61 protein-coding genes (1 of these 61 cut by a window edge) are annotated in these 55,462 nt (G+C 70.5%); 48 read left to right on the top strand and 13 right to left on the bottom strand.

Features of this window, described 5'->3' with window-relative positions:
- Positions 1 to 13 precede the first annotated feature (13 nt).
- A complete protein-coding gene (locus tag ACIRSS_RS13340) occupies positions 14 to 433 on the top strand; it encodes a MarR family winged helix-turn-helix transcriptional regulator (RefSeq protein ID WP_400894251.1) in 420 nt (139 codons plus the stop codon).
- A 149-nt stretch (positions 434 to 582) separates the two neighbouring features.
- Positions 583 to 1,503, top strand: coding sequence for a cation diffusion facilitator family transporter (locus tag ACIRSS_RS13335; RefSeq protein ID WP_400894249.1), 921 nt, complete (start codon positions 583 to 585; stop codon positions 1,501 to 1,503).
- 191 nt (positions 1,504 to 1,694) lie between these two features.
- Here the strand turns inward: ACIRSS_RS13335 and ACIRSS_RS13330 are convergent, their stop codons facing one another.
- Together ACIRSS_RS13330 and ACIRSS_RS13325 are read right to left on the bottom strand one after the other, a co-directional pair.
- On the bottom strand, positions 1,695 to 2,420 hold the full coding sequence (locus ACIRSS_RS13330) for a DUF305 domain-containing protein (RefSeq protein WP_400894247.1): 726 nt from the start codon (positions 2,418 to 2,420) through the stop codon (positions 1,695 to 1,697).
- Entirely contained in the window at positions 2,417 to 3,235 is an 819-nt protein-coding gene (locus ACIRSS_RS13325) for a DUF3105 domain-containing protein (protein ID WP_400894245.1), read from the bottom strand. The genes ACIRSS_RS13330 and ACIRSS_RS13325 overlap by 4 nt, the downstream gene beginning before the upstream one ends.
- 196 nt (positions 3,236 to 3,431) lie before the next feature.
- Between ACIRSS_RS13325 and argS the strand changes: the two genes are divergently transcribed.
- The 8 genes from argS to prfA all read left to right on the top strand — a co-directional run bounded on the left by argS (position 3,432) and on the right by prfA (position 13,720).
- On the top strand, positions 3,432 to 5,096 hold the full coding sequence (gene argS, locus ACIRSS_RS13320; RefSeq protein ID WP_400894243.1) for an arginine--tRNA ligase: 1,665 nt from the start codon (positions 3,432 to 3,434) through the stop codon (positions 5,094 to 5,096).
- 3 nt (positions 5,097 to 5,099) lie between these two features.
- Positions 5,100 to 6,530, top strand: a complete 1,431-nt coding sequence (gene lysA / locus ACIRSS_RS13315; protein WP_400894241.1) for a diaminopimelate decarboxylase — start codon at positions 5,100 to 5,102, stop codon at positions 6,528 to 6,530.
- Between the two features lie 5 nt (positions 6,531 to 6,535).
- Positions 6,536 to 7,849 (top strand): homoserine dehydrogenase, encoded by a 1,314-nt coding sequence (locus ACIRSS_RS13310; RefSeq protein WP_400879579.1) that lies wholly within the window; start codon positions 6,536 to 6,538, stop codon positions 7,847 to 7,849.
- A complete protein-coding gene (thrC, locus tag ACIRSS_RS13305; protein WP_086672679.1) occupies positions 7,846 to 8,907 on the top strand; it encodes a threonine synthase in 1,062 nt (353 codons plus the stop codon). Before ACIRSS_RS13310 ends, thrC begins: the two co-directional genes overlap by 4 nt.
- Positions 8,904 to 9,791 carry a homoserine kinase gene (gene thrB / locus ACIRSS_RS13300; RefSeq protein ID WP_400894239.1) on the top strand — a complete coding sequence of 296 codons (888 nt, stop codon included), beginning with the start codon at positions 8,904 to 8,906 and terminating at the stop codon, positions 9,789 to 9,791. Before thrC ends, thrB begins: the two co-directional genes overlap by 4 nt.
- Before the next feature lie 389 nt (positions 9,792 to 10,180).
- Complete coding sequence (rho, locus tag ACIRSS_RS13295; protein ID WP_400894237.1) at positions 10,181 to 12,145, top strand: transcription termination factor Rho; 1,965 nt, start codon at positions 10,181 to 10,183, stop codon at positions 12,143 to 12,145.
- Between the two features lie 181 nt (positions 12,146 to 12,326).
- Positions 12,327 to 12,557, top strand: a complete 231-nt coding sequence (gene rpmE, locus ACIRSS_RS13290; RefSeq protein ID WP_086863515.1) for a 50S ribosomal protein L31 — start codon at positions 12,327 to 12,329, stop codon at positions 12,555 to 12,557.
- 92 nt (positions 12,558 to 12,649) lie between these two features.
- Entirely contained in the window at positions 12,650 to 13,720 is a 1,071-nt protein-coding gene (prfA, locus tag ACIRSS_RS13285; protein WP_400894235.1) for a peptide chain release factor 1, read from the top strand.
- Positions 13,721 to 13,750: 30 nt separating this feature from the next.
- Here prfA and ACIRSS_RS13280 read toward each other — a convergent pair whose 3' ends face one another.
- From ACIRSS_RS13280 to ACIRSS_RS13265, 4 genes are all read right to left on the bottom strand, one after another.
- Positions 13,751 to 14,062 carry a hypothetical protein gene (locus ACIRSS_RS13280; protein ID WP_400894234.1) on the bottom strand — a complete coding sequence of 104 codons (312 nt, stop codon included), beginning with the start codon at positions 14,060 to 14,062 and terminating at the stop codon, positions 13,751 to 13,753.
- Between the two features lie 106 nt (positions 14,063 to 14,168).
- Positions 14,169 to 15,632 (bottom strand): hypothetical protein, encoded by a 1,464-nt coding sequence (locus tag ACIRSS_RS13275; RefSeq protein WP_400894232.1) that lies wholly within the window; start codon positions 15,630 to 15,632, stop codon positions 14,169 to 14,171.
- Positions 15,633 to 15,650: 18 nt separating this feature from the next.
- On the bottom strand, positions 15,651 to 16,082 hold the full coding sequence (locus ACIRSS_RS13270) for a GtrA family protein (protein WP_400894230.1): 432 nt from the start codon (positions 16,080 to 16,082) through the stop codon (positions 15,651 to 15,653).
- Positions 16,079 to 17,080 (bottom strand): glycosyltransferase family 2 protein, encoded by a 1,002-nt coding sequence (locus tag ACIRSS_RS13265; protein WP_400894228.1) that lies wholly within the window; start codon positions 17,078 to 17,080, stop codon positions 16,079 to 16,081. Before ACIRSS_RS13265 ends, ACIRSS_RS13270 begins: the two co-directional genes overlap by 4 nt.
- A 246-nt stretch (positions 17,081 to 17,326) precedes the next feature.
- Between ACIRSS_RS13265 and prmC the strand changes: the two genes are divergently transcribed.
- A complete protein-coding gene (prmC, locus tag ACIRSS_RS13260; protein WP_372664113.1) occupies positions 17,327 to 18,193 on the top strand; it encodes a peptide chain release factor N(5)-glutamine methyltransferase in 867 nt (288 codons plus the stop codon).
- Between the two features lie 4 nt (positions 18,194 to 18,197).
- Positions 18,198 to 18,542, top strand: coding sequence for a hypothetical protein (locus tag ACIRSS_RS13255; RefSeq protein WP_400894226.1), 345 nt, complete (start codon positions 18,198 to 18,200; stop codon positions 18,540 to 18,542).
- A 36-nt stretch (positions 18,543 to 18,578) separates the two neighbouring features.
- Here ACIRSS_RS13255 and ACIRSS_RS13250 read toward each other — a convergent pair whose 3' ends face one another.
- Positions 18,579 to 20,552: a M6 family metalloprotease domain-containing protein gene (locus ACIRSS_RS13250; RefSeq protein WP_400894224.1), complete on the bottom strand. Its 1,974-nt coding sequence runs from the start codon at positions 20,550 to 20,552 to the stop codon at positions 18,579 to 18,581.
- Between the two features lie 288 nt (positions 20,553 to 20,840).
- Between ACIRSS_RS13250 and ACIRSS_RS13245 the strand changes: the two genes are divergently transcribed.
- The 14 genes from ACIRSS_RS13245 to aroA all read left to right on the top strand — a co-directional run bounded on the left by ACIRSS_RS13245 (position 20,841) and on the right by aroA (position 32,916).
- Complete coding sequence (locus ACIRSS_RS13245) at positions 20,841 to 21,491, top strand: L-threonylcarbamoyladenylate synthase (protein WP_400894222.1); 651 nt, start codon at positions 20,841 to 20,843, stop codon at positions 21,489 to 21,491.
- A gap of 74 nt (positions 21,492 to 21,565) precedes the next feature.
- Complete coding sequence (locus ACIRSS_RS13240; protein ID WP_400894220.1) at positions 21,566 to 22,723, top strand: glycosyltransferase family 4 protein; 1,158 nt, start codon at positions 21,566 to 21,568, stop codon at positions 22,721 to 22,723.
- 49 nt (positions 22,724 to 22,772) lie between these two features.
- A complete protein-coding gene (locus ACIRSS_RS13235; protein ID WP_086672652.1) occupies positions 22,773 to 23,216 on the top strand; it encodes a hypothetical protein in 444 nt (147 codons plus the stop codon).
- Positions 23,217 to 23,748: 532 nt separating this feature from the next.
- Complete coding sequence (gene atpB, locus ACIRSS_RS13230; protein WP_247019135.1) at positions 23,749 to 24,534, top strand: F0F1 ATP synthase subunit A; 786 nt, start codon at positions 23,749 to 23,751, stop codon at positions 24,532 to 24,534.
- 55 nt (positions 24,535 to 24,589) lie between these two features.
- Positions 24,590 to 24,847 carry an ATP F0F1 synthase subunit C gene (locus ACIRSS_RS13225; protein ID WP_329055699.1) on the top strand — a complete coding sequence of 86 codons (258 nt, stop codon included), beginning with the start codon at positions 24,590 to 24,592 and terminating at the stop codon, positions 24,845 to 24,847.
- Positions 24,848 to 24,890: 43 nt separating this feature from the next.
- On the top strand, positions 24,891 to 25,436 hold the full coding sequence (locus ACIRSS_RS13220) for a F0F1 ATP synthase subunit B (protein ID WP_400897440.1): 546 nt from the start codon (positions 24,891 to 24,893) through the stop codon (positions 25,434 to 25,436).
- 6 nt (positions 25,437 to 25,442) lie between these two features.
- Positions 25,443 to 26,267: a F0F1 ATP synthase subunit delta gene (locus tag ACIRSS_RS13215; RefSeq protein WP_400894217.1), complete on the top strand. Its 825-nt coding sequence runs from the start codon at positions 25,443 to 25,445 to the stop codon at positions 26,265 to 26,267.
- Positions 26,268 to 26,323: 56 nt separating this feature from the next.
- Positions 26,324 to 27,964 carry a F0F1 ATP synthase subunit alpha gene (gene atpA / locus ACIRSS_RS13210; RefSeq protein WP_400894215.1) on the top strand — a complete coding sequence of 547 codons (1,641 nt, stop codon included), beginning with the start codon at positions 26,324 to 26,326 and terminating at the stop codon, positions 27,962 to 27,964.
- 11 nt (positions 27,965 to 27,975) lie between these two features.
- Positions 27,976 to 28,923, top strand: a complete 948-nt coding sequence (locus ACIRSS_RS13205) for a F0F1 ATP synthase subunit gamma (RefSeq protein ID WP_400894213.1) — start codon at positions 27,976 to 27,978, stop codon at positions 28,921 to 28,923.
- A complete protein-coding gene (gene atpD, locus ACIRSS_RS13200) occupies positions 28,923 to 30,350 on the top strand; it encodes a F0F1 ATP synthase subunit beta (protein WP_364452811.1) in 1,428 nt (475 codons plus the stop codon). The genes ACIRSS_RS13205 and atpD overlap by 1 nt, the downstream gene beginning before the upstream one ends.
- Before the next feature lie 114 nt (positions 30,351 to 30,464).
- Positions 30,465 to 30,830 carry a F0F1 ATP synthase subunit epsilon gene (locus ACIRSS_RS13195; protein WP_086672637.1) on the top strand — a complete coding sequence of 122 codons (366 nt, stop codon included), beginning with the start codon at positions 30,465 to 30,467 and terminating at the stop codon, positions 30,828 to 30,830.
- A 25-nt stretch (positions 30,831 to 30,855) separates the two neighbouring features.
- Positions 30,856 to 31,290 (top strand): DUF2550 domain-containing protein, encoded by a 435-nt coding sequence (locus ACIRSS_RS13190; protein WP_285476232.1) that lies wholly within the window; start codon positions 30,856 to 30,858, stop codon positions 31,288 to 31,290.
- A gap of 56 nt (positions 31,291 to 31,346) precedes the next feature.
- Positions 31,347 to 31,667 (top strand): putative quinol monooxygenase, encoded by a 321-nt coding sequence (locus tag ACIRSS_RS13185; RefSeq protein WP_400894211.1) that lies wholly within the window; start codon positions 31,347 to 31,349, stop codon positions 31,665 to 31,667.
- A 10-nt stretch (positions 31,668 to 31,677) separates the two neighbouring features.
- A complete protein-coding gene (gene aroA, locus ACIRSS_RS13180) occupies positions 31,678 to 32,916 on the top strand; it encodes a 3-phosphoshikimate 1-carboxyvinyltransferase (RefSeq protein ID WP_400894209.1) in 1,239 nt (412 codons plus the stop codon).
- On the opposite strand, the gene ACIRSS_RS13175 is transcribed toward aroA, so the two are convergent.
- Positions 32,913 to 33,488: a cob(I)yrinic acid a,c-diamide adenosyltransferase gene (locus ACIRSS_RS13175; RefSeq protein WP_400894207.1), complete on the bottom strand. Its 576-nt coding sequence runs from the start codon at positions 33,486 to 33,488 to the stop codon at positions 32,913 to 32,915. The two genes, aroA and ACIRSS_RS13175, sit on opposite strands and share 4 nt — an antisense overlap.
- Positions 33,489 to 33,549: 61 nt before the next feature.
- Between ACIRSS_RS13175 and murA the strand changes: the two genes are divergently transcribed.
- Positions 33,550 to 34,824, top strand: coding sequence for a UDP-N-acetylglucosamine 1-carboxyvinyltransferase (gene murA, locus ACIRSS_RS13170; RefSeq protein ID WP_400894205.1), 1,275 nt, complete (start codon positions 33,550 to 33,552; stop codon positions 34,822 to 34,824).
- A 1-nt stretch (position 34,825) separates the two neighbouring features.
- On the opposite strand, the gene ACIRSS_RS13165 is transcribed toward murA, so the two are convergent.
- Entirely contained in the window at positions 34,826 to 35,419 is a 594-nt protein-coding gene (locus ACIRSS_RS13165; RefSeq protein WP_400894203.1) for a TetR/AcrR family transcriptional regulator, read from the bottom strand.
- A 94-nt stretch (positions 35,420 to 35,513) separates the two neighbouring features.
- Between ACIRSS_RS13165 and ACIRSS_RS13160 the strand changes: the two genes are divergently transcribed.
- Genes ACIRSS_RS13160 through ACIRSS_RS13150 form a run of 3 tightly spaced genes read left to right on the top strand, consistent with a single transcriptional unit; the run spans position 35,514 to position 37,937 of the window.
- Positions 35,514 to 35,939 (top strand): nuclear transport factor 2 family protein, encoded by a 426-nt coding sequence (locus ACIRSS_RS13160; RefSeq protein WP_400894201.1) that lies wholly within the window; start codon positions 35,514 to 35,516, stop codon positions 35,937 to 35,939.
- Positions 35,932 to 36,750: an NmrA family NAD(P)-binding protein gene (locus ACIRSS_RS13155; RefSeq protein WP_400894199.1), complete on the top strand. Its 819-nt coding sequence runs from the start codon at positions 35,932 to 35,934 to the stop codon at positions 36,748 to 36,750. Before ACIRSS_RS13160 ends, ACIRSS_RS13155 begins: the two co-directional genes overlap by 8 nt.
- Positions 36,747 to 37,937 carry an alpha/beta hydrolase family protein gene (locus ACIRSS_RS13150; protein WP_400894197.1) on the top strand — a complete coding sequence of 397 codons (1,191 nt, stop codon included), beginning with the start codon at positions 36,747 to 36,749 and terminating at the stop codon, positions 37,935 to 37,937. The genes ACIRSS_RS13155 and ACIRSS_RS13150 overlap by 4 nt, the downstream gene beginning before the upstream one ends.
- Here ACIRSS_RS13150 and ACIRSS_RS13145 read toward each other — a convergent pair.
- Both ACIRSS_RS13145 and ACIRSS_RS13140 read right to left on the bottom strand, forming a co-directional pair.
- Positions 37,934 to 38,557: a LysE family translocator gene (locus tag ACIRSS_RS13145; protein ID WP_400894195.1), complete on the bottom strand. Its 624-nt coding sequence runs from the start codon at positions 38,555 to 38,557 to the stop codon at positions 37,934 to 37,936. The genes ACIRSS_RS13150 and ACIRSS_RS13145 overlap by 4 nt on opposite strands.
- Positions 38,557 to 39,180 (bottom strand): LysE family translocator, encoded by a 624-nt coding sequence (locus ACIRSS_RS13140; protein WP_400894193.1) that lies wholly within the window; start codon positions 39,178 to 39,180, stop codon positions 38,557 to 38,559. The genes ACIRSS_RS13145 and ACIRSS_RS13140 overlap by 1 nt, the downstream gene beginning before the upstream one ends.
- A 131-nt stretch (positions 39,181 to 39,311) precedes the next feature.
- Between ACIRSS_RS13140 and ACIRSS_RS13135 the strand changes: the two genes are divergently transcribed.
- The 3 genes from ACIRSS_RS13135 to ACIRSS_RS13125 all read left to right on the top strand — a co-directional run bounded on the left by ACIRSS_RS13135 (position 39,312) and on the right by ACIRSS_RS13125 (position 42,490).
- Entirely contained in the window at positions 39,312 to 39,833 is a 522-nt protein-coding gene (locus ACIRSS_RS13135; RefSeq protein WP_400894191.1) for a PH domain-containing protein, read from the top strand.
- A 62-nt stretch (positions 39,834 to 39,895) separates the two neighbouring features.
- Positions 39,896 to 40,390, top strand: a complete 495-nt coding sequence (locus ACIRSS_RS13130) for a hypothetical protein (protein ID WP_400894189.1) — start codon at positions 39,896 to 39,898, stop codon at positions 40,388 to 40,390.
- Between the two features lie 84 nt (positions 40,391 to 40,474).
- Complete coding sequence (locus ACIRSS_RS13125; protein ID WP_400894187.1) at positions 40,475 to 42,490, top strand: protein meaA; 2,016 nt, start codon at positions 40,475 to 40,477, stop codon at positions 42,488 to 42,490.
- Here the strand turns inward: ACIRSS_RS13125 and ACIRSS_RS13120 are convergent.
- A complete protein-coding gene (locus tag ACIRSS_RS13120; protein WP_400894185.1) occupies positions 42,483 to 43,025 on the bottom strand; it encodes a cysteine hydrolase family protein in 543 nt (180 codons plus the stop codon). The genes ACIRSS_RS13125 and ACIRSS_RS13120 overlap by 8 nt on opposite strands.
- Before the next feature lie 71 nt (positions 43,026 to 43,096).
- Here ACIRSS_RS13120 and ACIRSS_RS13115 point away from each other — a divergent pair, with 71 nt between their 5' ends.
- From ACIRSS_RS13115 to ACIRSS_RS13100, 4 genes are all read left to right on the top strand, one after another.
- A complete protein-coding gene (locus tag ACIRSS_RS13115) occupies positions 43,097 to 44,056 on the top strand; it encodes a GlxA family transcriptional regulator (RefSeq protein ID WP_400894183.1) in 960 nt (319 codons plus the stop codon).
- A complete protein-coding gene (locus ACIRSS_RS13110; protein WP_400894181.1) occupies positions 44,053 to 44,826 on the top strand; it encodes an enoyl-CoA hydratase-related protein in 774 nt (257 codons plus the stop codon). The genes ACIRSS_RS13115 and ACIRSS_RS13110 overlap by 4 nt, the downstream gene beginning before the upstream one ends.
- A gap of 67 nt (positions 44,827 to 44,893) precedes the next feature.
- The gene (locus ACIRSS_RS13105; protein WP_400894180.1) at positions 44,894 to 45,394 is read left to right on the top strand and encodes a TetR/AcrR family transcriptional regulator; all 501 of its coding nucleotides are present in this window, start codon (positions 44,894 to 44,896) and stop codon (positions 45,392 to 45,394) included.
- Positions 45,391 to 45,855, top strand: coding sequence for a DUF2867 domain-containing protein (locus tag ACIRSS_RS13100; RefSeq protein ID WP_400894178.1), 465 nt, complete (start codon positions 45,391 to 45,393; stop codon positions 45,853 to 45,855). Before ACIRSS_RS13105 ends, ACIRSS_RS13100 begins: the two co-directional genes overlap by 4 nt.
- Here the strand turns inward: ACIRSS_RS13100 and ACIRSS_RS13095 are convergent.
- A complete protein-coding gene (locus ACIRSS_RS13095) occupies positions 45,827 to 46,372 on the bottom strand; it encodes an NUDIX domain-containing protein (protein WP_400894176.1) in 546 nt (181 codons plus the stop codon). The genes ACIRSS_RS13100 and ACIRSS_RS13095 overlap by 29 nt on opposite strands.
- 37 nt (positions 46,373 to 46,409) lie before the next feature.
- Between ACIRSS_RS13095 and nucS the strand changes: the two genes are divergently transcribed.
- From nucS to ACIRSS_RS13040, 11 genes are all read left to right on the top strand, one after another.
- The gene (gene nucS / locus ACIRSS_RS13090; protein WP_167379600.1) at positions 46,410 to 47,069 is read left to right on the top strand and encodes an endonuclease NucS; all 660 of its coding nucleotides are present in this window, start codon (positions 46,410 to 46,412) and stop codon (positions 47,067 to 47,069) included.
- 1 nt (position 47,070) lies between these two features.
- Entirely contained in the window at positions 47,071 to 47,277 is a 207-nt protein-coding gene (locus ACIRSS_RS13085) for a DUF1653 domain-containing protein (RefSeq protein ID WP_400894174.1), read from the top strand.
- Positions 47,278 to 47,310: 33 nt separating this feature from the next.
- Positions 47,311 to 48,147, top strand: a complete 837-nt coding sequence (locus ACIRSS_RS13080; protein ID WP_400894172.1) for a hypothetical protein — start codon at positions 47,311 to 47,313, stop codon at positions 48,145 to 48,147.
- 375 nt (positions 48,148 to 48,522) lie between these two features.
- Positions 48,523 to 49,299 (top strand): hypothetical protein, encoded by a 777-nt coding sequence (locus tag ACIRSS_RS13075; RefSeq protein WP_400894170.1) that lies wholly within the window; start codon positions 48,523 to 48,525, stop codon positions 49,297 to 49,299.
- Between the two features lie 188 nt (positions 49,300 to 49,487).
- Positions 49,488 to 51,185: a sodium:solute symporter family protein gene (locus ACIRSS_RS13070; RefSeq protein ID WP_400894168.1), complete on the top strand. Its 1,698-nt coding sequence runs from the start codon at positions 49,488 to 49,490 to the stop codon at positions 51,183 to 51,185.
- Positions 51,186 to 51,195: 10 nt separating this feature from the next.
- Positions 51,196 to 51,480: a hypothetical protein gene (locus tag ACIRSS_RS13065; RefSeq protein ID WP_400894166.1), complete on the top strand. Its 285-nt coding sequence runs from the start codon at positions 51,196 to 51,198 to the stop codon at positions 51,478 to 51,480.
- A gap of 47 nt (positions 51,481 to 51,527) precedes the next feature.
- On the top strand, positions 51,528 to 52,532 hold the full coding sequence (locus ACIRSS_RS13060) for a DUF3558 domain-containing protein (RefSeq protein WP_400894165.1): 1,005 nt from the start codon (positions 51,528 to 51,530) through the stop codon (positions 52,530 to 52,532).
- Between the two features lie 67 nt (positions 52,533 to 52,599).
- Entirely contained in the window at positions 52,600 to 53,601 is a 1,002-nt protein-coding gene (gene dhaK / locus ACIRSS_RS13055; RefSeq protein WP_400894163.1) for a dihydroxyacetone kinase subunit DhaK, read from the top strand.
- On the top strand, positions 53,601 to 54,230 hold the full coding sequence (gene dhaL, locus ACIRSS_RS13050; RefSeq protein WP_400894161.1) for a dihydroxyacetone kinase subunit DhaL: 630 nt from the start codon (positions 53,601 to 53,603) through the stop codon (positions 54,228 to 54,230). The genes dhaK and dhaL overlap by 1 nt, the downstream gene beginning before the upstream one ends.
- Complete coding sequence (gene dhaM / locus ACIRSS_RS13045; protein WP_400894159.1) at positions 54,227 to 54,901, top strand: dihydroxyacetone kinase phosphoryl donor subunit DhaM; 675 nt, start codon at positions 54,227 to 54,229, stop codon at positions 54,899 to 54,901. Before dhaL ends, dhaM begins: the two co-directional genes overlap by 4 nt.
- Positions 54,902 to 55,021: 120 nt before the next feature.
- On the top strand, positions 55,022 to 55,462 hold the 5' portion of the coding sequence (locus ACIRSS_RS13040) for a 3-hydroxyacyl-CoA dehydrogenase family protein (protein ID WP_400894158.1). 1,326 nt of this gene lie beyond the right edge of the window; only the first 441 of its 1,767 coding nucleotides appear in the window; the start codon lies at positions 55,022 to 55,024; its stop codon lies off the right edge, out of view.

The following is a 55,462-nucleotide window of genomic DNA, read 5'->3' as shown; positions in this document are numbered from 1 at the left end:
TTACACTCACCGGATGAGCGCTGACCCGATCACCGACGACGTCGTCGCCCTGCTCGCGCGGATCGTCGACCGGTTCGTCGACTCCTACGAGTCCGCGGCGGCCGCGCAGGGGCTGACGACGGTGCAGGCCAAGGTGCTCGCCGCGCTCGGGGAGCCGCTGCCGATGCACCGGATCGCCGAGAAGCTGAACTCGGAGCGCTCGAACGTCACGGGGATCATCGACCGGCTCGAAGCGCGCGGGCTCGTCGAGCGGCGGGCGGACCAGCGCGACCGGCGGATCAAGAACATCGTGGCCACGCCCGCGGGCGCCGTGCTGGCCCGCGACTTCCAGCGGGCGCTGGGGTTCGCGGCCGACCCGCTGGCTGCGCTCGGGCCGGACGACCGCGTCGAACTGCGCGACCTGCTGCGGCGGATGGTCGGCGTCGAAGCGTGACGAAGTCCACCGGGTGAGAACCCCGCCTGGTGGATTGGTGGGCGCCGGTCCGGGTAGTAGCTTTCGAGTGGGTGAACTTAGGGTGCCCTCTGTTGCACATATGCGCATCCGACTATATGTTTGCCCCCGGAGCGAAGGACGGAGGCGGAATGGGACACGGCCACGGACACGGGCACACGAGCGCGCCGGCGAGCGCCTCGGGCCGGTACGTGCGGAGCCTGACCATCGCCCTCTGCGTCGGTGCCGGCTTCATGGTGCTCGAGTTCGTCGTCGGCTTCACGACCGGCTCGCTGGCCCTGATCTCCGACGCCGCGCACATGTTCACCGACGTCCTCGGGGTCGGCATGGCGCTGACCGCGATCGTCCTCGCGCGGCGCACCGGCCCCACGGTCAGCCGCACCTTCGGGCTCTACCGCGCGGAGGTGCTGGCCGCGCTGGCCAACGCGGTCCTGCTGTTCGGCGTCGCGGGGTACGTCCTCGTCGAGGCCGTCGGCCGGATCGGCGACCCGCCCGCGGTGCCCGGCCTGCCCGTCCTGCTGGCCGCGACGGCCGGCCTCGCCGCCAACATCGTCTCCTTCGCCGTCCTGCGGTCCGGTGCGAAGGAGAGCCTCAACGTCCGTGGCGCGTACCTCGAGGTGCTGGCCGACCTGATCGGCTCGGTCGGCGTGCTGGTCAGCGGCGCGGTGACGCTGCTGACGGGCTGGCGCTACGCCGACCCGATCATCGGTGTCGCGATCGGGCTGTTCGTGCTGCCGCGCACCTGGACGCTGGCCCGCCGGGCGCTGCGCATCCTGTTCCAGCACGCGCCCCAGGGCGTCGACGTCGGGGCGATCAACGCCGAACTGGCCGCGCTGCCGGGGGTCGCGGACGTGCACGACCTGCACGTCTGGACGCTGACTTCGGGCATGGAGGTGGCTTCGGCGCACCTGACGCTGGCGCCGCCCGCGAAGCAGTCCGACGTGCTGACGGAGGCGCAGAACCTGCTGTCTTCGCGGTACGCGATCGAGCACGCGACGCTGCAGGTGGAGGCGCCGCAGTGCGCGCGCCGCTGCCAGGAACTGTCCTGGTAGCGACAGGCTCACCCGGCTGAGCACTGCCCTCCGGAGGCAGGTGTCGCCGATTCGAATTCTGCCGAGGGCATTCCGGCCGCATGGCGATCGACCGCGACTTGGCGAAGGTCGTCCGGCGAACGGCCCCCGCTAGGCGTCGGGGCGTGAACGTCGCCGTGCGGCCTTGCGCACTCGTGCTGCATCGGGCGTGATCACGCCGGCAGCGGCTGGGCGCCCCGGCCCGCGAGCATCAGCTTGATCTGGTCCATCTCCGCGCCCTGCGACGTCAGGATGCTGGTCACCAGCGCCTTCAACGCCGGCAGCGTCGAGTGCGACGACGCGTACTGGGCCATCGACGTCCCGCCCTCGTGGTGGCGGAGCATCAGCTGCAGGAAGTAGACGTCGAACTCGCGCCCGGACAGCGAGCGCAGCTTGCTCAGCTCCTTGTCCGTCGCCATGCCCGGCATCAGCGGGCCGCCCGCCGGGTTGACCGACGACGGGGCCATCGACATGCCCGGCATGTCACCGTGGCCCGCCATCGGTTCCGTCATCCACTTCATCGGCGCGCCGATCGACTGCTCGGGCTGGTCCCACAGCATGAGCCAGCCCTTCATGCGACCGACCTGCTCGAGTTGCGTGCGCTCGATGTCGAACGACAGCTGCTTGATCTCCGGGTCGGTCGTGCGGTCGCGGGCGATGCCCGCCATCGTCACCGCCTGGAGGTGGTGCGTCGACATGTCCTGCGCGAAGCCGACCTCGACCGAACCGGCGGCCGGGGTGGCCGGCGCTCCCGGATCGTCGACGGCGCGGGTCAGGAACATCCCCGCCGTCGCGCCGATCAGCAGGACCGCCAGCAGCGTCCCGCCGATGATCACCCAGCGCGACCAGGTCGGCTGCTCGGTGACCTCTTCGGTGTCGAGGTCGGCTTCGGCGGTCACTTGGTCGGCGTCGGCGAGGCCGGGGCCGAAGCCGGGGCGGAGTTGGCCGGCGCGGACGGCATGCCCTGCTCACCCTGCGCGGCCGTGCTGCCCTTGTAGTCCATCGGCTTCGCGTCCGGGCCCGGCTTCGACGGGTTGAACGGCGGCGGGTTGTCCGGGTCGAACTGGCCCGGGACCGCGTCGCAGGACGCGCCAACCTCGGGGTACACGCCGTTCGGGTTGCTCCGCAGCGCGGCGATGAACTCGTCGATCCGCGCGTCGTTGGCGTCGTCCAGCTTCAGCTGGTGGCCCCACGACTGCAGCGAGATCGGCTTGTCGAGGCCGGGGTACGGCGACAGCATCGTGAACGGCTTGTCCTTGGCGCGGACGCTCAGCAGGTTCAGCGCGTCGCCGCTGATCTGCTGCGGGTTGTAGGCGATCCAGACGGCGCCGTGCTCCAGCGCGTGCACCATGTTCTCGGTGCGGACCGCGTTCGGGTACACGATGCCGGTGCAGGTGGCCCAGGTCTGGTCGTGCGGGCCGCCGAACGGCGGGGAGTGGTCGTAGGCCACGCGCTCGGTCGGGAGGACGTGCACGCTGCCGGTGTAGGTGGCCGTCACCACGCCCGGGATGCGCTTCGAGGGGTCGGGGTCCTGCGCGCTCGGCGCGAACGAAGCGGCGGCGGCCTCGCGGTCGGCCTGCTCGCGCTTCGGCGCGGACTTCACCATGTAGTACGTGATCACGGCGCCGAGCAGGGCGACGATCGCCACGACGGCGATGATCGTGCCCCAGGGCGTGCCCTTCTTGCTCACGACGGAACCGCGGGCCGCCTTCACCGCCGACCCCTTTTTCCGAGTTGTCCCGTTCGCCATGGCTCCCGCGTTCTCCCTCTGGTGGCTGCGGACGGATTCCCGCCCGGGCCAGTGTAGAGACCAGCCGTCTGATCACCGTTAACGCCTCACATGCTCGCCCATCGTGATGTCCCCGAGACCGATGCGAGCGTCCGACCAGGGCACACCTAGAATTCGCGGAGTGACTCCCGCCGCTCTCGCCGACCTGGTCCGCAGCTCCGCCGTGCAGGTACTGACCGCACGCGGCATCGACGACGCCGTGCTGCCGGAGCAGGTGACCATCGAACGCCCGCGCAACCCCGACCACGGCGACTACGCGACGAACATCGCCCTCCAGGTGGCCAAGAAGGCCGGGCTGAAGCCGCGCGAGTTCGCCGAGGCGCTCGCCGAAGCGGTCTCGGCGGACGACGGCGTCGCCTCGGCCGAGGTCGCGGGACCCGGCTTCCTCAACTTCCGGCTCGCCGCGGCCGCGCAGGGCGACATCGTGCGCCAGGTGCTCGACGCCGGCGCCGCGTACGGCCGCGGCGACGCGCTCGCCGGCACGAAGATCAACCTCGAGTTCGTCTCGGCGAACCCGACCGGCCCGATCCACCTGGGCGGCACCCGCTGGGCCGCGGTCGGCGACGCGCTGGGCCGCGTGCTGGGCGCGCAGGGCGGCGAGGTCACCCGCGAGTACTACTTCAACGACGCCGGCGCGCAGATCGACCGGTTCGTCCGGTCCCTGATCGCCGCCGCGAAGGGTGAGCCCGCGCCGGAGGACGGCTACGCGGGCGGCTACATCAACGACATCGCCGCCGAGGTCATCAAGGCCGAGCCGAGCGCGCTGTCGCTGCCCGAAGAGCAGCGCCACGAGACGTTCCGCCGGATCGGCATCGAGCTGATGTTCACCGAGATCAAGCAGAGCCTGCACGAGTTCGGCACCGACTTCGACGTCTACTTCCACGAGAACTCGCTGCACGAGTCCGGCGCGGTCGACGCCGCCGTCCAGCAGCTGAAGGACTCCGGGAACCTGTACTTCAACGACGGCGCCTGGTGGCTCAAGTCGTCGGAGTACGGCGACGACAAGGACCGCGTCGTCATCAAGCAGGACGGCAACCCCGCCTACATCGCCGGCGACCTGGCCTACTTCAAGGACAAGCGCAACCGCGGCTTCGACCTCTGCATCTACATGCTCGGCGCGGACCACCACGGCTACATCGCCCGCCTCAAGGCCGCGGCCGCCGCGTTCGGCGACGACCCGGCCACGGTCGAGGTGCTGATCGGCCAGATGGTCAACCTGGTCAGCGACGGCAAGCCGGTGCGGATGTCCAAACGCGCCGGCACCGTGATCACCATGGAGGACCTCGTCGAGGCCGTCGGCGTCGACCCGGCCCGCTACGAGCTGATCCGGTACTCCGTCGACTCCACTTTGGACGTCGACCTGGACCTGCTTCGCAAGCACTCCAACGACAACCCGGTCTACTACGTCCAGTACGCGCACGCGCGGCTGGCGTCGTTGCAGCGCAACGCCGCCGATCTCGGCCTGAAGTCCACTGTGTCTTCTTCGGACGTCGACTTCGGACTGTTGACGCTGCCCGCCGAGGGCGACCTGATCCGCACCATCGGCGAGTTCCCGGAAACCGTGCGCCGCGCCGCCGAAATGCGGGAGCCGCACCGGATCGCGCGCTACCTCGAAGAACTCGCGGGCGCCTACCACAAGTTCTACACCGTGGGCCGCGTGCTGCCCATGGGCGACGAAGAGGCGACCCCTCTGACGTACGCCCGGCTCGCGCTCTGCGAAGCCGCCCGCCAGGTGCTGGCGAACGGCCTCGCGCTCCTCGGTGTCTCCGCTCCGGAACGGATGTAAGAAATGGCGCACCCCGCGGGCCCCAGGCACGCCGACGTCTACCCCCACGCCGACACCTCCGGGCTCCAGCCGTCGGGAGCCGAGGAGCTCGACAAGCTCCCCGCGAAGGTGTGGCCCCGCAACACCTTCCGCGCCGCCGACGGCGTCGTGCGGATCGCCGGGGTCGACGTCCGCGAGCTCGCCGAAAAGCACGGCACGCCCCTGTTCGTCGTCGACGAGGCCGACTTCAAGTCCCGCTGCGCGGACTACGCCGAGGCGTTCGACGACCCGTCGCTGGTGCACTACGCGTCGAAGGCGTTCCTCTCCATCGAGATCGCCCGCTGGGTGGCCGAGCAGGGGCTGAGCCTCGACGTCTGCAGCGGCGGCGAGCTCGCCGTGGCGCAGCGCGCGGACTTCCCGGCCGAGCGGATCACCTTCCACGGCAACAACAAGTCGCCCGCGGAGCTCGAAGCCGCGATCGTCGCGGGTGTCGGCACGATCGTGCTCGACTCCTACTTCGAGATCGCCCGGCTGGCCGACATCGCCGCGCGCCACGACGTCGTGCAGCCGGTGCTCATCCGGGTCACCGTCGGCGTCGAGGCGCACACCCACGAGTTCATCGCGACCGCCCACGAAGACCAGAAGTTCGGGTTTTCCCTCGCGAGTGGCGACGCCGCCGAGGCGGTCCGCCGGGTGCTCAACGCGCGGTCGCTGAAGCTCGTCGGCCTGCACAGCCACATCGGTTCGCAGATCTTCGACGCCGACGGCTTCGAGGTCGCCGCCCGCCGCGTCGTCGGGCTGCTCGCCGACCTGGCCAAGGAGCACGGCCCCGAGCTGCTCGACCAGCTGAGCCTGGTCGACCTCGGCGGCGGCTTCGGCATCGCCTACACCGAAAAGGACAACCCGCCGCCGCCGGCGCAGATGATCACGCAGATCCGCGAGATCGTCCGCAAGGAGTGCGCGTACGCGGGCCTGCCGGTGCCCCGCATCGCGGGCGAGCCGGGCCGTGCGATCGCCGGCCCCGGCACGGTCACGCTCTACGAAGTCGGCACGATCAAGGACGTCTCGCTCGGCGACGACGCGGTCCGCCGCTACGTCAGCGTCGACGGCGGGATGAGCGACAACATCCGGACCGCGCTGTACGACGCCGTGTACGACGTCCGGCTGGTTTCCCGCTCCGCGGAAGACGCCGGCCGGCCGGTGCAGGCCGTACTGTCCCGGGTGGTGGGAAAACACTGTGAGTCCGGCGACATCGTCGTACGAGACTGCTGGCTGCCCGACACGCTGGCTCCCGGCGACCTGCTGGCCGTGGCGGCGACCGGTGCCTACTGCTACTCGATGGCGAGCACGTACAACCGGCAGCCCCGCCCGGCCGTGGTCGCCGTGCGCAACGGCAGCCCCCGGCTGCTGCTGCGGCGCGAGACGACCGACGACATGCTGCGCCTGGAGGTCTGAACACAGTGGCTGCCCCAGAGGAACGCCGGGCCGTGCGCGTCGCCCTGCTCGGCTGCGGGACCGTCGGCGGCGAGGTCGCCCGGCTGCTCACCGAGCAGGCCGGTGAGCTGGCCGCGCGGGCGGGCACGCCGGTCGAGCTGGCCGGCATCGCCGTCCGCCGCCCGGACAAGCACCCGGAGCTGCCGCCGGAGCTGCTGACCGCCGACGCGGAGAAGCTCGTGACCAGCGACGACGTCGACGTCGTGGTCGAGCTGGTCGGCGGCATCGAGCCGGTGCGCGGCTGGCTGCTTGCCGCGCTGAAGGCCGGGAAGTCCGTCGTCACGGCGAACAAGGCCCTGCTGGCCGAGCACTCCGCCGACCTGTTCGAGGCGGCCGACGCCGCAGGTGCCGACCTCTACTTCGAGGCCGCGGTCGCCGGGGCCATCCCGCTGCTGCGCCCGCTGCGCGAATCCCTCGCGGGCGACCGCATCACGCGCGTGATGGGCATCGTCAACGGCACCACGAACTACATCCTCTCGGCGATGGACTCGACCGGCGCCGGCTACGCCGAGACGCTCGACGAGGCCAGCCGGCTCGGGTACGCCGAGGCCGACCCGACCGCCGACGTCGACGGCTACGACGCCGCGTCGAAGGCCGCGATCCTCGCGTCGCTGGCGTTCCACACCCGCGTGACCGCCTCGGACGTCCACCGCGAAGGCATCGCCGACGTCACCGCCGCCGACCTCGGCGCGGCGCGGATGCTGGGCCGCACGGTCAAGCTCCTGGCCATCTGCGAGCGCGTGACCGACGACGACGGCGTCGAGTCGGTCTCCGCCCGCGTGCACCCGGTGATGATCCCGCGCAGCCACCAGCTGGCGGGCGTCGGCGGCGCGTTCAACGCGGTCTACGTCGAGGCCGACGCGGCCGGCGAGCTGATGTTCTACGGCCAGGGCGCGGGTGGCGCGCCGACCGCGAGTGCGGTGCTCGGCGACCTCGTCGCGGTGGCCCGCAACCTGGTGGCTGGCGGGCGCGGGCCGCGCGAGTCCGCGCACGCGGCGCTGCCGGTGCGGCCGATGGGCCAGACGCCGACCCGTTACCACGTAAGCCTTTCCGTCGCCGACCGCGCCGGCGTGCTCGCCCAGGTGGCGCAGGCGTTCGCCGGGCACGGGGTGAGCATCGCCGCCGTGCGGCAGAGCGACGTCGGCGACCGCGCGAGCCTGGTCGTCGTGACGCACCAGGCGCCGGACGCCGCCCTGCAGTCCACTGTGGACGAGATCGCGAAGCTCGACGTCGTCCACGAAGTTGTCAGCGTGATGCGGGTGGAAGGCGAAGACCAGTGATCAGGCACCCTTGGCCCGGACTCATCGAGGCATATCGCGACCGCGTTCCCGTCCCGGACGGCGCGCAGGTCGTCACGCTCGGCGAAGGCAACACGCCGCTGCTGCCCGCGCGGTACCTGTCGGAGCTGACCGGCTGCGAGGTGCACCTCAAGGTCGAGGGCGCCAACCCGACCGGCTCGTTCAAGGACCGCGGGATGACCGTGGCCATCACGCACGCGCTCGCCAGCGGGCTCAAGGCGGTGATCTGCGCGTCGACCGGCAACACCTCCGCCTCGGCCGCCGCCTACGCCGCGCGCGCCGGCCTCACCTGCGCCGTGCTGGTGCCGCAGGGCAAGATCGCGATGGGCAAGCTCGCCCAGGCCGTGCTGCACGGCGCCCGGATCCTGCAGGTCGACGGCAACTTCGACGACTGCCTCGAGCTGGCCCGCAAGACCGCGGCCGACTACCCGGTCACGCTGGTCAACTCGGTCAACCCGGTGCGCATCGCCGGCCAGAAGACCGCCGCGTTCGAGATCTGCGACGTGCTCGGCACGGCGCCGGACATCCACTGCCTGCCGGTCGGCAACGCGGGCAACATCACCGCCTACTGGGCGGGGTATTCGGAGTACGCGGCCGACGGTGTGGTGAAGAACACGCCGCGGATGTTCGGCTTCCAGGCGGCCGGTGCGGCGCCGCTCGTGCACGGCGAGCCGGTGGCGGACCCGGAGACGGTCGCGACCGCGATCCGGATCGGCAGCCCGGCCTCGTGGACGGCCGCGGTGAAGGCCAAGGACGCGTCGAACGGCCTCTTCGAAGCCGTGACGGACGAGAAGATCCTCGAGGCGTACCGGCTGCTGGCCGGGCGCGAGGGCGTGTTCGTCGAGCCGGCGTCGGCGACCAGCGTGGCCGGCCTGCTGGCCACGGCCGCCGACGGCAGGCTGCCCAAGGGGTCCCGCGTGGTCTGCACGGTCACCGGGCACGGCCTGAAGGACCCGCAGACGGCCCTGGCGGGCAACGTCGAGGTCGAGCCCCTCGCGGTGGACCCCTCGGCGGTCGCGGCGGCGCTGGACCTGCGGTGACCAGCGGGTTCACGGTCACCGTCCCGGCGTCGACGGCGAACCTCGGGCCGGGCTTCGACGCCTTCGGCATGGCGCTGGGCCTCTACGACGTCGTCGAGGTGCGGGTGATCGACGCCGGCCTCAAGGTCGAGGTGATCGACGCGGGCGCGGGCGGGGTCGAGGACGTCCCCACCGACGAGACCCACCTGGTCGTCCGCGCGATCCGCGAGACGTGCGCGCACCTCGGTGCCGAGCCGCCGGGCCTGCACCTGCGCTGCCACAACGCGATCCCGCACGCGCGCGGCCTCGGCTCGTCGGCCGCCGCGGTGGTGTCCGGCGTCGCCGCCGGGTACGCGCTCGCGGGCCGCGAGCTCGACGCTTTCGGCGCGTTGCAGCTGGCCGCCGGCTTCGAGGGCCACGCCGACAACGCGGCGGCGAGCCTGTTCGGCGGTTTCGTCCTGGCCTGGTGCGAAAGTGGTGAATTCCACGCCGAGCGCCTCGCGCCGCACGCGGCGATCCGGCCGGTCGTGGCCGTCCCGGCCGTCCGCTCGGCCACCGCGACCACGCGCGGACTGCTGCCGGCGACCGTCCCGCACGCCGACGCCGCGCACAACGCCGGCCGCGCCGCGCTCGCCGTGCACGCGCTGACGGCGAAGCCGGAGCTGCTGCTCGCGGCCACCGAAGACCGCCTGCACCAGCACTACCGCGCCCCCGCGTACCCGGCGAGCGGCGAGCTGGTGGCGACGCTGCGTGCCCGGGGCGTGGCCGCCGCGGTGTCCGGCGCGGGTCCCACGGTGCTCGCGCTGACCACCACGGGAATACTGCCGCCGGGGGTCGACGTTGAGGGGTTCGTAGTCTCCGAGCTGCCCGTGGATCTCACGGGTGTGCAGGTTGCGGCCCGGTGAAGGCCGGGTCACGCGCCCGCCACGCGGGGGGTGGTTGTTGCACCCGGAACCGCCGCGGTCTACCCTCGGGGGCGTTCGATCACCGTGCGTTTCCGCACCCGATGCCGGTCCTCCCGGATCGCATCCTTCGTTGATCCGCCGAATCCGCACCGCCTGGCAAGCGGGGTAACGCGGAACGACTTGGGCGGGTTTCCGGTTTCGGCGGTGCCGAATTCCGTGTCCTCCGTTTGGAGGACGCAAACCCCTGTGGTGGAGGCGCTCCAGCTGTGTTCCGCACGGCCGAAGAGCTCATCTCGCGTATCGGGGGGCAGATACGCCGGTTCGCGATCAGAAGCGAGCGGCAGTCCGCTGATCCACCTGGAGGCGTGGATCGGTCAGGAAGGACATGTGTGAGCAACACCGATCTTTTGAGCGACGTGAGCGGCACGGCCGAGACGAACGGCACCGCCCCCGCTCCCAAGCGGACGGTCGGCGGGCTGACCGGTAAGACCGTCGCCGAACTGCGTTCGCTGGCTGGGGAGCTCGGCGTCGGCGAGACGACGGGCATGCGCAAGGGCGACTTGATCGCCGCGATCCGCGAGCGCCAGGGCAAGTCCCGCAAGCCGCGTGCGACGGCGGAGACGCTGCCGCTGGACGGCGTCGGCGAGCCGCCGAAGGCCCCGAAGGCCGAGCCCAAGGCCGAGGCGCCCGCCGCCCCGGTCGAGCGCAAGCCGGAGCCGAAGGCCGCCGCGCCCGCCGCCGAGGCTCCCGCGGACACCCAGCCGCAGGCCGAGCGCCCGCAGCAGGACAAGCAGGACGGCCAGGACGGCCAGCCCGAGGAGGGCGGCCGCGGCCGCCGTCGCCGTGGCTCGAACCGCGCCGCCGGCTCGCCCGACGGCGACCGTCAGCAGGGCGACCGCCAGCAGGGCGAGCGCCAGAGCGGCGGCGACCGGCAGCAGAGCGGTGGCGACCGCCAGCAGGGTCAGGGCGGTGGCAACCGCGACCAGCAGCGCCAGGGCGGCGGCCGGGACGGCAACCGCCAGGACGGCAACCGCCAGCGCAACCAGCAGCAGGACGGCGGCAACCGCGGCGGCCAGGACAACCGCAACCAGCAGCCGGACGACGACGAGGAAGGCGGCCGTCGCGGCCGTCGCTTCCGCGACCGTCGTCGCCGGGGCAGTGGCGGCGGCCAGCGCGACGGCGGTTCGCCGGACACCGAGATCCGCGAGGACGACGTCCTGCTGCCCGTCGCGGGCATCCTGGACGTGCTCGACAACTACGCGTTCGTGCGGACGTCCGGCTACCTCGCCGGCCCGAACGACGTGTACGTGTCGCTCTCGCTGGTCCGCAAGTACGGCCTGCGCCGCGGTGACGCCATCACCGGCGTCGTGCGCCAGCCGCGCGAGGGCGAGCAGCAGCGGCAGAAGTTCAACCCGCTGGTGCGCGTCGACTCGATCAACGGCCTGGAGCCGGACGAGGCCAAGCGGCGGCCGGACTTCACCAAGCTGACCCCGCTGTACCCGAACGAGCGGCTGCGCCTCGAGACCGAGTCGCACAAGCTCACGACCCGCGTGATCGACCTGATCATGCCGGTCGGCAAGGGGCAGCGCGCCCTGATCGTGTCGCCGCCGAAGGCCGGTAAGACCACGATCATGCAGGACATCGCGAACGCGATCTCCACGAACAACCCCGAGTGCCACCTGATGGTCGTCCTGGTCGACGAGCGTCCGGAAGAGGTCACCGACATGCAGCGCTCGGTGAAGGGCGAGGTCATCGCCTCGACCTTCGACCGGCCGCCGTCGGACCACACCTCGGTCGCGGAGCTGTCGATCGAGCGGGCCAAGCGCCTGGTCGAGATGGGCCACGACGTCGTCGTGCTGCTCGACTCGATCACGCGGCTGGGCCGGGCGTACAACCTGGCGGCCCCGGCGTCCGGCCGGATCCTGTCCGGTGGTGTCGACTCGACCGCGCTGTACCCGCCGAAGCGGTTCCTGGGCGCGGCGCGCAACATCGAGAACGGCGGTTCGCTGACCATCTTCGCCACGGCGATGGTCGAGACCGGCTCGACGATGGACACGGTCATCTTCGAGGAGTTCAAGGGCACCGGTAACGCGGAGCTCAAGCTCGACCGGAAGATCGCCGAGCGCCGCGTGTTCCCCGCGGTCGACGTCAACCCGTCCGGTACCCGCAAGGACGAGCTGCTGCTTTCGCCGGACGAGCTCGCGGTCACGGTGAAGCTGAGCCGGGTGCTGCACGCGCTCGACTCGCAGCAGGCCATCGACCTGCTGATCTCGCGCCTGCGGAAGACGAAGACGAACGTCGAGTTCCTGATGCAGGTCTCGAAGACCGCCCTCGGCGGCGGCGAGGACGACTGAACGTGCTCATCGGAGGCCTCCCCGCTTCGCGGCGGGGAGGCCTCCGGCGCGTTCGGAATACCAGGTCAGCGGGGTGCGTTCCAGTGATCGTCAGCCCGTCTGGCAGAATTACCCGCTGAAGTCCGGCACCGGTTCACCCCGAGGAACGACTGGGGACCCGGAGCCAACGAGAGAGGACACCATGAAGAGCGGCATTCACCCCGAGTACGTAGTCACCGAAGTGAACTGCGACTGCGGCAACAGCTTCACCACGCGCAGCACCAAGACCAGCGGCAACATCCACGTCGAGATCTGCTCGAACTGCCACCCGTTCTACACGGGCAAGCAGAAGATCATGGACACCGGTGGCCGGGTCGCGCGCTTCGAGGCTCGCTACGGCAAGCGTCAGAAGAAGGACGCCGACGCCAAGTAGCTTTTTCCACGGCGCCCATCCGGTACTTCCGGGTGGGCGCCGTCGCTTTGTACGCACGCAGTGTCTTCGTCCCGGGCTGAGAGGTGGCAGAGGTGGATTCGAGCTCGCTCAAGGGGCTGCTCGCCGAACACGCGGAGCTGGAGCAGCAGCTGGCGGACCCGGCGGTGCACGCCGACCAGGCGCGCGCCCGCAAGCTCGGCCGCCGCTACGCCGAGCTGACGCCGGTGGTGCGGGCGGTCCACGAGCTCGACACGACCCGCGACGACCTCGCGGCCGCGCGGGAGATGGCGTCGGAGGACGCGGAGTTCGCCGCCGAGGCCGAGGAGCTGAGCGCGCGGATCCCCGACCTCGAATCCAAGCTCACCGAGCTGCTGCTGCCGCGCGACCCGTACGACGGCTCCGACGTCGTGATGGAGATCAAGTCCGGCGAGGGCGGCGAGGAGTCGGCCCTGTTCGCCGGCGACCTGCTGCGGATGTACCTGCGCTATGCCGAGCGCCACGGCTGGAAAGCGGAGGTCCTCGACTCGGTCGACTCCGACCTGGGCGGCTTCAAGGACGTCACGCTGTCGATCAAGACGAAGTCGGCGGTCGTCGACGGCGTCTGGTCCCGGCTGAAGTTCGAGGGCGGCGTGCACCGCGTCCAGCGCGTGCCGGCGACGGAGTCCCAGGGCCGCATCCACACGTCGGCCTCCGGCGTGCTGATCTACCCGGAGCCGGAGGAGGTCGAGGTCGAGATCGACCCGAACGACCTGCGCATCGACGTGTTCCGGTCGTCGGGCCCGGGCGGCCAGAGCGTCAACACGACGGACTCGGCGGTCCGGATCACCCACCTGCCGACGGGCATCGTGGTGTCGTGCCAGAACGAGAAGTCCCAGATCCAGAACCGCGCGCGGGCCCTGCAGGTGCTCCAGGCCCGGCTGCAGGCGGTCGCGGAGGAAGAGGCGGCGGCGAAGGCGTCGGACGCCCGCAAGTCCCAGGTCCGCACGGTCGACCGCTCGGAGCGGATCCGGACGTACAACTTCCCGGAGAACCGCATTTCGGACCACCGGGTGAACTACAAGGCGTACAACCTGGACCAGGTCCTGGACGGCGACCTGGACGGCGTGCTGGACGCGTTGGCGACCGCGGACCGCGAGGAGCGGCTGGCCACCTCGGCGGGCTGAGCCACCTCCCGGCGGCCCAGCCCGGTGGGATCAGCCGCAGTCGACCGGCCCGGCCGAGGCGCGGAACTGGTTGACCGAGCCGCTGCCCAGCGAGAGGTTGCCGGACAGGTAGATGCACTTGCCGGCGGTGCCGGTGAGCACCACTCCGCCCGCATACACGTGGTACGGACCGGAGTCGGTCACCGGAGTGCCCCCGCTCGTCCACATGCTGACCGAAATCGAGCGCGCGGGCGCCCCGTCGCTGGTGACCTTCGCGCAGTTGGTGCCACCGTTCGCGCTGGAGTACCACAGGCGCAGCGTGCCGGCCTGGTCGCCGAGCTGGTTCTTCAGCGGCTTGGGCAAGCCGTCCTTGTGGAGTTCCGCGCCCGGACACATCGGTACCGGCTTGGCCGCGGTGGTTGCCTGCGCGGCGGGCGCCACGACGATCCCGGCCGGAAGCCGGAACGGTTTAGCGGACGGCGGGCTTCTCCGGCTCGCGGAAGGCCTCGAAGACCTCGGTCGGCTGGTCCACGTCCGGAACCTCGTCCGGTTCGGGCTCGGGTTCAGCCGGCTTCGGGAACAGGCTGAGCACGGCGAACGCGAACGCCAGGAACGTCGGGAACAGCGTCAGCAGCTGGTGCTTCACGCCTTCGACGCCCTCGCCCAGCGCGGACAACCCGAACTGGCCGATCGCGAACAGCAGCAGGAAGAACACCACGATCCCGTACTCGCGGCGGTGCCGGCGGAACGCGCGCACGCCCGCCCAGCCGATCAGCAGCCAGAACGGGACCAGCACGAACAGGCCCAGCGGCGCCGCCAGCTTCGACAGCCCGGAGAACACCGGCACCCGGTACTCCTGCGCCATCTTCGGCAGCCCGGACGACTCCGCGAAGCTCCCCAGGCGGGATGGGCGCGCCGTCAGCGTGTCGACCGCGCCCTGCTGGAGGATCTGCAGCGTGCGCTGCGGGTGGGCCGCGTAGTAGCTCACCACGTTGCGGCGGCTGATCTTGTCGCGGAAGCCGTTGTAGTCCGCGTCCGTCCACGGGTGCGCCGCCCACCAGCCCGTGCCGATGAACTTCTTCGCGCTCGGCGGCAGGCCCAGCGCCGCCAGGTCGGCGTCCGTGTCGTGCTTGCCGTCGACGATGCTGTCGAACACGACGTGGTACATGTTCGCTTCGCGGTACTCCGCGTTGGCCGGGTCGCCGTGGGACTGCACCGCAGCCGTCCCCGCGCCGACGACCACCAGCACGCCCAGCGGCAGCAGCCACCGCGCCCGGCCGCGCTGACCGAGCGGCTTGATCAGCGCCAGGGCCACCACGAACAGCGGGATCAGCAGCAGCGTCTGCGACTTCGCGTTGATGCCGATGAGCGCGCCCACCACGGTCAGCGCCGCGCCCCAGTACCGCGGCGCGCCCGTGCGGCTCATCAGCAGCAGGCCGCCGGCCATCAGCAGCATGCCGACGAAGCCGGCGCCCTCGCTGAGCACCGACGCGAAGTAGCCGAAGAACGCCGAGTCGGCCATCACGAGCAGCAGGAGCACCGCCGCGATGACGCGGTTGCGGCGGCTCAGGTCCAGGCCGAGCACCGTCGCCGCGACGCCCACCGCGACCAGCACGCACGTGATCGCGCCGAGCACCAGCAGGTTGAGCTCCGCGGACGAGCCGAGCACCTTGCCGAGCTTGCTCGCGAACCAGTCGAGCCACGCCTGGCTGGAGATGTAGTCGCTCTTGCAGGCCGACCCCGGCCCGTAGCTGAAGTGCACGTAGAACTCGGAGCTGAGCTCGGGGTGCCGGCCGCCGAGGTCGCACAGCAGGCGCCAGCCGTCGCCGTTGTCGGCCATCCCGACCGGCCTCGGCACGAGGAACCGGACCAGCAGGACGCCCAGGGAAAGGACGAAGACGCCCAAGCCGAAGCGCAGTTCACGGAATCGCACTCGGAAGAGCGTACGAGATCACGCAGAGTCGACGGGCGCCGCACCAGGAACGGGCGAAACGGGCCGGTGCCGGAACACGACGTAGTGGTACAGCAGGTAGTTCCAGAAGAGGCCGACGACGATCGCCGCACCCTTCGGCACCAGCAGGTTGACGCCCGGGAACAGGTGACCGACCAGCGTGATGACGCCGAACTGCACCACCCAGAGCCCGAACGCCGTCACGCCGAAGAACAGCAGCGCCTGTTTCCGGATGTCGCCGTCCTTCGCGCGGAACGTGAAGTTCCGGTTCAGCGTGAACGACAGCAGCATGCCGGCGGTCGTCGAAATGAAGTTCGCGACGAATGTCGGGACGCCGACCGTCGCCAGGAGCGCGTAGCCCAGCGCGTCGACCAGCGTGTTGCCGATGCCGACGATCCCGAAGCGCACCTGCGTGGCGGTGACGAGCTTCATCGGGCGGCACTCCGGCGGTCTTCGCTGTCCTCGGCGGGCTCGGGAACCCCTGTACGCACTGTCGCCACTGTATACAAAGGCCGGTTCTGCACCTGCGAGTACGTGCGGCCGATGTAGCTGCCGAGCACGCCGAGCATGATGATCTGGATCCCGCCGAGGAAGAACATCGCGATGGTGATGAACGCCCAGCCGGGCACCGCGGTCTCCGGCGCGAACAGCTTCACGCCGACGACGTAGAGCACGCCGAGGAAGCTCAGCAGCGAGATCAGGTAGCCCATCCGCGTGATCATCCGCAACGGCGTCGTCGAGAAGCCGAGGATGCCGTCGGCGGCGAAGCGCAGCATCTTCGTCAGCGGGTAGCCGGTGACGCCCGCGTGGCGCTGGTCGCGGTCGAACAGCACCGCCGTCTGCCGGAACCCGACGTAGCTGACCAGCCCGCGCAGGAACCGGTCGCGCTCGCGGTACTTGCGCAGCTCGTCGACGACCTTGCGGTCGACCAGCCGGAAGTCACCGGTGTTCTTCGGGATGTCGACCGCGGCCATCTTCCGCAGGAACCAGTAGAACGCGCTCGCGGTGAGCCGCTTGAACGGCGAATCCCGGCGTGACCGGCGCTGGGCGTAGACGACCTCGTAGCCCTCTTCCCACTTCTCGAGCAGCTCGAGGGCCACCCGGGGCGGGTCCTGCAGGTCGCTGTCCATGATGATCGTGGCGTCGGCGTCCACCAGGTCGAGCCCGGCGGTGACGGCCATCTGGTGGCCGAAGTTGCGGGACAGCTCGACGACCGTGACGCGCGGGTCGCGCGCGCCCAGCTCGGTGAGCCGGTCCAGGGAGGCGTCGCGGCTGCCGTCGTCGACGTAGATGAAGCTGAAGTCGTACTTCCCGGCCAGCGGCGCGGTGACCTCGTCGACCGTGCGGTGCAGCAGGTCGATGTTCGCTTCCTCGTTGTAGATGGGGAAGATGAACGCGACCCGGCGGCGCGTGGTCGGCTCGGTCGGCACTGGCGCTCCCGGTGGGTCGGCGTCTCGGGCATCGGTGGAGATCGGCTACGCCCCGGTCAGGATATCCGCGCGGGGCGGTACCGGAAGCGTCACCGTGCGGATCCATTGTGGTGGTGACCCGTGTTTCGCGGCTGTTTGTCATGCCGGTGAGGGGGCCTCGATACGCTGGACGGCGTGGGACCGGCGCGTGTCCTGACGGGGGAGTTCCGCCTGGTGTGCCAGGCTTGACGAGGTGAAGGACGACGAGTGAATCGGCAGCCGCTGCGCCTGGCCATCATCGAGGCCACCCGGATCCTCGAACGGGCGGGGGTCGAGTCCCCGCGGTTCGACGCCGAGGTGATCGCGGCGCACGTGCTCGGCGTCGACCGGGGGCGGCTGCCGATGGTGCCGCTCGTCGACCCGCCGGTCATCGAGGCCATCGGCCAGCTCGTCCAGCAGCGCGCGAAGCGGATCCCGCTGCAGTACCTGACGGGCTGGGCCGCGCTGGGGGAGATCACGGTCGCGGTCGGCGCGGGGGTGTTCGTGCCGCGGCCGGAGACCGAGCTGCTGCTCGAGTGGGGCGTCAAGTTCCTGCAGGGGCGCGAGTTCCCGGTGGTGGTCGACCTGTGCACCGGCTCAGGCGCGCTGGCGCTGGCGGTGGCGCACGCGCGGCCGGACGCGGTGGTGTACGCGGTGGACGTCGACCCGCAGGCGCTGGCCTGGGCGCGGCACAACGCGGACGTCCACGCGGACGCGGGCAACACCCCGATCCGCCTGTACTCGGGTGACATCGGCGACCCGACGATGTTCGCCGAGCTGGACGGCTTGGTCGACCTGGTGCTGTGCAACCCGCCGTACGTCCCGGAGGGCACCCCGGTGCCGCCCGAGGTCGCGGAGCACGACCCTCCGCGAGCGGTGTTCGCGGAGGAGAGCGGCCTGGCGGTGATCCGCCACGCGATCGCGGCGGGCGCGCGGCTGCTGCGGCCCGGAGGAGGGCTGGCGATCGAGCACGACGACACGCACGGTTCGGCGGTCCCGGCGCTGGTGCGCGCCCGGCGGGTGCTAACGGGCGTCGAGGACCACGCGGACCTGACGGGTCGCGCCCGGTTCGTCACGGCCCGACGGCTGGGCTGAGCACGTGTCGGGGATCTTCATCGTCGACCCGCAGGGCAAGCGTGACCTGGGGTTCCTCGACTGGAACCCCACCCGCGGCCTGCTGCACCGGGTCCTGGAGTTCGTCGCCGACCGGGTTGAAGACCCGGCGCTGGCCGCGGACCTGCGGAAGTTCGTCGCCGGGGGCTACGGGTTCATCGCCCTGAGCAGCTACTCCGAGGAGCAGGGCGTCGAGATCATGAAGGTGATCCGCGAGTCGCTCCCGGCGGCGGCGTGGGAGTGGTTCCCGGAGATGGAGGGCGGCCGGGCGCTCATCGCCGAGCTGGTGGAGCTGGTCGAAGAAGCGCAAGCAGCGCCGGACGCGGACTGAGGGGCCCGCGCCGGGCGGGCCCCTCCGCGCCGGTCGCTAGAAGCCGAACGCTGTGCAGCTCGCCGTCGCCGTCTTGGACGGGTCGCTCACCGATGTTGCCGTCAGCTTCACCCTTGCCGCCAGGTCACCTCCCGCGCCGCGCTTCGCGTACGCCGGGACCTTTGCGTGGCCGCCGAACTTCGCCGTTGCCAGCTCGTTCGGCAAGCGGACCTCCCAGCCGCGCGCGTCCGTCGAGACGCTCAGGCGGTACGTGTCGGTGTCGTACGGTGCCTTCGCTCCCTGCGCCGAGCCCGTGTTGAGCAGGCCGAAGTCGCAGGTCGCGAGGCCGCCGCGGGCGAACGCCGGCGGTGCCGGGGTCACCGCCGCCCCGCGCGCCTGGGTGCCCGAGCCGTCCAGCGAAGCGACCGTGACCGTGTACGACAGGATGCCGCGGCGGTCCCGGGCCACGTCGGTGATCAGGAACCGCAGCCGGTTGGCCTGGTCGGTGTACTCGTACGGGCTGGCCGCCTCGGTGCCGGCCTTGAACAGGGCGTCGTTGAGCTGCCGGTAGTCACCGATGCTGATCTTCACCGGCGTCCCGTCCGGCTTGGTGTAGTCGGTGATGCCGATGTCCTGCGGGTTCGCGTCGATCACCCAGTCGAAGGGCGCGTTGTCCTTGTTCTTCGTTTTGGTGATCATGACGCCGGAGTCCGGCGCGAACGAGTCGGCGCCCATCCGGTCGACGACCTCGACCGTGTAGTTGTCGTAGCCGCCGCCGTCGCAGAACGGGTCCTTCGCGCGGTCGCACTTCGGGGCCTTGTCGCCGCCCGTCAGCTTGATGTTCAGCCCGGTGAACGCGCCGGGCTGGGCCTCGGTCTCGCGCGCGGTGATGCGCGCCGACACCGGACCGGTCTTCGCCAGCTCGTCGCGGTCCAGCTGCAGGACGGCCGCCGGGTCGACGATGCCGAGCTTCAGCTTGTTCCGCAGCTGGTGCTGGGCGCCCATCGAGCTGCCCTGCGTCGCCGGGATCTGCCAGCGCGTGTGCGGGCCGCCCGGTCCGTTGAACGTCCCGCGCGACAGCATGTCCCACGGCCCGCTGTAGCTGCGCGACGGCGGCACGCCGAACGGGTTGTTGTAGTTGTCGCCGATGCCCAGGATGTGGCTGAACTCGTGGGCGTAGGTCGACTGGCCCGAGCTTTCGGCCTGCACCGAGCTGCCGTCCTGGGCGTTGGGCCAGATGCTGGCGGCCGACGCCCACGACGTCCACGGCACGTACCGCGTCGCCGCGTAGTTGGGCAGGTCGTGGTTCGGCGGGCCGAACGCGTCGGGCACGTTCTCCTTGGTGCCGAACTTCATCTCGCCGAACTCCTGCCAGGTCGAGCTCTCGTCCTGGCCGGCGGAGAGGTAGAAGACGAAGTCGAACCGGTTCGCGGTGTCGCCGACGTCGGCGCGCCACGCGTCACCGGCGTCCTTGCGGATGTCGCGGTCGCAGTTCGCCCCGGGCGGGCAGGCGCTCGGCTGGAACTCCATGCCGTACTCGTAGGACTTCCCGGGCATCCGGTACGGCCCGAACGCGGTCAGCTGCACGCCGAAGCGGCCGCCGGAGTCCTCCATCCAGTACTCGTTGATCGTGTGCCCGTTGTTGAGCGCTTCGGGCTTGTTGAGGAAGTCCTGGTAGTACCGCGCGACGCCGGTCCGCGGGATGTTCGCGGCGGCGGGGCCGGGGTTGCCGAAGATCGTCGAGTTCGCCGGCTTCGTGACGACGAAGTCCTGGTCCGGGTAGTCGGCGAGGACGACGGCGCCCTTGAACGTGCGCTGGGTCGGCTTCAGGGACGGGTCGGCCCAGTTCGTCCCGGGCACCTTCTTGTAGTCGGACCAGGTCATGTGGTCCTGGTTCTCCCAGTGCGCGGCGTCGATCGGGGCGGGCCAGCCACGGGTGAGCGGCTCGGCGGCGGCGGTGCCGGTGCCGAGCCCGGTGAGGACGGTGACGGCGGCGAGCAGGGCGAGCGCTTTCGGGGTTCTGGGGCGCATCTGCGGCTCCTTCACTGGGAACCCACGGGGGTGGTGGTTCCCGAAGATCGACCGTATTGAGCCCCGGTGTCGTGGTTATGCCTCGCGGCGAGGTTTACCCGCTTGCTCCACGACGAAAGTCTGGCCGGTTGCCGGCCCGCGCCGGCGCTGTGGACAAGTCCGCCGGCACCCGCCGCGAGCGCCCGGAACTGTCGGTGCCCGCCGGTAGCGTGGAAGACGGGGGCGCCCCCGCGGGCCGGTGTGACGCGGCGAACGGCCGCGGAGGCGGCCGGACTACTCTTGGCCACCATGAGCGTGGTCTACGACTGCAGCAAGCGGGAGTCCCGGGCCGACGGACTGGCGGCGGCCGCGGGCGCGGTGCGGTCGAGCAGGCTGGTCGTCCTGCCGACCGACACGGTCTACGGCATCGGCGCCGACGCCTTCGACTCGGGCGCCGTGCAGGCGCTGCTGCGCGCGAAGAACCGCGGGCCGGACATGCCGGTCGGCGTGCTCGTCGGGTCCTGGTCCACTGTGGACGGCCTGGTGCTCGGCGTGCCGCCGCAGGCGCGTGCGCTCATCGAAGCGTTCTGGCCGGGGGACCTGTCCATCGTGCTCCCGCACGCGCCGAGTCTGCAGTGGAACCTCGGCGACGCCCGCGGCACCGTGATGCTGCGGATGCCGCTGCACCCGGTGGCGCTGGAGCTGCTGCGCGACGTCGGCCCGATGGCCGTCTCGAGCGCGAACGTCTCCGGCCGCCCGCCGGCCAGCACCGCGCAGGAAGCGCAGGAACAGCTCGGCGACTCGGTCGCGGTGTACCTCGACGGCGGGTCGAGCGGCGAGCCCGTCGCGTCGAGCATCGTGGACCTGACCGGCACCGAACCGGTGGTGCTGCGCGAGGGCGCCGTGGGCAAGGAAGCCATCGCGGAGGTGCTCGGTGTACCCGCGGAAACGTTGGCCTGAAGCCGGATCTTGGTCGAAACCGCGGCACGATAGCGTGTCGCGGGTGACCCCGACCCCGCGAGCGTGACGCACCCGTGCCGCCCACATCCGGTCTTCTCCCCATCCGGGAATACATCCTCGTCGCGCTGACCGCGACGGCCGTGACGTACCTGCTCACCGGCGTCGTGCGCCGGATCGCGATCCGCGTCGGCGCGATCGCGAACCCGCGGGCGCGCGACGTCCACGTCGCCCCCATCCCGCGGATGGGCGGGATCGGGATCTTCCTCGGCGTCGCCGGCGCGATGGGCCTGGCCCACCAGCTGCCCGCGCTGTCGCACGGCTTCGACGCGTCGTTCGACTCGGTCGGCGTGCTGCTGGCCGCCGGCGTCATCTCGCTCATCGGCGCGCTCGACGACCGGTTCGAGCTCGACGCCTGGACGAAGCTGGCCGGCCAGGTCATGTGCGCCGGGATCCTGGTCATCTTCGGCGTGCAGTGGGTGTCGTTCTGGGTGCCGTGGGGCGGCAACGACGGCTCGTTCGGCTCGGTGCTGGTGCTCGACAAGAACCAGGGCGCGCTGCTCACCGTGGTGATGGTCGTGGTGATGGTCAACGCGATGAACTTCGTCGACGGCCTCGACGGGCTGGCCGGCGGCCTCGGCTTCATCGCCGCGGCGGCGACGTGCGCGTTCTCCCTCGGCCTGCTCGACAGCTCCGGCGGCGACGTCGGCACGTACCCGCCGGCGCTGATCGCGGCCACGCTCGCCGGCGCGTGTCTGGGGTTCCTGCCGTACAACTTCCAGCCCGCCAAGATCTTCATGGGCGACTCGGGGTCGATGATGATCGGCCTGATGCTGGCCGGCGCGACGACGTCGGCGTCCGGGCGCGTGCCCTACCCGCAGTTCAGCGGCAAGGACGCGATCGCGCTGCTCTCGCCGCTGGTCGTCGTGGCGGCGGTGCTGTTCGTGCCGCTGCTGGACCTGATCATGGCGGTCGTCCGGCGCACCCGGCGGGGCGAAAGCCCGTTCGCGGCCGACAAGATGCACCTGCACCACCGGCTGCTGGAGATCGGGCACTCCCAGCGCCGCGCGGTCCTGCTCATCTACTTGTGGGCGGGGATCCTGGCGTTCGGCGCGGTGTCGGTGACGCTGTTCGACGACGCGGCGGCGCTCTGGATCATCGGGGTCGGGCTGGTGTTCGCGGTGGTCGTCTCGATCGTCCCGCGGCTGCGCTCGCGCAACCAGCCCGGAACCTGACCGGCCGGGTTCTCTACACTCGGTGGCTGAACCGAGCAGGGAGCCAGCCGTGAGCGAGACCGAAACCGAAGCGCAGGAGAACCCGCACGCCAAGGTGGTGCTGCAGGCCGCCCGTGCGATGACGAAGGCTTCGCTGCTCGTCACCCCGCCCGCGGTGCTCGTCTGCATCGTGCTCTTCAGCATCCTCAACGGCCTGCCCGGCTTCCTCGGCTCGCTCGTCGGCGCGGTGCTGGCGATGCTCGCGTCGCTGTCGACGCTGGGCCTGATGCGCTTCAGCGCCGGCCAGGACCCGATGTTCGTCATGGTCATCGCGCTCGGCGGGTACGTCGTGAAGGTCGTCCTGCTGTTCGGCGCGCTGACCCTGCTGAAGGGCGTCACCGCGCTGCACCCGATGTCGCTCGGCATCACCATGATCGTCGCCATCCTGGTCGCCGCCGCGGCCGAGTTCGCCGCCTTCCGCAAGACCAAGATCCCGACGATCATCCCCTCCTGACACCGTCCGTTTCGCCGCGGTCCGCTGTTACTCACCGTGAATCGCCGTGCGGCCGCCTGAGTGTGACCGGCGTCACAAAAGTGCGCTTTCGTGCGCGGCCGGAAATGCCGCCGGGACCCGCCGCCTGCGCCGTTGCCGGACCGGTCCCGCCCGGTCCCGGACCTGGGTCCCGGATCCACCCGGGACTTAGGTCCTGGGCTGATCGGTGGGTATGGAGTACGCGTGTACGGCACTGATTGACCTGCTGGTATGGTCCGCGTCAAGGGTGGCGGCCTCGGCCGCGCGCTACCTCAGACGAACCGCGATCAGCAGTGTGGCGACCGTGTAGTTCCGCCTCTTCGCCGCTGGTCCGAAGTAGACCGCAGGGCAGTGTTCACGCGAGACAACCCCGTGTGCAGAACGTGAAGGTGTGTTCTGCGGACCGTGGGGTAGCCGCCTCCGACGTCCCGATACGTATCGGGTACGTTAAGTCCAGATCGTGACGATTCCCCCGGCGGAGTGAACGCCGGCCGGGAGAACCGGAAGGAGCCCAGTGGGCGCGCTGGTTTTGGCCGAGGGTGCGGTATTCGCGCCGCCCGGCGCCGAAAGCTTCGAGTTGCCGCCGTTGTTCGGCTCGGTCACCAAGCCGATGCTGCTCGTCGTGCTTTCGGTGGTCATCATCGCGACGTACTTCCTGCTGGCGACCCGCAAGCTCAAGGTCGTTCCGAGCAAGGGGCAGTTCGTCGCCGAGTCGATCTACGACTTCAGCCGCAACAACATCGCGCGCGAGCAGATCGGTTCGAAGGACTTCAAGTCGTTCGTCCCCCTCGTTTTCGCATTGTTCACCTTCGTGCTGGTGAACAACCTCTACGGGATCATCCCCGTCCTGCAGTTCCCGACCATGGCGCGCTTCGGCTTCCCGGTCGCCCTGTCGGTCCTCGTCGTGTACCCGGTCTACCACTTCGTCGGGTTCAAGCGGCACGGTTTCGCCGGCTACTTCAAGAAGGAACTCGCCCCGCCGGGCGTTCCCAAGGCGGTGCTGCCGCTCTTCTCGCTGATCGAGTTCGCGGAGAAGTTCTTCCTCAACCCGCTGACGCTCGCCATCCGTGTTTTCGCCGCCATGTTCGCGGGTCACCTGATCCTGGCGGTGTTCACCCTCGGCGGCACCTTCCTGCTGACCGAGACGTCGAGCTGGGCGCTGAAGCCGGTGTCGCTGGTGGCGTGGATCTTCGCCATCGGCATGACGTTCCTCGAGGCCTTCATCCAGGTGCTGCAGGCCTACATCTTCGCCCTGCTGTCGGCTGGGTACATCGGCGCCGCGCTGGCGTCGGAGCACTGAGAACACAAGCCCCCGATCCACGCGAGCGCGTGGACCGAAGTGAAGGGAAACGCACGTGAGCAACATCGTTCTGGCCGAGGCCGCCGCGCAGGCTGTCAACATCAACCCGGGCCTCGCCGCCATCGGTTACGGCCTCGGCGCGATCGGCCCCGGTATCGGTGTGGGTCTGATCTTCGCCGCCGTCATCAACGGCACCGCGCGTCAGCCGGAGGCGCAGGGCAAGCTGCAGGGCATCGGCTTCTCGACCTTCGTTCTGACCGAGGTGCTCGCCCTGATCGGCATCGTCATCTACTTCATCGCCTCCGCCGCCTGAGTTTCGGCTCATCGCTTAAGGAGACGCCGTGCTGAACAGTGCCATGCTCCTCGCCGCAGAGGAAAAAGCGCACAACCCGATCATCCCCGACATCTCGGAGCTGATCCTCGGCATCGTCGCCTTCCTCATCCTGCTGTTCATCCTCAAGAAGTACGTCGTCCCTCGCTTCGAGGCCGCGTACGAAGAGCGTGCGCAGAAGATCGAGGGCGGCATCGAGAAGGCCGAGAAGGCCCAGGCCGAGGCCGAAGAGGCGCTGGCCAAGTACAAGGCTCAGCTGGCCGACGCCCGGGCCGAGGCCGCGAAGATCCGCGACGACGCCCGGCTCGAAGCCGAGCAGATCAAGGCGGAGCTGCGGGCCGAGGCCGAGGCCGAGTCCCAGCGCATCGTCGCCCAGGGGCAGGCCCAGCTGCAGGCCCAGAAGGCGCAGATCATCGCCGAGCTGCGGGCCGACATGGGCCGCAACGCCGTGGAGCTGGCCAGCCGCATCGTCGGTGAGTCGCTCGAAGACGAGGCGCGCCGTCGTGGCACCGTCGACCGGTTCCTCGCGGAGCTGGAAACCGCCGGTGCCGCTGGTGGGGCGGGGAAGTAGAGCCAGATGACGCTGCATGCTGCGAGCCGTGAAGCGCTCGGCCTCGCCGAGGAACGCCTCGGCGAGGTTCTGGCCGACGCGGGAGCCGACGCGGCCACGGTCGGCGACGAGCTGCTCTCGGTCGTCGACCTGCTGGACGCCGAGATCGGCCTGCGCCGGGCGGTCAGTGACGCTTCGACGTCGCCGGAGGCGCGCCGCGGGCTGGTGCGCCGGCTGTTCGACGGCAAGCTGTCCGAGCCGACCCTCAAGGTGCTCGACGCCGTGGCCGGCAGCCGCTGGTCCAGCCCCCGTGAGCTGACCGACGGGCTCGAGGAGCTCGGCCGCTCGGCACTGCTGACCGCGGCCGAGAAGACCGGGAACGTCGACACCGTCGAGTCCCAGCTGTTCCAGGTCGCGCGGATCGTGGCGCGCGCCCCGGAACTGGAGGCCGCGCTCTCCGACCTGGCCGGTCCCGCCGACGCCAAGCGCACCCTGGTGCGCGGGCTGTTCGCCGACAAGGTGGACGTCGTCACCGAGACCCTCGTCGAGCAGGTCGTGCGCCGGGCCAAGGGCCGCGGCGTCGGCGTCGGGCTCGACAAGCTGGTCAAGCTGGCCGCGGAACGCCGACAGCGCTCGGTCGCGTACGTGACCAGCGCGAGCGCGCTGTCGGACGAGCAGACCGCCCAGCTGGGCGCGAAGCTCAACGACATCTACGGGCGGCAGATCGCGCTGCACGTCGAGGTCGACCCCCGGCTCGGCGGCGGGCTCGTCGTCCGCGTCGGTGACGAGGTCATCGACGGGAGCGCGGCGGGCCAGCTGGCGGCGTTGCGCAGGCGGCTGGCCCGGGCGTAGCCCCGGTCACACAAGACTTTGCATACTGGCAAGAACGAAGCGAGAGCGGGAAAGACATGGCCGAGCTGACGATCTCCTCGGATGAGATCCGTAGCGCGATCGAGAACTACGTCTCGAGTTACGCCCCGGACGTGAGCCGGGAAGAAGTTGGCATCGTGGTGGACGCCGGTGACGGCATCGCCCACGTCGAGGGCCTGCCCTCGGCCATGGCCAACGAGCTGCTCGAGTTCCCCGGCGGCATCCTGGGTGTCGCGCTGAACCTGGACGCGCGCTCCATCGGTGCCGCGATCCTCGGTGACTTCGAAAGCATCGAAGAGGGCCAGCAGGTCAAGCGCACCGGCCAGGTCCTGTCGGTGCCGGTCGGCGACGGCTACCTCGGCCGCGTCGTGAACCCGCTGGGCCAGGCGATCGACGGCCTCGGCGAGATCGAGACCACCGACCGCCGCGCGCTGGAGCTGAAGGCCGCCTCGGTCGTCGAGCGCCAGCCGGTGTCGGAGCCGCTGCAGACCGGCATCACCGCCATTGACGCGATGACCCCGATCGGCCGCGGCCAGCGCCAGCTGATCATCGGTGACCGCAAGACGGGCAAGACCGCCGTCGCCGTGGACACGATCATCAACCAGAAGGCCAACTGGGAGACCGGCGACCCGAAGAAGCAGGTCCGCTGCATCTACGTCGCGGTCGGCCAGAAGGGCTCCACGATCGCCGCGGTCAAGAAGTCCCTCGAGGACTCGGGCGCGATGGAGTACACCACCATCGTCGCGGCCCCCGCGTCGGACTCCGCCGGCTTCAAGTGGATCGCGCCGTACACCGGCTCGGCCATCGGCCAGCACTGGATGTACGAGGGCAAGCACGTCCTCATCGTGTTCGACGACCTGACCAAGCAGGCCGACGCCTACCGCGCGATCTCGCTGCTGCTGCGCCGCCCGCCGGGCCGTGAAGCCTTCCCGGGCGACGTCTTCTACTTGCACTCCCGCCTGCTGGAGCGGTGCGCCAAGCTCTCGGACGAGCTGGGTGCCGGCTCGCTGACCGGGCTGCCGATCATCGAGACGAAGGCCAACGACGTGTCGGCCTACATCCCGACGAACGTCATCTCGATCACCGACGGCCAGTGCTTCTTCCAGTCGGACCTGTTCAACGCCGGCCAGCGCCCGGCCATCGACGTGGGTATCTCGGTCTCCCGCGTGGGTGGTGCCGCGCAGGTCAAGGCGATGAAGGACGTCGCGGGCTCGCTCCGCATCGACCTGTCGCAGTACCGCGAGCTGGAGGCCTTCGCGGCCTTCGCCTCCGACCTCGACGACGCCTCCAAGGCGCAGCTCGAGCGCGGTGCCCGGCTGTACGAGGTGCTCAAGCAGCCGCAGTACTCGCCGATCCCGGTCGAGGAGCAGGTCCTCACGGTGTACCTGGGCACGAACGGCCACTACGACTCGGTCCCGACCGAGGACGTGCGCCGCTTCAACCACGAGTTCATCGACTCGGCCCGCCGCAAGCACGCCGACCTCATCAAGAGCATCCGCGAGACGGGCAAGTTCCCGCAGGAGACTCGCGAAGCGGTCGTCGAAGCGGTGAACGAGTTCAAGAAGGAGTTCACCACGTCCGAGGGCAAGCCCCTGGTCGAGGCGGACGCCGACGCGATGGACGCCGACAAGGTCGGGCACGAGACCGTCAAGGTCAACAAGCCCGCCCCGAAGAAGTGAGCTGATAGCTCATGGCCGCACAACTCCGGGAACTCCGGTCGCGCATCAAGGCGACCAAGTCGATCGGCAAGATCACCAAGGCGATGGAGCTCATCGCCACCGCGCGCATCACCAAGGCGCGGGCGAAGGTCGCCGCTTCCCGGCCGTACGCGGACGAGATCACCAAGGTGCTCTCGGCGCTGGCCGGTGCGGCGGCCAACCTCGACCACCCCATGCTGGTCGAGCGCCCGAACCCGACGCGGGCCGCCGTCCTGGTCGTGACCAGTGACAAGGGCCAGTGCGGTGGCTACAACTCCAACGTGCTGCGCGCGACCGAAGAGCTGCTCGCCCTCCTGCGTTCGGAGGGCAAGGAGCCCGAGGTCTACGTCACCGGCAACAAGGGCCTGAACTACTACCGGTTCCGCGACCGCGAGGTCGTGAACAGCTGGACGGGCTTCTCCGACCAGCCGGCCTACGCCGACGCGGTCGCCGCCGGCGAGGCCCTGGTCGAGTCGTTCATGCTCGGCGTGGACGACGCGCACGGCAACGGCGACGGCATCACGGGTGTCGACGAGATCCACATCGTCTACACCGAGTTCGTGTCGATGCTGACCCAGCGGCCGGTCGCCAAGCGCGTCGCGCCGCTCGAGGTCGAGTACACCGACGGCGAAGAGGAGCAGCAGCCGAAGCCGGGCGAGCTGCTCCCCAGCTACGAGTTCGAGCCGAGTGCCGACACGCTGCTGGACGCTCTGCTGCCGAAGTACATCAACACTCGGCTGTACGCGGCGCTGCTCGAGTCCGCGGCGTCCGAGCTGGCCGCCCGCCGGACGGCGATGAAGGCCGCGTCGGACAACGCGAACGAGCTGGTGGGCAACCTGACGCGGGAGATGAACCAGGCCCGCCAGGCGCAGATCACCCAGGAGATCTCCGAAATCGTCGGTGGCGCGAACGCGCTCACCGCAGCAGGAAGTGATGATTGATGACCAGTACTGAAGCCCCGCGCGCCAAGGGGCGCATCGTCTCGGTGACCGGGCCGGTCGTCGACGTCGAGTTCCCGCGCGGTTCCGTTCCCGACCAGTTCAACGCGCTCAAGGTCGAAATCGAGTTCGAGCAGCTGCGCAAGACCGTGACGCTCGAGGTCGCCTCCCACCTGGGTGACAACCTCGTCCGCACCATTTCACTCCAGCCGCAGGACGGCCTGGTCCGGGGTGCCGAGGTCACCGACACCGGCAAGCCGATCACCGTCCCGGTGGGCGACAAGGTCAAGGGCCACGTCTACAACGCGCTCGGCGAGTGCCTCGACGAGCCCGGCTACGGCGACGACCTCGAGCGCTGGGGCATCCACCGCAACCCGCCGTCCTTCGACCAGCTCGAGGGCAAGACGGAGATGCTGGAGACCGGCCTGAAGGTCGTCGACCTGCTCACCCCGTACGTCCAGGGTGGCAAGATCGGCCTGTTCGGCGGTGCCGGCGTCGGCAAGACGGTGCTCATCAAGGAGATGATCACCCGCGTCGCCCGGAACTTCGGTGGTACGTCGGTGTTCGCCGGGGTCGGCGAGCGCACCCGTGAGGGCAACGACCTCTTCCTGGAGATGTCCGAGGACGGCGTCATCAACGACACCGCCCTCGTGTTCGGCCAGATGGACGAGCCGCCGGGCACGCGCATGCGCGTCGCGCTGTCGGCGCTGACCATGGCGGAGTACTTCCGCGACGTCCAGAACCAGGACGTGCTGCTGTTCATCGACAACATCTTCCGGTTCACCCAGGCCGGTTCCGAGGTGTCGACCCTGCTGGGCCGCATGCCTTCGGCCGTGGGTTACCAGCCGACGCTGGCCGACGAGATGGGGCAGCTGCAGGAGCGGATCACCTCGACCCGGGGCCGGTCGATCACCTCGATGCAGGCGATCTACGTCCCCGCGGACGACTACACCGACCCGGCCCCGGCCGCGACGTTCGCCCACCTGGACGCCACCACCGAGCTCTCCCGGTCGGTGTTCCAGAAGGGCATCTTCCCGGCGGTGGACCCGCTGGCGTCGACGTCGACGATCCTCGACCCGGCCATCGTCGGTGAGGACCACTACCGCGTCGCCTCCGAGGTCATCCGGATCCTGCAGAAGTACAAGGAGCTGCAGGACATCATCGCGATCCTCGGTATGGACGAGCTGTCGGAAGAGGACAAGCTGACCGTTCAGCGCGCGCGCCGCATCGAGCGGTTCCTGTCGCAGAACATGCTGGTCGCCGAGGCGTTCACGCAGATCCCGGGCTCGACGGTGCCGCTGTCGGAGACGATCGAGTCGTTCGACCGCATCACCAAGGGTGACTTCGACCACTACCCGGAGCAGGCGTTCCTGGGTATCGGTGGCCTCGAGGACCTCGAGAAGAAGTACAAGGAAATCACCAAGAAGTGATTCCGTGAGCACGGCGGGGGCAGTGTCCATTGTGGACTCGTGCCCCCGCCGTTCTCGTAACCCGAGACATACCTATTACACTCGGTGGCAACACCCCGAGTTAAGGAGTGCTACGTGGCCGAGATGTCCGTGGAGCTGGTGGCCGTCGAGCGCCGTCTCTGGTCGGGTACCGCCACTTTCGTGGTGGCGCAGACGACCGAAGGCGAGATCGGCATCATGGCCGGCCACGAACCCGTGCTCGGGCAGCTGGTCGAAGGTGGCGTGGTCAAGGTGACGACCACCGACGGCGAGACGGTCTGCGCGGCCGTGCACGGCGGATTCCTCTCCGTGACCGGCACCGGCGTGAGCATCCTCGCCGAGAGCGCCGAGCTTTCCGACGAAATCGACGTCGACGCGGCCAAGGCGGCCTTGAGCGCCGACGACGAGACCGAGCGGACGAGGGCCTCGGCCCAGCTCCGCGCGGCAGGCAAGTCGGTCTGAGCGGGAGACGGGCAGGAGCCGGGCCGTGAAGATCACCGTGGTCGTAGTGGGGCTCCTGATCGTGCTCGCCGTGCTGGTCGCCTGGTACGGCCAGCGGTGGATCCGGATGCGCCGCGGCGGGGGCGTGAGCGTCGCGCTGCGGTGGCGTCCGGACGCCGCCCGGTCCAGCTGGCACCTGGGGCTCGGCCGGTACGAGGGCGACGAGTTCGTCTGGTACCGGGTGTGGAGCCTGCGGACCGGCCCCGACCGCGTCTTCCAGCGCGAAAGCATGCAGATCGCCGACCGGCGCGACCCGTCCGGGACCGAGGCCTACGCCGTCCCCGAGGGCTCGACCGTGTTGCGCTGCGAGTCCGAGACCCAGGAGGCGATCGAGATCGCCATGGGGCCGGGCGCGCTCACCGGGTTCCTCTCCTGGCTCGAATCCGCCCCGCCCGGGCGGCGCCTCCCGCGCGCCTCCTGACCCCTGTCTCAAACTGGGACAGCCGCACCCCCGCTCCAGGGCTTAGGGTTGAGCGCATGATCTTCATCGTGGTCAAGTTCCCGGTCAAGCCCGAGCACGCCGAAGCCTGGCCGGAAATCGTCGCCGACTACACCCGGAACACCCGCGCCGAAGACGGCAACAAGTTCTTCGAGTGGTCGCGCAGCCTCGACGACAAGAACACCTACGTGCTGGTCGAAGGCTTCGAGGGCCAGGACGCTGCCGTCGCGCACGTCGGGTCCGACCACTTCAAGTGGGCGGTCGGGAACCTGGGTGCCTACATCAGCGACCACCCGCAGATCATCAACGTCCAGGACGCCTCCGACTGGGGCCCGATGGCGGAGATCCAGCCCCACTAAACTGGGGTTCGTGACCCTCGTCGAGATCCCCGGTTCCAAGTCCGTCACCGCCCGCGGCCTGTTCCTGGCCGCCGCCGCGCACGGCACCACGACCCTCGGCCGCCCGCTGCACTCGGACGACACCGAGGGCTTCGCCGAGGGCCTGGTCAAGCTCGGCTACCGCGTCGACCGGCAGCCGGGCGCGTGGACCATCGAGGGCCGCCCGTCCGGCCCCGGCGTCGCCGAGGCGGACGTCTTCTGCCGCGACGGCGCCACGACGGCCCGGTTCCTGCCCGCGCTGGCCGCGGCCGGCACCGGCACGTTCCACTTCGACGCGTCCGACCAGATGCGCCGGCGCCCGCTCGGCCCGCTGACCGACGCGCTGCGGGAGCTCGGCGTCGACCTGACCTTCCACGGCGAGCCGGGGCACCACCCAGTGACCGTCCGCGCGAACGGCGTCAAGGGCGGCGACCTGACCCTCGACGCGGGGCTGTCGTCGCAGTTCCTGACGGCATTGCTGCTGCTCGGACCGTTGACCGCGGAGGGCCTGCGGATCACCGTGACCGACCTGGTGTCCGTGCCCTACGTCGAAATCACCCTCGAGATGATGCGCCGGTTCGGCGTCGACGTCCGTCGCGAGGGCAAGACGTTCGTGGTGCCGCCGCAGCCGTACCAGGCGTGCGAGTACCCGGTGGAGCCCGACGCGTCGACGGCCAGCTACTTCCTCGCCGCGGCGGCCGTCACGGGCCGCACGGTGACCATCCCGGGCCTCGGCTCGTCGGCCCTGCAGGGTGACGTGAAGTTCGCCGACGTGCTGCGTGAGATGGGCGCGCACGTGGACCTCGCCGAGGATTCGGTGACGGTCGCCGGTCCGTCGGACGGCCTGCGCGGCGTCACGGTGAACATGCGCGACATCTCCGACACGGTCCCGACGCTGGCGGCGATCGCGCCCTTCGCGTCCGGGCCGGTGCGCATCGAGGACGTCTACAACACGCGCATCAAGGAGTGCGACCGGCTCGACGCGTGCGAGGAGAACCTGCGTGCGCTGGGGATCCAGGTCGAGACGGGCCGGGACTGGATCGAGATCCAGCCGGGCACGCCGACGGGTGCCCTGGTCAAGTGCCGCCGCGACCACCGGATCGCGATGGCGTTCAGCATCACCGGCCTGCGGACGCCCGGCATCACGCTGGACGACCCGGACTGCGTGAAGAAGACGTTCCCCGGCTTCCACCAGGCGCTGGGGTCGCTGCGGCAGAGCTGGGGGATCTAGGAGGGCTGCCCGCCCGGCTGCCAGAGCACGTCACCCTCGGGGTTGGCCAGCCGGGCGAGGATGAACAGCAGGTCCGACAGCCGGTTCAGGTACTTGAGCGCCACCGGGTTCGTCGTCTCCGGCTCCGCCTCGTACAGCTCCCACGCGGACCGTTCGGCCCGGCGGGACACCGTCCGCGCCTGGTGCAGGAACGCCGCGCCCGGCGTGCCGCCCGGCAGGATGAACGACGTCAGCTTCGGCAGCCGCTCGTTGAACTCGTCGCACCAGCCCTCGAGCCGTTCGACGTACTTCTCGGTGATCCGCAACGGCGGGTAGGGCGGGTCGTCGGAAATCGGCAGGCAGAGGTCCGCGCCGACGTCGAAGAGATCGTTCTGCACCGCACGCAGCACATCCGCGACTTCGTCCGCCAGACCGCCCATCGCGATCGCCAGGCCCAGCACCGAGTTCGTCTCGTCGGTGTCCGCGTACGCGCCCAGGCGCGGGGACGTCTTCGGCACGCGGGACCCGTCGCCGAGCGCGGTCGTGCCGTTGTCGCCGACCTTCGTGTAGACGCGGTTGATGCGAACGACCATGAACCCACCATAGCGGCCCCCGCCCGGGCCGAATCCGGGCGAGAGGGCATGATTGGCGGCCATGAGCGAGCACTTCGACGTGCATGGCGGAGCCCGGCTGGTCGGCGAGGTCGACGTGGTCGGCGCCAAGAACAGCGTGCTGAAGCTGATGGCCGCGGCCCTGCTGGCCGAGGGCACCACGACCATCACGAACTGCCCGCAGATCCTGGACGTCCCGCTGATGGGCGACGTGCTGCGGAGCGTCGGCTGCGAGGTCGTCATCGAGGGCGACACCGCCACCATCACGACGCCGGCCGAGCTGTCGCACCGCGCGGACTCGGCCGCGATGGGCAAGCTGCGCGCGTCCGTCTGCGTGCTGGGCCCGCTGGTGGGGCGGCTGAAGCAGGCGGTCGTGGCGCTGCCGGGCGGCGACGCGATCGGCTCGCGCCCGCTGGACATGCACCAGAACGGCCTGCGCAAGCTGGGCGCGACGAGCACGATCGAGCACGGCTGCGTCGTCGCGAAGGCCGAGACGCTGGTCGGCGCACAGATCTGGCTGGACTTCCCGAGCGTCGGCGCGACCGAGAACATCCTGATGGCGGCCGTGCTGGCCGAGGGCACCACGGTCATCGACAACTGCGCGCGCGAGCCCGAGATCGTCGACATCTGCACGATGCTCACCGAGATGGGCGCGAAGATCGAGGGCGCCGGGACGTCGACGCTGACCGTGCACGGCGTGGAGCAGCTGCACCCGACCGAGCACAGCGTGATCGGCGACCGGATCGTCGGCGCGACCTGGGCGTTCGCCGCGTCGATGACCCGCGGCGACATCACCGTCCGCGGCGTCAACCCGCACCACCTCGACCTGGTGCTGAACAAGCTGCAGCTGGCCGGCGCGGACGTCGAGACGTTCGGGGACAAGGGTTTCCGCGTGGTCCAGCCCGAGCGCCCGAAGGCGGTCGACTGGGTGACACTGCCGTACCCCGGCTTCGCGACCGACCTGCAGCCGTTCGCGGTGGCGCTGTCGGCGGTGTCCGAAGGCACGTCGATGATCACGGAGAACGTCTACGAGGCGCGCTTCCGGTTCATCGAGGAGATGATCCGCCTCTCCGGCGACGCGCGCACGGACGGCCACCACGCCGTGGTCCGCGGGGTCTCCCGGCTGTCCAGCGCGCCGGTCTGGGCGTCCGACATCCGCGCGGGCGCCGGTCTGGTGCTCGCCGGCCTGTGCGCGGACGGCGTCACCGAGGTCTGGGACGTCTTCCACATCGACCGCGGCTACCCGCACTTCGTGGAGAACCTGAACCGGCTGGGCGCGAACATCGAGCGAGTCACCGGCGAGCCGGCCCGGACGTGAGTCACGCCCCCTGCGCGCCCAGCGCGCGCAGGGCGTACTCGACCAGCCGGTCGACGTAGTCCGGTTCCGCCGGGGCCCGGCGGACCACCAGGCGCCAGTAGATCGGCGCCGCGAGGACGTCGAGCCCCATCTCCAGGTCGAGGTCCGCGGGCAGCTCGCCGCGCGCGATCGCCCGGCGCAGCATCACCTCGCCGACCTCGCGCCGGAGGCCGCCGATGTTCTCGCGCGTGCTGCGGGAGCGATCGGGGTTCCGCGCGTCCTCCGCGACCAGGTCCGGCAGGATCCGGGAGAACAGCGGGTGCGCCAGCCAGTCGATCAGCGCCTGCATCGTCTCCCGCAGGTCACCGCGCAGTGAGCCGGTGTCCGCCGCGGCCGCGCGGGTGACGCTGAACTCCGTGACGACCGCGGCGATCATCTCGTCCTTCGACTTCCAGCGCCGGTAGAGCGCGCTCTTGCCGACGCCGGCGCGTTTCGCGACGGCCTCCATGGACAGCCGGCCGTAGCCCTGCTCGGCGAGCTCGTGCAGGACCGCGTCGGTGATCGCCTGCGTGACCTCGGGCTGGAGGACCGCGGCGCCGGTCGGGGTGCGTGCCATGAGGCGCAGTCTAACGGGTGGACGAGACGGTACCGTCCTGTCTATCCTGACGTCGGGACGGTACCGTCTCGTCCAAACGTTCAGGGAGACTCCGATGGAACTGCGCGACCTCGTCGACCACGGGATCGACTTGCTGCTGAAGCACGACATGGCCGGGTTCGCCGGGCTCTGGGCCGAGGACGGGGTCCTCGAGTTCCCGTTCGCCGGTCCGGGCTACCCGAAGCGCGTCGAAGGGCGCGACGCGATCACCGAGTACCTGCGCGACTACCCGAACCTGCTCGACATCCGCGAGGTCGTCGCGAAGAACGTGCACGAGACGACCGACCCGGCCGTGGTCGTCGCCGAGTTCACCGTCGGCGGCGTCGTGGTGGCCACCGGGAAGCCGTACGAGCTGTCGTACATCGCCGTGATCACCGTCGAGGACGGCGAGATCCGGCACTACCGCGACTACTGGAGCCCGCTCGCCGCGGCCGAGGTCCTCGGCGGCGTCGACGAGCTGACGGCGGCCTTCGGTGGCTGACGTCCTGGTCCTGGGCGGCACCGGGACGACCGGGCGCCGGGTCGTCGCGGGCCTGCGCGACGCGGGGTTCGCGGCGCGGGCCGCCACGCGCAAGCCGGGCGAGCCCGGTCAGGTCCGGTTCGACTGGACCGACCGCTCGACCCACGCCGACGCACTGCGCGACGTCTCCGCGGTGTACCTGCTCGCGCCGATCGGCGAGGCCGCACCGGCGGGCCTGGTCGAGCCGTTCCTCGACGACGCTCTCGCCGCCGGCGTCCGCCGGGTCGTGCTGCTCAGCTCGTCGGCCGTCACGGCGGACACGCCCGGGCTCGGCGACCTGCAGCGGCTGGTGCGCGCGGCGCCGGAGTGGGCCGTGCTGAGGCCGTCCTGGTTCATGCAGAACTTCACCGGCGAGCACCTGGTCGCCCAGGGCGTGCGGGACGGCGAGATCGTCACGGCCACCGGCGACGCCCGGGTCGCGTTCGTCGACGCCGGGGACATCGCGGCGGTCGCCGTCCGCGCGCTGACCGACCCCGAACCGCACAACACCGAACACGTCCTGACCGGGCCCAGCGCGGTGAGCTACGCCGAAGCCGCGTCGATCATCGCCGCGCGCACCGGCCGTCCGGTGCGCCACCGCGCGGTGAGCACCGAAGAGTTCGCCGCGCGCCTGACCGCGTCCGGGATTCCGCCGGAGTTCGCGGCGGTGCTCGCCGCGCTCGACGAGGACATCCAGCGCGGTGCCGAAGACCGCGTCACCACGGCCGTCGAGGAAGTCACCGGCCGGCCCGCCCGCTCGTTCCGCACGTTCGCCGAGGAGGAAATCCGATGAAGCAGATCCTGTTCGAAGAGGACCCGCAGTTCTGGTTCGAGACGCTGCGCCTGTTCGGCCACGCGACCTACGGCGGCTCGGACTTCGGCGAGGTGCTCGCCGCCGCGTCGACCGTGACGGCCGGGGACTACGACAGCTGGCACGACGCCTACCGCGCCCTGGCCGACCGGCTGTACGCCGAGGCGGCCGACGCCGGCCCGGTCACCGCGCGCGACCTGCTGCTGCGCGCGTCGACGTACTACTTCTCCTCGGAGTTCTTCCTGCACGGCGACCCGGCGGACCCGCGCATCGCGTCGGCGTACGACCGCAGCGTCGAGTGCTTCCGGCGCGCGGGCGTCGCCGAACCGGTCGAAATCCCTTACGAGGGCACGGTTCTGCACGGTTACTTCTACCGCGCGCCGGGCGACGGGCCGAAGCCGCTGCTGCTGATCCACAGCGGGTTCGACGGCAGCGCCGAGGAGTGCCACTTCATGGGCGCGGCGGCGGGTGCTTCGCACGGTTACCACGTCCTGACGTTCGACGGCCCCGGCCAGCCGAGCGCGATCCGGCGCGAGAAGCTCGTGTTCCGGCCGGACTGGGAGCACGTCGTGACGCCGGTGGTGGACTACGCGCTCGGTCTCGACGGCGTCGACCCGTCCCGGATCGCGTTGCTGGGCATCAGCTTGGGCGGCGTGCTGGCCCCGCGCGCGGCGGCGTTCGAGCACCGGCTGGCGGCGGTGGTCGCGGTCGACGGCGTGTACGACGCGGGTTCCGCGGTGACGCAGATGCTGCCGTGGCCGCGCGAGGAGATCGTCCGCCGGGCGCGGGCGGCGGAGGACGCGGAGTTCGACGCGATCCTCGCCGCGGGCCGGCAAGCGAGTCCGACGTTGCGCTGGGCGTGCGACCACGGCCGGTACGTCCTGGGCGCGGCGACGGACCGCGAGTTCGTCGCGAAGTACCTGGAGTACACGCTCGAGGGCGGCGTCGCGGAGAAGATCGAGTGCCCGACGCTGGTCTGCGAAGCGGCGGACGACCTGTTCTTCGCCGGGGAGACGGAAACCGAGCCGCGCCGGCTGTACGACCACTTGAAGGCGCCGAAGACGCTGCTGACGTTCACGGCGGAGGAGGGCGCGGACGCGCACTGCCACGTCGGCGCCCAGCGGCTCGCGACCGGCCGGATCTACGACTGGCTGGACCGGACGCTCTAGCCTTCGAAGGCGAGCGCCGCCCCGAAGCCGACGAGAGCCGCGCCCGTCGCGCCGTCCATGGCGCGGCGGACGCGGCGGCGCTCCAGCCACTCGCGGACCCGGTGCACGAACAGCAACAGCAGCACCTGCCACACCACGCCGAGCGCCGCGACCGTGTAGGCCAGCAGCAGCGAGTCGGCGAACGTCGACGCCGGGGTGAGGAACTGCGGCAGCACCGACAGGTACAGCACGATCACCTTCGGGTTGGTGATGTTCGACAGGAACCCCTCGCGGAACCGGCGTCCCCGGGTACCGCGGGCGCGGCGGACGTCGTCGAGGGTTTCGTAGTTCCCGCGCCAAGCGCCGCGCAACGCCTGGATCCCGAGGAACACCAGGTAGGCCGCGCCCAGCCACTTCACGGTCTCGAACAACGGCTGGTAGCGGGTGATCACCGCGCCCAGGCCGAACGCGACCGCCGTGCCCTGCAGGAAGTTCGCGACGCTGATGCCCGCGCAGGCCCAACCGCCGCCGCGGGCGCCGCCGGTCAGGGCGTTCTTCAGGACCACCATCGTGTCCGGGCCCGGCATCATCGCCAGGAACGCCATCATCCCGGCGAACCCGAGGTAGGTGCTCCACGTCATCAGGACTCCAGGGCGAGAGCGGCGCCGAACCCGAGCAGCGCGGTGCCGGTGACGCCGTCCAGCGTACGGCGGACCCGGCGGCGGCCCAGCCACTCACGCACGCGGTGGACGAACAGCAGCAGCACCAGCAGCCACAGCCCGCCGAGCACCGCGACGGTGTAGGCCAGCACGAGCGAGTCGCCGAGCGTCGAGGACGGCGTCAGGAACTGCGGCAGCACGGACAGGTACAGCACCAGCACCTTCGGGTTCGTGACGTTGGAGAGGAACCCTTCGCGGAACCGCCGGAACCCGCCGCCGCGGCGGCGCTGCGCGTCCCCGACGACGTCGTAGTTGCCGCGGAACGCCCCGCGCAGCGCCTGGAACCCGAGGAAGACGAGGTAAGCGGCGCCGGCCCACTTGAGCGCGAGGAACACCGGCTGCGACCGCGCGATCAGCACGCCGAGCCCGAGCGCGGCGGCGCTGCCCTGGACGGCGTTGCCGGCGAAGATGCCGAGCGACGCGAGCAGCCCGCCGCGGAACCCGCCGGACAGCGCGTTCTTCAGCATCACCATCGTGTCCGGCCCCGGCGCGAGCACGATCAGGACCACGATGACCAGGTAACTCCCGTAAGCACTCCACGTCACGGCTGCCCACGCTAATCGAGGAGCAGCGGTCCGGTCTCGCGGATTTCGGTCACAGTGCACTGAGCGTGCGCGGGCGCTCGCAGCGCGCTCGGAGCTCGGCGCGAGAGGCCGCGGCAGAGTAGTGTTCGGCCATGTCAGCAGGGGAAATCGATCTTCTACCCGGTGAGCGCGTGCTCTGGGCGGGAGAGCCGGTCCAGCGCCCGCTCTACGTCGCCGCGGACGGGGTGATCGCCCCTGCCGGACTCATCCTGGCCGTCGCCGCGCTCTGGTTCCTGCTGGCCAAGCACCCCAGTGGCGGCGCCATGGCCGGAACGGTCGTGGTGCTGGTGGTCGGTCTGTACGGCGCCGTCGGCCGATCGGCCGTCCGGTACCTCGCGCTCGGCCGCACGACCTACGCCGTGACCGACAGCCGGGTCATCGCGCGCACCGGCCTGTTCCGGCAGCGGGAACGCTCCAGCGAGCTGGCCGGCCTGTCGGCGCCGGTCCTCAAGCCGGGACCGTCCCGCACCGGCACCATCGCGTTCGGCGAGTCCGGTTCGGTGACGCTGATGGGCGTCGGCGAGCCCAAGCGGGTCCGCGACCTGCTCACCAAGGCCATCGACGAGGCCAAGGGCCGCCAGGCGCCGCCGGAAGCGGACAGCCCGGCCGCCTGAGGGCAACCGGAACGGCCTTCCCGAGCGTCACCCGCGCAAAGAGCGCTGGGGAGGAGGCCGCCGTGGAAGAACCGATCTTCGCCCTGCGGCCGGGTGAGCGGCTGCTGTGGTCGGGCCGGTCCCAGCGGACCGTCTTGAGTCACCTCGAGCGGGTCCGCCTCGTCGTCGGCACGGGTGCGGTGGCGTTGATCGCCGTCGGCACTTTTCCGTACGGCTTGGTCTTCGCCGCCCCAGCGCTCGTCGTCATCTGGGGGCCGGTGCTCTGGCGGTTGGAGACGACGCGCAGCGAGGTGTACGCGGTCACCGATCAGCGGGTCGTGGTGGCCGACGGGGCCACGGGCTACATCCGCACCTGGACGGACCTGGGGCTGCCGTCGGTCACCCCGATCGGCCGCGACGGTCTGGGCACGCTCACCTTCCCGGTGCCGGGTAAATACTTCTACGTTTTCGGCCGGTGGGTGCCGGCGAAGCACCAACCTGCGCCGATCGAGCTGTTCGCCGTGCCGGACGCCGAAGGGATCCGCGCGCTGATCGCGGCGGCACAGGCCGGGGCTTGAGTCACCCGGACGTGTCCGATTGCACTGCCACCCCAAGTTACCGGTCGGTACACTCGACGAAACGTCCACCGCCGGAGGTGCCCAGTGCCGTACCCAACGGACCACGAGCGAGACCGACCGTGGGTGATGCGCACGTACGCGGGGCACTCCTCCGCGGCCGCGTCCAACGAGCTCTACCGGCGCAACCTCGCGAAGGGGCAGACCGGCCTCTCGGTGGCCTTCGACCTGCCCACCCAGACCGGCTACGACCCGGACCACCAGCTCTCGCGCGGTGAGGTCGGCAAGGTCGGCGTGCCCGTGTCGCACATCGGCGACATGCGGCGGCTCTTCGACGGCATCCCGCTCGCCGAAGCCAACACGTCGATGACGATCAACGCGCCGGCCATGTGGCTGCTCGCGCTGTACGTCTCCGTGGCGCGTGAGCAGGCCGAAGCCGAAGGCCGGGACGTCGACGAAGTCCTCGCGAAGCTGACCGGCACCACGCAGAACGACATCATCAAGGAGTACCTGTCCCGCGGGACGTACATCTTCCCGCCGGGGCCGAGCCTGCGGCTGATCACCGACATGATCGCGTGGACCGTGCACCACGTGCCGAAGTGGAACCCGATCAACATCTGCAGCTACCACCTGCAGGAAGCCGGCGCGACGCCGACGCAGGAGGTCGCCTACGCGCTGTGCACCGCGATCGCCGTGCTCGACGCCGTCCGCGACTCCGGGCAGGTCGACGCGGCCGACATGGCCAAGGTCGTCGCGCGGATCTCGTTCTTCGTCAACGCCGGCGTCCGGTTCGTCGAGGAGATGTCCAAGATGCGCGCGTTCACCGCGCTCTGGGACGAAATCACGCGGGACCGTTACGGCGTAACGGATCCGAAGGCGCGCCGGCTGCGCTACGGCGTCCAGGTCAACTCGCTCGGGCTCACCGAAGCCCAGCCGGAGAACAACGTCCAGCGGATCGTGCTGGAGATGCTCGCGGTGTCGCTTTCTCGCGGCGCCCGCGCCCGCGCGATCCAGCTGCCCGCCTGGAACGAGGCCCTCGGCCTGCCGCGGCCGTGGGACCAGCAGTGGGCGCTGCGGATGCAGCAGGTGCTCGCGTTCGAGACGGACCTGCTGGAGTACGAGGACATCTTCGACGGCTCGCACGTCATCCAGGCCAAGGTCGACGAGATCATGACCGGCGCGCGCGAGGAGATCGCGCGCGTGCAGGACCTCGGCGGGGCGGTTGCCGCCGTCGAGAGCGGCTACATGAAGTCGCAGCTCGTCGCGTCGCTGGCCGAATACCGTCGCGGGATGGAGAACGGCGAGCGGATCCTGGTCGGCGTCAACAAGTTCGAGACGACCGAGCCGTCGCCGCTGCAGGCCGAGGGCGCGAAGGCGATCGAGACGATCGACCCCGCCGTCGAAAAGGCCGCCGTCACGGCGATCGAAGAATGGCGTACCCACCGCGACAACGACGCTGTCGAGCGGTCGTTGGCGGCGCTGAAGGAACGCGCGCAGACCACCGAAAACCTCTTCGAGGCCACTGTGGACTGTGCGCGGGCCGGCGTGACCACCGGCGAGTGGGCCGGCGCGCTGCGCGAGGTGTTCGGCGAATACCGCGCGCCCACCGGGGTTTCCGCGGCCGCCGCGGGTGGTGGCGACCCGGGGATCGAGCGGGTGCGCGAACGCGTCCGCGCCACCGAGGCGGAACTCGGCGAACGGCTGCGGATCCTGGTCGGCAAGCCGGGCCTCGACGGGCACTCCAACGGCGCCGAGCAGGTCGCCGTCCGCGCGCGTGACGTCGGTTTCGAGGTCGTCTACCAGGGCATCCGGCTGACGCCCGAGCAGATCGTCGCGGCCGCCGTGCAGGAAGGCGTGCACGTCGTCGGGCTCTCGGTGCTGTCCGGCTCGCACCTGGAGGTCGTCCCGAACGTCGTCGACGGCCTGCGTGCCGCGGGCGCCGGGGACGTGCCGGTGATCGTCGGCGGGATCATCCCGCCGGACGACGCCGCGCTCCTGACCGAACGCGGCATCGCCCGGGTGTTCACGCCCAAGGACTACGAGCTGACCGAGATCATGGACGGCATCGTCTCGCTCGTCCGGGAGCGCAACGGGCTCAGCTGAGCCCGGCCAGGATGTCCTTTGTGGACTTCACGGTGGCGAACTGGTTCGCCAGGTTCGCCGCCGTGACGCGGTACAGCTCGTCCGCGGTCACCTCCGGGAGGTCGAACGTGAACGTGGCGTCGAGGGCGAAAGTGACGTCGTAGCCGAGGTTCCCGCCCATCCGCGCGGTGGTTTCGCAGCAGAAGTTCGTCTGGATCCCCGCCAGGACGAAGCTCGTGATGCCGCGCTTGCGCAGCCACGCGTCGAGGTCGACGTCGCCGATGAAGGCCGAGTTGACCTTCTTGCCGAACACGAGGTCCGGGCGCGCGCCGTCCAGTTCGGGCTTGAAGTCGTTGCCCGGCTGACCGGGCCGTAGCGGCGAATCGGGTTTCGTGGAGTCGTGGTGCACGAGCACGACGGGCAGCCGCCGCTCCTGCCACGCGTCGAGGAGCGCCTTCATGTTCGCTTCGGCGCCGGGGTTGTTGCGCGGTCCCCAGAAGTCCGCCTCGTCGAACCCGCGCTGGACGTCGATCAGGATGAGTGCTGTTTCGGTCATGACGTCGAGTTTCGCGGGCTTCTCGCGCTCAGGGGAGTGGCAGAAGACGCGCGATGCGGTACTTTCCTGCCATGCGCACCATCGGCGTTCTGCTCCTGCCCGGCACCCGGATGTTCGACCTCGCGGTGATCGGCGAGGTCTGGGGCCAGGACCGCACCGACAGCGGGATCGGCCCGTTCACCGTGCGGTTGTGCAGCCCGGGGCGGGGGCGCACGGCCGTGTCGCCGTTCGGGGACGTCGCGGCGACGCACGGGCTGGCGGGGCTCGACGACTGCGACCTCGTGCTGGCGCCGGGCCGAGACGATCCGTTGGCGCCGGTGCCGTCCTCCGCTGTCGCGGCGCTGCGCCGGGCGCACCGGGACGGGCGGACGGTCGCGGGGCTGTGCTCCGGCGCGTTCACGCTGGCCGCCGCCGGTCTGCTCGACGGCCGTCCGGCGACAACGCACTGGCGTGACTTCGACGCCTTGACCCGCGTCGCGCCGCGGGCGGACCTCCAGCGTGACGTGCTCTACACCGACGACGGCGGCGTCCTGACGTCCGCCGGCGTCGTCGGCGGCCTCGACCTGTGCCTGTACCTGGTCCGCCGCGACCACGGCGCGGACGTCGCCGCCGCGCTCGCACGGCGCTTGGTGATGCCGCCGGCGCGCGAAGGCGGGCAACGGCAGTACATCGACAACCCGGTGCCTTCCGCCACGCAGCCGGGACTGTCGTCCACAATGGACTGGGCGCTGGCGCGGCTCGGTTCCGGCATCGGGGTCGAGGACCTCGTCGGGCACGCGCGGATGAGCGAACGGACGTTCCACCGCGAGTTCGCCGCGGCCACCGGCGTGACGCCGGGGCGCTGGCTGCGCGTGCAGCGCGTCCGGCTCGCGCAACAGCTCTTGGAGACGACGTCCCTGCCGGTCGACCGCGTGGCCGAGCGGTCCGGCCTCGGGACGGCGGCGAACCTGCGGCGCCGGATGCACGCCGAGGTCGGCGTCGGACCGGACAGCTATCGGCGCACCTTCCGAAGGGTTACCGTCGAGGCATGACCGAGTACGAACACATCCTGGTCAAGCGCGACGGCGACACCGTCACGATCACGATGAACCGGGCGGCGCGGCGCAACTCGCTCTCCGCGGACCACCTGGCCGAGCTGCTCGCCGCGTTCCGCGAGGCCGGGACGTCCGACGCGACCGGCATCGTGCTGGCCGGCGCGGGCCCGGTGTTCTCCGCCGGCCACGACTTCGGCGACGTCGCAGCGCGCGACCTGATGGGCGTGCGCGAGCTGCTCACGCTGTGCACGGACCTGATGAAGACCATCCAGTCGGTGCCGCAGGTCGTCCTCGCGCGGGTCCACGGCCTGGCGACGGCGGCGGGCTGCCAGCTCGTGGCGTCGTGCGACCTCGCGATCGCCGCCGAGTCCGCGGGCTTCGCGCTGCCCGGCGGCAAGGGCGGCTGGTTCTGCCACACCCCGGCGGTCCCGGTGGCACGCTCGATCGGCCGCAAGCGCCTGATGGAGCTGGCGCTGACCGGCGACGTCATCGACGCGCCCACGGCGTTGGAGTGGGGCCTGGTCAACCGGGTCGTCCCCGACGAGCAGCTCGACGACGCCGTCGCGGAGCTGCTGGCGCGGGCGACGCGCGGCAGCCGGGCCAGCAAGGCGATGGGCAAGGTGACCCTGTACGCCCAGCTCGACCGGCCCGAGGCCGACGCCTACGCGATCGCGCTGGAGGTCATGGCCGCGGCGTCGCAGCTGCCCGGCGCCCGCGAAGGCATGGCGGCGTTCCTGGAGAAGCGCAAGCCGTCCTGGCCTGACTGAGCCCACCGCTTCCCGGCGGGGGCTTTCGTCATGGCCGTTGGCCGTACCATACGGTATGGTATGGCTCATGGTGAGCAAGCGGGACTGGCTGTACGCGGGGCTGGTGCTGCTGGCGGAGCAGGGTGCGCCGTCGGTGACCATCGAGCGGCTGACCGAGCGGCTCGGCCTGTCGAAAGGCTCGTTCTACCACCACTTCAAGGGCATGGGCGGCTTCCGCACGGCCCTGCTGGCGCACTTCGAGGCCGAGCGCACGACGCGGTTCATGGAACAGGCGGACGCGGCACCAGGTGACCGGCTGGACGCGCTGCTGAAGCTCGTGCTCGCGCCGGGACCCGGCCTCGGGCTGGAGATCGCCGTCCGGGCCTGGGCGCTGCAGGACGCCGAGGCGCGGGCGGTCCAGGAGCGCGTCGACCGGACCCGCGTCGCCTACCTGACCGAGGTCAGCGGCGACGCCGGCTTGGCGCAGGCGCTGTACCTGATCGTCGTCGGCGCCGGGCAGGTCGTGCCGCCGCTGTCCGGGCCGCAGCTCAAGAACGCGTTGGAACTGGTACTGGGGAGACGGAAATGACGGAACCTTTCGCCGAAGGCGCGGACTACGTCGAGTTCAAGGAGATCGAGAGCGAGAACAGTCTGCGCGAATTCATCGCGGGCGTGTTCGGCTGGTCACCGGCCTGGGTGAAGGCCCTGTTCGGCGTCCGGTACGTGCTCGCGAAGGCATTGCGGCTGGACACCGCGTCCGTGCCGCGCTCGGGGCGGCTGCGGCCCGAGGACGTCGGGTTCGCGCCCGGCGACCGGGTCGCGTTCTTCACCGTCCGGGCCGGCGACCCGGAGCGGTACCTCGTCGCGGGCGTCGACGACAGTCACCTGACCGGGTACCTGACGGTCGAAGCGGTGCCCCGCGGCTTCCGGCTCGGCACGCTCGTGCACTTCCACAACCGCGTCGGCCCGGCCTACTTCGCGCTGATCAAGCCGTTCCACCACCTGGTGATCCGCGGGATGCTCAAGGCCGGTGCCGCTCGAAGAGCATGAGCTGCGCCCACGCGGCGATCGACTGGGCGTCGGTGATCTCGCCGGCCAGCATCATCTTCTCGAGGTCGGCGCGGGAAAACCACGCGCTGCGCATGTCCTGCTCCTCGTGCTCGCGCTCGGGCTCGCCCTCGGTGACGTCCGTGGCGAGGAACACCCAGCCGCGCTGGCTGCTCATGCCGGCGGCGACGTCGAGCTTGCCGAGCGGGGTCATCGTGCCGGCGCGCAGGCCCGTCTCCTCGCGCAGCTCGCGCGCGGCGAGCTCGGCGGGCGGCACGTCGGCGAGGTCCGGCGCGGTGCCCTGCGGGAACTCCCAGCGCCGTTCGCCGAGCGGGTAGCGGAACTGCTCGACCAGCCGGAACCGGTCGCCGTCCTGGGCGATGACGAGGGCGTAGTCCGGCTTGTCGATCACGCCGTAGATGCCGGGCGAGCCGTCCGGGCGGCGGATGTCGTCCTCGCGCACGGTCATCCAGTTGTTCCGGTACACCTCGCGGGACGCGACACGCTGAATGGGGTCCACGCGCCCAGTATCACCGACCCTGTCCTACCCTCCTCGGGTGCGTCTCGTGATCGCGCGGTGCCAGGTCGACTACGCCGGCCGGCTCACCGCCCACCTGCCGATGGCCACCCGCCTGCTGCTCGTGAAGTCCGACGGCTCGGTGTCGGTCCACTCCGACGACCGTGCGTACAAGCCGTTGAACTGGATGAGCCCGCCCTGCTGGCTGATCGAGGACGGCAAGATCTGGATCGTCGAGAACAAGCAGGGCGAAAAGCTGGTGATCTCCATCGAGGAGGTCTTCCACGACTATTCGCAGGCGCTGGGGGCGGAGCCGGGCCTGCAGAAGGATGGCGTGGAGGCGCACCTGCAGGAGCTGCTGGCCGAGCACATCAAGACCCTGGGCGACGGCTACACGCTGGTCCGCCGCGAGTTCCCGACGGCGATCGGCCCGGTCGACATCATGGCCCGCGACGCGGACGGCAAGTCGGTCGCGGTGGAGATCAAGCGCCGCGGCGAGATCGACGGCGTCGAGCAGCTGACGAGGTACCTGGAGCTGCTGAACCGCGACCCGCTGCTGGCCCCGGTCCAGGGGGTGTTCGCGGCCCAGATCATCAAGCCCCAGGCGCGCACGCTGGCAGAGGACCGCGGAATCCGGTGTCTGACGTTGGACTACGACGAGCTGCGCGGCATCGAGTCCGACGAGTTCCGGCTGTTCTGAGGTGGAGCCGGGCCGGTACGTCCACTACAAGGGCGGCGAGTACGAGGTGCTGGGGGTGGCGCAGCACAGCGAAACCGAGGAGCGGCTGGTGGTGTACCGGGCGCTGTACGGTTCGCGGGGGCTGTGGGTGCGTCCGGAGGCGATGTTCGGGGAGACCGTCGAGACGGCTGACGGTGTGGTGCCGCGGTTCCGCCGGGTGGGCGACTGACACTTCCCGCCGGATGCCGCCATCATGAGTCGGGTGCGATCCATCCCGGAGAAGACACTGGAGCACTGGGCCAGCATCTACCTGGCCAACCGGTTTCCCAACGGCGCGTTGTGGTGGCCGGCTTCGGGCGAGGACGTCTTGGCCGAGCTGCCCCGGCTCGCCGCGTCCGCGCCGGGTAAAACGCTGGCGTTGGAGCTGAAGACGACCGAAGCACGCAACGACGACCACGTTCTCGAGATCGACACCCGCCAGCTGGCGCGGTACTTGTACCCACGGTCCGGGCCGCCGCTGCCGGTGTACTACGTGTTTCCGACCCCGCGCTGGAAAGGTTCGCTGGCTTCGCGCTCCGGGTTCACACCCCTGGCCCCGGGCGGGACTACGGCGCCACCGGAATGGTGGCGCCGGCAAGCCGGCGAGGCGTGGTTCGGTGACTGGCTGTACGTGATGCCCGCGCGCTCCGTGGCCGCCGCACTGCGGCCGGGTTGGCGGAAGTCGCCCGGGAAGAAGGCGTCGTTGTTCACCCTGCAGCCTTCTCACTTCGATGGCGGAGTGCCGATCTGGGCGAGCCTGTTCACCCACGCCCCACCCCGGCGGCCGATGAAGTGGGCATCGTTCTGGAAGATCGTGACCGCGTGCGGACCGGACCACGGTGTCCGCTGGCGGACGATCGCCGGCCCGGACGAACTGCCCAAGCGGGTACTGGTGCTGGACGCGGACCAGGAGCTCGAATGGTCGTTCGGTGATCTGTTCAACCAGACAGGGCGGCGCGACCCGAGCGGCGACGGTGAGTTCGCCGCGGCCGCGGCGGGCGAGGACGTCGGCGGCGACGAACGGCTGCTGCTGCACATTCCCGAAGCTTCGCTCGCCTGACCGCGCCGATGTCGCCGGTCGTGGTCATCCGGTTGCTTGAAACACCGATACCGAATCGATGCCTGATTCCGGTATCTCCTTTCCCCGCCGATTACTCCGCAAGGAAATCGTTGACCCGATAGGCGACCGTGAAGTTATCCCGCCCTTTCCGACCTGCCTTTATGCGCTGTTCGGGTGAGTTCCGGATCCTTTTCCGCGCGTGAGTGGCACACTTATTCCGAGGGGTTCCGCCGGTGCGTCCGGCGTGGCCGGAGGGTGGTGCGCTCGGCGCTCTTTCTTTGTCGTGCCTGTGTTTCAGTCCGCCTTCGAGCTCGGGGTGCGCTCACTTCGTCCGGCCGGTGGGTGCGCGTTTTCGCCTGCACGGAGGAGGAAGTCATGCGTTATCGCCCACTCGGTTCCGATCCGGCCGATCCGCGGCTGGGCCGGTTCGTTCCGGACGACTGGGAACACGTCGAAAGGTATCCGCTCAGCGCGCTGCCCGAAGAGAGCCGGCCCACTCGGCGCCCGGTGGTGATCGGGGTCAACTGGTACTCCGCGTTCGACACCCCGAAGAAGGACGGCACCTCCGGCGAGTACTTCATCGCCCAGGACGGCGTCGCCAACCTCGGCCACATCCGCGGCGGCCACTGCGTCTGCCTCGAGCCCGGCGGCACCCCGGACACCGACGCCTACTACGCGTTCTACGACCAGGGCAAGGAAGGCGCGTGCGTCGGCTTCGGCTGGTCGCGGTGCATGTCGCTCTTCAACGGCAAGGAGTACTCCGCCCGCTGGCTCTGGGACGCCGCCAAGAAGCGCGACGAGTGGCCCGAGACCAACCCCGGCGACGACAACGGCACATCGGTGCGCGCCGCGGCCCAGGTGCTCAAGGCGCTCGGCGACGTCGTGTGGGACCCCTCCTACGCCAACGACGACTGGCACGCGCGGGAGGCGTACAAGCCCGACGCCGCCGAGGGCATCAAGGCGTTCCGCTGGGCCAAGTCGGTCGACGACGTGCACTCCGTGCTCGCCAACCCGCGGGCCGACGAGCTCGGTGCCGTGCCGCTGCTCAACTCGTGGGGCCCGGGCTACCCGCACCGCACCTACCTGCCCGACGCCGTGCTCGCCAAGCTGATCGACGAGGAGGGCGAGATCGCGGTCCCGACCGATCGGTGACCCGCAGCCGCTCCCGCGGCGCGTGAGAGAGGGCGCGTTTCCCCAGGCCAAGGCCGGGGAAACGCGCCCTTTTGACCACAATGGACAGGTCAGCGTGCCGACCCTGAATCCATGCAGTACTGTCCGGATCCGACAGGGCAGTGGTGATTCCTGTGGGTTGTTGTCCAGTTTGAAAAGAGGTGGGTCGGGTGCTCGTCCTAGCCGATGCGAACCTGCGACTCGACGCGAGCGCGATCGACTACATCGAGTTGGCGTTCTACTTCGTGCTGGTACTCGGCATCGGGTACCTGGCGCGGCGTCAGGTGTCCAGCAGCCTCGACTTCTTCCTCTCGGGCCGCTCGCTGCCCGCCTGGGTCACCGGCCTGGCGTTCATCTCGGCGAACCTCGGCGCGGTCGAGGTCATGGGCATGTCGGCCAACGGCGCCCAGTACGGCCTGCCGACCGTCCACTACTTCTGGATCGGCGCGATCCCGGCGATGCTGTTCCTCGGCATCGTGATGATGCCGTTCTACTACGGCTCGAAGGTCCGCAGCGTCCCCGAGTTCATGCGGCGGCGCTTCAACCCGATCGCCCACCTCGTCAACGGCGTCAGCTTCGCCGCCGCCCAGATCCTGATCGCGGGCGCGAACCTGTTCCTGCTGGCCAGCGTGGTGAACCTGCTGCTCGGCTGGCCGCTGTGGGTGTCGATCATCGTCGCCGCGGCGATCGTGCTCTCCTACACAGCGCTCGGCGGTCTCTCCGCGGCGATCTACAACGAGGTCCTGCAGTTCTTCGTGATCGTCATCGCCCTGGTCCCGCTGACCATCATCGGCCTGGTCAAGGTCGGCGGCTGGCAGGGCCTGGTCGACAAGGTCACCAACAGCCCGGGCGGCACCGCGCAGCTGCACTCCTGGCCCGGCGACAACCTGACCGGCTTCGGCAACAACATCCTGTCGATTCTCGGCATCGTGTTCGGTCTCGGCTTCGTGCTGTCGTTCGGCTACTGGACGACGAACTTCGTCGAGGTCCAGCGCGCGATGGCGTCGAAGAGCATGTCCGCCGCGCGGCGCACGCCGATCATCGGTGCGTTCCCGAAGATGTTCGTCCCGTTCATCGTCATCATCCCCGGCATGATCGCCGCGGTCAGCGTGTCCGAGTACGTCAAGGACAAGCAGATCCTGCTGGATGGCGGCAAGGCGCCCAGCGGCGTCACGTTCAACAACGCGCTCCTGCTGCTGATGCGCGACCTGCTGCCGAACGGCATGCTCGGCATCGCGATCGCCGGTCTGCTGGCGTCGTTCATGGCCGGCATGGCGGCCAACCTGAGCTCGTTCAACACGGTCTTCACCTACGACATCTGGCAGACCTACGTCCAGAAGGACAAGCCGGACGGCTACTACCTGCGCCTCGGCCGCATCGTGACGTCGGTCGGCACGATCCTGGCCATCGGCACCGCGTTCATCGCGTCGAACTCCGGCAACATCCTGAACTACCTGCAGGACCTGTTCTCCTTCTTCAACGCGCCGCTGTTCGCCACGTTCATCCTGGGCATGTTCTGGAAGCGGATGACCCCGCACGCCGGCTGGATCGGCCTGGTGCTCGGTACCGCGTCCGCGATCACGATCTGGGGCCTGTCGCAGGCCGGGGTGCTCGGCCTCCACGGGCAGGGCACCAGCTTCGTGGCCGCGGGGACCGCGTTCGTCGTCGACATCGTGGTGAGCGTCGTGGTGTCGCTGGTCACCAAGCCGAAGCCGGACGAAGAGCTGGTCGGCCTGGTCTACTCGCTCACGCCGAAGGAAACGCGGCAGCACGACGAAACCGGCGAGAACGCGGGCTGGTACCGCAAGCCGGGCCTGCTCGCGGGCATCGTGCTCGTCCTGACCATCGCCCTCAACGCGATCTTCTGAGGAGGCCGCAATGGCTACCGAATCCGGAGCGCGGCCGCACAAGGCCGGCGCCTTCGACATCCGGCTGATCATCGCCCTGCTGATCGGCGTGTACGGGATCATCCTGACGATCATGGGCATCGGCTTCACCTCCGACGAGGAGATCGCCAAGGCCGCCGGCGTCAACATCAACCTCTGGGCCGGCATCGGCATGCTGGTCGTGGCCGCGCTCTTCGTCATCTGGGCCAGGGTCCGGCCGCTGGTCGTGCCGGCCGAGCCCGAGAGCGAGGACACACCCGCGGCCCCGGCCGAATAGCCGGGTTGTCCGGACACGGGCGCGGAGTTCCGGCTACCGTGCACCGCGTGCTCCTCCACGTTCGGCGCCGCCGTCTCCCGAAGCTGTTCCTGCTGGTCACCGCCCTCGCGCTGCCGCTGACCGCGTGCGGGCAGGACCTCGGCAAGTCCAACTTCGCGCGGACGACGGTGCCCGCGGGGGCCAGTACCGGTCAGACCACCGACGGCCCGATCACCGACGCCGCCGTGGCGGCGGACGTGCTGCGCACCATCAAGCCGTGCCAGTTCCTGACCAAGGACGCCCTCGGCTCGCTGGGCCTCGGCACGGCCGAAGACGACCCGTCGCCGTCGTCGATCGCCTTCGACCGCTGCAGCAACAAGGTGAAGGATCCCGGCGGCAAGGAGATCCGGCTCGACTTCGAGATCGGCAACACGCTGCTGCCGCGCGCGGACAAGACGACCGGGCAGGTGGGCGGGCTGCCCCTGCGCGTGAACAAGACCGACGAGACCAGCTGCACGGTCGCGGCGATGACGGCGCTCAACCCGGACCTGGCCCTGACGCTGTCGGTCACCTACGCGGGCGACCCGTGCCGTCCCGCCCAGACGGTGATGGAGGCCGCGGTCCAGAAGGTGCACAACGGACCGGAGAAGTACTCGACGCCGTCGGGCACCGTGCTGACCGCCGACCCGTGCGCGGCGGCCGACACCGCGGCGGTGACCCCCGTCGTGCCGTCGCCGAAGTCGGCGCCGACGGGCCTGCACTCCTGCGACTGGAAGAGCAACGGCACCGACCCGACCGTCACCGTCGAGTTCCTGCCCGGTCTCCCGCCGCTCGAAGGCGACGGGTACTCCAAGGTGGACCTCGGCGGCGGCGTCACCGGCTTCCAGAAGAAGGGGACGACGACCTCGTCGCAGTGCGAGGTCGAGTGGCAGCACCGGCCGTGGCAGGGCGACGACGTCGAGCTGGCCCAAGTGGAGTACCGGAGCTACGCCGCCCAAGCGGACGCCGACGATCCGTGCGGCAAAGCGGTCACCGTCGCGAAGAACGTCGTCACGAAGCTGCCCAAGCCCTGATCTGGCGGTCGGCCGCGCGGCGAGGTAGGAAGGGGACACCCCACCCGCCGATGTGCCGGAGGCTGCCGTGAAGAAGATCATCAACGATCCGGCGAACGTCGTCGCGGAGTCGCTGCGGGGCCTGGCCGCCGCGCACGCCGACATCCTCCGCGTCCAGTCTGATCCCGACGTCGTGGTGCGCGCCGACGCGCCGGTCGCGGGCAAGGTCGCCGTGATCTCCGGCGGCGGGTCGGGGCACGAACCGCTGCACGGCGGGTTCGTCGGCCTGGGCATGCTCGCCGCCGCCGTGCCCGGCGCGGTGTTCACCTCGCCGACGCCGGACGCCGTGCAGGCCGCCGTCACCGCGACCACCGGCGACGCGGGTGCCCTGCTCATCGTGAAGAACTACACCGGCGACGTGCTGAACTTCGAGACGGCCGCCGAGCTGGCCGCCGCCGACGGCCTCGAGGTGCGCAGCGTCGTGATCGACGACGACGTCGCGGTCAAGGACTCGACGTACACCGCGGGCCGTCGCGGGGTCGGCGGCACCGTGCTGCTGGAGAAGATCACCGGTGCGGCCGCCGAGCGCGGCGACTCGCTCGACGCCGTGACCGCGCTGGCGCAGAAGGTGATCGGCCAGGTGCGCTCGATCGGCGTGGCGCTGACCGCGCCGACCGTGCCGCACGCCGGCACCCCGAGCTTCGACCTGGGCGACGGCGAGATCGAGTTCGGCATCGGCATCCACGGCGAGCCCGGCCGCGAGCGGATCCCGCTCGAACCCGCGGACGCGCTGGTGGCGCGACTGGTGCAGGCGGTGGTGGAGGACCTGCCGTTCGAGTCCGGCGACCGGGTGCTGCTGTTCACCAACTCGATGGGCGGCACCCCGCTCGTCGAGCTCTACCTGGCGCACGGCATCGCCGAGCGCTTGCTCGCCGAGCGTGGGATCGTGGTCGAACGCCGGCTGGTCGGCCCGTACATCACCAGCCTCGAGATGCAGGGGATGAGTCTGACGTTGCTCAAACTGGACGACGAGCTGACCGAGCTCTGGGACGCACCGGTCAACACCGCGGCGCTGCGCTGGGGGCTTTGATGACCTGCAAGGCCGACGGGGTCGCGGCCGCCGTGCGCGCCGCCGCGGCCGTGCTGGCCGACCACCGCGTCGAGCTGATCGAGCTCGACCGTGCGATCGGCGACGGCGACCACGGCGAGAACATGAACCGCGGGTTCGCCGCCGTCGTCGCGGCCCTCGACGCGGGTCCGCCGGAGACGCCGGGAGCGGTCCTGAAGCTCGTCGCGACGACGCTGATCTCCAAGGTCGGTGGGGCCGCGGGACCGTTGTACGGCACGGCTTTCCTGCGTGCTTCGACGAAGCTCGGCACCGCCGAGGACCTCGACGTCCCGGCTCTGCTGGAGGCGTTGCGCGCCGGGCTCGAGGGTGTCCAGGCCCGCGGAAAGGCTGTGGGTGGCGACGCGACCATGGTCGACGCCCTGATCCCGGCGGTTTCGGCCGCGGAGAAGGCGGCCGAGGACGGCGGGGACGTCGCCGCGGTGCTGACCGCGGCGGCCGACGCGGCCGACCGCGGCGCGGAGTCCACAGTGGACCTCGTGCCGCGCAAGGGTCGCGCGTCCTACCTGGGCGAGCGCGCGGTCGGGCACCTGGACCCCGGTGCCCGGTCGTCGGCGCTGCTGCTGCGCGCGTTCGCGGAGGCTGCCCGGTGAGCGTCGGCATCGTGCTCGTTTCGCACAGCGCGAAGCTCGCGGAAGGCCTGGCCGAGCTGGCTGCCCAGATGGCGCCGGACGTCACCATCCTTCCGGCCGGGGGCCTCTCCGACGGCTCGATCGGCACGGACTACGACGAGGTCGTCGCGGCCACCCAGCGCGCCGACTCCGGCGACGGCGTCGTGCTGCTCTACGACCTCGGCAGCGCGCAGATGACCGCCGAGCTCGCCGTGGAGTCGCTGGCCGACCCGTCGGCCGCCGTCGTCGCGGACGGCCCGCTGGTCGAAGGCGCGATCGCGGCGGCGGTCGCGGCACAGTCGGGCCAGGACCGCAAGGCGGTGGCGGAGGCCGCCGCGGCGGCCGGGCTGCCCGAGGACCTCGCGCCCGCCGAACCCGCCGCCGGTGGGGGCGACGAGGTCGAGCTGGTGCTGCACAACGAGGTCGGGCTGCACGCGCGCCCGGCCGCGGTGCTGGTGCGCGCGCTGAGCGCGTTCGACGCCGAGGTCACCGTCCGGCTCGGCGACCAGGAGGCCGACGGGCACAGCGTGCTGGGGCTGATGTCGCTCGGCGCCCGCCAGGGTGACCGGATCCGCGTGCGGGCGCGCGGCCCGCAGGCCTCCGCCGCGCTGGACAAGGCGAAAGAGCTGGTGGACGGCAATTTCGGCGAGTGATCCCGGGTCGCCGACCGGGTGACTTGCGCGGTACTGACTCGATTCCGTCTGGGCTTCGGGTGGTGCCGTGTGGCAGAGTCAGGGGCCAATTACCAGCGAGTAACATCTCTGGAGGCCTCGATGGCGCGGGACATCTCGACGGTCGGAGTGGTCGGCCTGGGCACGATGGGGGCCGGGATCGCCGAAGTGCTCGCGCGCAGCGGGCTCGACGTCGTCACGGTCGAGCTCGACGAGGCCGGTGTCGCCCGCGGCCGCGGGCACCTGGAGCACTCGACCGAGCGCGCCCTCTCCGGTGGCAAGCTCGACCAGGCCGGCCGGGAGGCGTTGCTGAGCCGGATCCGGTACGGCACCTCGCTCTCCGACCTGTCCGAAGTGGACCTGGTCGTCGAGGCGATCCCGGAGAGCCTCGGGCTGAAGGCCGACGTCTTTTCCGAGCTGGACAAGATCACCCGGCCCGAGGTCGTCTTCGCGTCCAACACGTCGTCGCTGTCGATCACCGAGATCGGCGTGCACACCGCGCGGCCGGGCAAGGTCGTCGGGATGCACTTCTTCAACCCGGCG

Origin of the sequence: Amycolatopsis sp. NPDC101161, from assembly GCF_044768185.1 — a bacterium.
Lineage (GTDB): Bacteria > Actinomycetota > Actinomycetes > Mycobacteriales > Pseudonocardiaceae > Amycolatopsis.
This window is presented reverse-complemented; position numbering and strand designations above follow the sequence as displayed.

What these genes read in the sequence shown, in the direction of transcription:
- ACIRSS_RS13220 (WP_400897440.1), top strand. Translation starts at nt 24,891, where the DNA reads ATGCTCCTCGCCGCAGAGGAAAAAGCGCACAACCCGATCATCCCCGAC.
- ACIRSS_RS13075 (WP_400894170.1), top strand. Translation starts at nt 48,523, where the DNA reads ATGCGTTATCGCCCACTCGGTTCCGATCCGGCCGATCCGCGGCTGGGC.
- ACIRSS_RS13245 (WP_400894222.1), top strand. Translation starts at nt 20,841, where the DNA reads ATGAGCGTGGTCTACGACTGCAGCAAGCGGGAGTCCCGGGCCGACGGA.
- ACIRSS_RS13100 (WP_400894178.1), top strand. Translation starts at nt 45,391, where the DNA reads ATGACGGAACCTTTCGCCGAAGGCGCGGACTACGTCGAGTTCAAGGAG.
- ACIRSS_RS13250 (WP_400894224.1), bottom strand. Translation starts at nt 20,552, where the DNA reads ATGCGCCCCAGAACCCCGAAAGCGCTCGCCCTGCTCGCCGCCGTCACC.
- lysA (WP_400894241.1), top strand. Translation starts at nt 5,100, where the DNA reads ATGGCGCACCCCGCGGGCCCCAGGCACGCCGACGTCTACCCCCACGCC.
- ACIRSS_RS13135 (WP_400894191.1), top strand. Translation starts at nt 39,312, where the DNA reads ATGTCAGCAGGGGAAATCGATCTTCTACCCGGTGAGCGCGTGCTCTGG.
- ACIRSS_RS13215 (WP_400894217.1), top strand. Translation starts at nt 25,443, where the DNA reads ATGACGCTGCATGCTGCGAGCCGTGAAGCGCTCGGCCTCGCCGAGGAA.
- dhaL (WP_400894161.1), top strand. Translation starts at nt 53,601, where the DNA reads ATGACCTGCAAGGCCGACGGGGTCGCGGCCGCCGTGCGCGCCGCCGCG.
- ACIRSS_RS13160 (WP_400894201.1), top strand. Translation starts at nt 35,514, where the DNA reads ATGGAACTGCGCGACCTCGTCGACCACGGGATCGACTTGCTGCTGAAG.
- ACIRSS_RS13105 (WP_400894180.1), top strand. Translation starts at nt 44,894, where the DNA reads ATGGTGAGCAAGCGGGACTGGCTGTACGCGGGGCTGGTGCTGCTGGCG.
- rpmE (WP_086863515.1), top strand. Translation starts at nt 12,327, where the DNA reads ATGAAGAGCGGCATTCACCCCGAGTACGTAGTCACCGAAGTGAACTGC.
- ACIRSS_RS13115 (WP_400894183.1), top strand. Translation starts at nt 43,097, where the DNA reads ATGCGCACCATCGGCGTTCTGCTCCTGCCCGGCACCCGGATGTTCGAC.
- ACIRSS_RS13120 (WP_400894185.1), bottom strand. Translation starts at nt 43,025, where the DNA reads ATGACCGAAACAGCACTCATCCTGATCGACGTCCAGCGCGGGTTCGAC.
- ACIRSS_RS13065 (WP_400894166.1), top strand. Translation starts at nt 51,196, where the DNA reads ATGGCTACCGAATCCGGAGCGCGGCCGCACAAGGCCGGCGCCTTCGAC.
- ACIRSS_RS13165 (WP_400894203.1), bottom strand. Translation starts at nt 35,419, where the DNA reads ATGGCACGCACCCCGACCGGCGCCGCGGTCCTCCAGCCCGAGGTCACG.
- ACIRSS_RS13150 (WP_400894197.1), top strand. Translation starts at nt 36,747, where the DNA reads ATGAAGCAGATCCTGTTCGAAGAGGACCCGCAGTTCTGGTTCGAGACG.
- ACIRSS_RS13110 (WP_400894181.1), top strand. Translation starts at nt 44,053, where the DNA reads ATGACCGAGTACGAACACATCCTGGTCAAGCGCGACGGCGACACCGTC.
- ACIRSS_RS13205 (WP_400894213.1), top strand. Translation starts at nt 27,976, where the DNA reads ATGGCCGCACAACTCCGGGAACTCCGGTCGCGCATCAAGGCGACCAAG.
- ACIRSS_RS13175 (WP_400894207.1), bottom strand. Translation starts at nt 33,488, where the DNA reads ATGGTCGTTCGCATCAACCGCGTCTACACGAAGGTCGGCGACAACGGC.
- ACIRSS_RS13335 (WP_400894249.1), top strand. Translation starts at nt 583, where the DNA reads ATGGGACACGGCCACGGACACGGGCACACGAGCGCGCCGGCGAGCGCC.
- ACIRSS_RS13340 (WP_400894251.1), top strand. Translation starts at nt 14, where the DNA reads ATGAGCGCTGACCCGATCACCGACGACGTCGTCGCCCTGCTCGCGCGG.
- ACIRSS_RS13185 (WP_400894211.1), top strand. Translation starts at nt 31,347, where the DNA reads ATGATCTTCATCGTGGTCAAGTTCCCGGTCAAGCCCGAGCACGCCGAA.
- murA (WP_400894205.1), top strand. Translation starts at nt 33,550, where the DNA reads ATGAGCGAGCACTTCGACGTGCATGGCGGAGCCCGGCTGGTCGGCGAG.
- atpA (WP_400894215.1), top strand. Translation starts at nt 26,324, where the DNA reads ATGGCCGAGCTGACGATCTCCTCGGATGAGATCCGTAGCGCGATCGAG.
- ACIRSS_RS13145 (WP_400894195.1), bottom strand. Translation starts at nt 38,557, where the DNA reads ATGACGTGGAGCACCTACCTCGGGTTCGCCGGGATGATGGCGTTCCTG.
- atpD (WP_364452811.1), top strand. Translation starts at nt 28,923, where the DNA reads ATGACCAGTACTGAAGCCCCGCGCGCCAAGGGGCGCATCGTCTCGGTG.
- ACIRSS_RS13270 (WP_400894230.1), bottom strand. Translation starts at nt 16,082, where the DNA reads ATGAAGCTCGTCACCGCCACGCAGGTGCGCTTCGGGATCGTCGGCATC.